Source organism: Pseudomonas sp. D2002, assembly GCF_013385735.1.
In the GTDB taxonomy this organism is placed as follows: domain Bacteria; phylum Pseudomonadota; class Gammaproteobacteria; order Pseudomonadales; family Pseudomonadaceae; genus Aquipseudomonas.
Genome location: NZ_JACAPL010000007.1, coordinates 57,672 through 113,735 on the forward strand (window position 1 = coordinate 57,672; position 56,064 = coordinate 113,735).

Here is a 56,064-nt window from a genome sequence, read left to right on the forward strand (position 1 = left end):
AGCTGCTTGACGCCATCACCGGCGCCGCCACCCATGAAGAACTCAACCGCGCTGGCGGCAAGGCCGAAGGTTTCGTGCTTGGCCTGGAGGCCACCAAAGCCATCAAAAGCCAGATCGCCGAGTCGCTGTATGTGGCTTATGACGACGCGGCGAGCAATCGCGCGGGTGAGCTCAAAGGCTAATCATCAGCCAGGGCAGGGCGCTTCACGGTCGAGGAGTTTGGCCGTGAGCAACACGCCCAACTCGCTCAGTTGGTGGATCGCCAGTGCAATGTCGCGGTGTTTGCCGCGCAGGTCTTCGGCCAGGTCGAGCAGGAGTGTGCTGACTGAGGCGAAGGTTTCGTAGCTGTTGGTGATCAGGGTTTCGGTGCTGGCGTCGGGGACGACGGTGAAGAGGGTGGTTGAATCTGGTTTGACGTTAGCCATTGTTAAGTTCCTTGCTTGGGCTACAACCTCATCGCTACTAAACGAAAAGGCGGTAGCTGTACGCAGGTTAGTAGACCGGTGGAACCTAACAAAACCGGCGCGCCCGAGAGCGCCCTACGCACAGCCACCATCAAGCACAGACCCGAAAGCCTGACAGATGAAGCTTATGCACTTGTTAGGTTAAACCGTGGGCTACTAAACCCGATCACTGAGATATTCAGCGACCGAGCAACCTTAGAGACGGCCACCTCACTACACAAGCCGGCGGATTCTGACGTAAGCGTAGGCAATGGAGCAAGGCGCTGCGGTCCGTTCCTCTGTGGCAAGGTGGTGGCTGGAAAGCTGGGTTTGCCGGTGGAACAGCAGCCGGTTTACACCGCGTTCAGTTAGCCTATCCTTAATCCGGTTCACACTCGATCACCCAGGATTAAACATGACATTGACCGTCAAAACCCTGCTCGAACTGGCCATGGCCAACCCCATTAACGCCGAAATCACTGCGCGCTTGCCCGATCTTGGTGTGGACCAGTGCATGCTCACGGCGGGCTGTCTGTTCCAGGCGGTGTGGAACCATCAGTCGAACCTTCCCGCCGCCCATGGGGTTAAGGACTACGACGTTTTTTACTTCGACACAGACCTGTCCTACGAGGCGGAGGACGCAGTCATCCGCGCGGCCGATCAGCTATTTCAAGACTTGGGCGTCAACGTCGAGGTCAAGAATCAAGCGCGGGTGCACCTCTGGTACGGCGAGCGCTTCGGCCGGCCTTACCCACAATTGCATACGGCTAAACAAGGTGTTGATCGTTACCTGGTGGCGGGCACCTGCATCGGGCTGGAGATTGCAACGGGCGAGGTGTACGCGCCTTACGGGTTGGCGGATGTGGAGCAGGGCGTGCTGCGGATCAATCCTTATCACCCTGAGCCCGAGCTGTTTGCGGCCAAGGCCAGGAGTTATCAAGCGCGCTGGCCGTGGCTGAGGATCGTGGCGCCTGATCATTTGTGAACTTTTACCCGTTCTACAGGCGTCCTATCTTGAAATAAACCTGACAGTGGACAGCTCATGATCGTGCTTATTTTTCTCATCGCCTGCGGCGCGGCCGCCAGTACCGGGATTATTTTCAAACCGGGCCAATGGTACGAAGCGCTGGTCAAACCCAGCTTCACGCCGCCCAATTGGCTGTTCCCGGTGGCCTGGACGGTCATTTATCTGCTGCTCGCCTGGGCGGGCTATCGCTTGACCCTGATCCCCGGCAGCCAACTGGCCCTGGGCTTGTGGGCGGCGCAGATTGCCTTGAACACGCTGTGGACGCCGGTGTTCTTCGGCGCGCATCGCCTTTTCGCCGGGATGGTGGTGATCGTGCTGCTGTGGCTGGTGGTGGCGGCGCTGGTGGTGATGACACTGCGGCTGGACCTGATCACCGGGCTGATACTGTTTCCCTACCTTGCGTGGCTGAGTGTCGCGGCGGCGTTGAATTTTTCGATTTTACGGAATAACCGCTGATGGCCCACACCCCTTGGCCTGCCAGCGCGCCTGAGTTGGCGCAGATGCGCGCGTTCAACAAAAAGCTCGCGTGGCTGCCGCGCTTCAAGATCCGCAACCGTGTTACGCCGCGTGTGATCCAGGCGCTGCTGCGGGTCAGTCAAACGCTCAAAAAAGCGCCTGTGGCCGAGACTCGGCAGGTGGGCGCAGTGCCCGTGCGCATCCTGCGGCCGCAAGGCCAGCCCAAGGGCGTGGTGTTGGATATCCACGGCGGCGGCTGGGTGATCGGCAATGCGCAGATGGATGATGACCTCAACCTGGGCATGGTGCACGCCTGTGAGGTGGCGGTGGTGTCGGTGGATTATCGGCTGGCGGTCGACACCCCGATTGAAGGCCTGATGGACGATTGCCTGGCGGCGGCGCGTTGGTTGCTGAGTGCCGATGAGTTTGCTGGCTTGCCGGTGTTCATCGTCGGTGAGTCGGCAGGCGGGCACTTGGCAGCCGCGACCTTGCTGGCGCTCAAACAATGGCCGGATTTGCTTGAACGGGTGAGCGGCGCAGTGCTGTATTACGGCGTTTATGATTTGGCCGGCACGCCGAGCGTGCGCACCGCCGGGCCGGACACATTGCTGCTCGATGGCCCGGGAATGGTGACGGCGTTGCAATTGCTGACGCCGGGGCTGAGTGACGAACAACGGCGGCAGCCGCCGTTGTCGCCGTTGTATGGCGACTTCAGCGGGTTGCCGCCGGCGTTGATGTTTGTGGGCGAGTTGGACCCGCTGAAAGATGACACGCTGCAGCTCGCTGAGCGATGGGGCGGGGTGGCTGAGGTTGAAACCTACCTGCTAGCGGAATCGGCCCATGGGTTTATTCATTTTCCGGTGGCGATGGCGCAGGCGGTGCTCAACCATAGCCGAGCGTGGATCACGGCGCACATCAAGGCGTCGGCAACCCCATCCGATCGTCACCGTGGCGTCGCCGCACGGGAACTTAAAACCTGATCACTCAGTCAGGTTCATCAACTGCTTCCCTTTGATCACAAGGACGCCACCATGCGCGAATACACGCTGAATTACCTGTTCAACGACGAGCCTCGCACCCATGTGTTTGAACTCAAACAGTCTGAATTGCCGTTGCATGAGGCGGCGATGCACCTGCTGCAATTGCATTTCGGCGATGCGGAGAATGGGTTGATCCTGCCTGCTGCGGATGCGACACCCGCTGAGATTTTGGAGCAGGCAGAGGTGGTGGGGATAACCCGGATCAAGGTCCTGTGAGCCAACGCCCCATCCTCCAGGCGGTCACCGTCGCCGACATCCCTGACGTGTTGGCCTTTCTACTGCAGGCGCGTGCCGAGTTGTTTCCCAAGCTCAGCGCCACAGGCATGCCCGCCGACCTGGCGCAGTTTGCAGCCACCTACCTTGAGGGTGACGGGCGATTCTTGATCGCCCGCGCTGAAGGCCAGATCGTGGCCGCCATCGGCTATTTGCCCTATGACGGTCGTTTCCCGCAATTGGATTACCGAGGGCTTAAAACGGTGGAGGTGGTCCGCCTGTTTGTACGCCCGGCCTTTCGGCGCTTTGGCCTGGCGGGCGAGTTGTATCGCGCGCTGGAAACCAAGGCACGGGCGGATGGCGTGGAGGTGGTTTATCTGCACACCCACCCGTTTCTGGCGGGGGCGATTGATTTCTGGCTTCGGCAGGGGTTTGAGATTGTCGACATCGAAGCCGATCCGGTGTGGCGCACCACGCATATGCACCGGTCTCTATAACGCCACAGCTCCCACAGTTGGAACAGCCTCATTCAAGTTATCAGTTGGAGCGCAACCGCAGGATCTGCGCGCCATCGAACGGGTCCGTCAGGTAATGCGCCTGCACACCGAACGTGTCCTGCAGGCGTTTGGGTGTCAACACGTCCATCGGCTTGCCCAGCGCCACCAAACGCCCGCGATCCAACACGGCCAGGCGATCGCAGGTCAGCGCCTGGTTAAGGTCATGCAGGGCGATCAAGGTGGTCACCGGCAATGCCTGTACGCCCTTCAAGATCGCCAGTTGGTGCTGGATATCCAAGTGATTGGTTGGCTCATCCAGCAGCAAAATCTGCGGCCGTTGCGCCAGGGCGCGGGCGATGTGCACGCGTTGGCGCTCACCCCCGGAGAGGCTGCGCCAGGCGCGTTTGCCCAGGTGGGTGGCGTCCACATCGTGCAGCGCCTGGTTGACGATGGCGTCATCTGCGCTGGACCACGGGCTCAGCGCCGACAGCCACGGCGTACGGCCCAGCGCCACGGCGTCGAATACGCGGATCGCGTCGTCGGTGTCGGCTTGCTGCTCCACCACCGCCAACTGTTGCGCAATGGTGCGGCGCGACAGCTCGCCCAGGCGCTGGCCGCCGAGTCGCACTTCGCCGCTGGCAGGCGCACGCAAACCCGCGAGCAGCTTGAGCAGGGTGGACTTGCCGGAGCCGTTCGGGCCGACGATGCCCAAGGTTTCGCCCAACTGCACCTCAAGATGAATATCGCGTAGCAGCTCGACGTCGCGCACCTTGAAGCCCAGGCCCGTGCAACTCAGCACTGTCATCGCGCGTTCCTCCGGCCAATCAAAATCAACGCAAACACTGGCGCGCCCACCAATGCCGTGACCACACCGACCGGAATCACTTGGCCTTTGATCAAGGTGCGCGACAGCACATCGGCGGCAATCAAAAACAGCGCGCCGCCCAACGCACTGGCCGGCAGCAACCGCGAGTGGGCGGTGCCGACCAGCAGGCGCACGGCGTGGGGAATCACCAGCCCGACAAAGCCGATAGAGCCGACAATCGACACCATCACCGCCGTCACCAGCGCCGCGCAGCCCACCAATACAAACTGCACACGCCGCACCGGGATGCCCAGCGACGCCGCCGAGTCGGTGCCAAAGGTAAACGCATCCAGCGCACGCCGGTGCCACAAACACACCGCCAGCCCGGCGACCGCCACCGGCACCGCCAGCCACACCGAAGGCCAGCGCACGCCGCTGAGGTTGCCCAGCAGCCAGAACAGGATGCCGCGCGCCTGTTCGGAACTGGCCGACTTGGTGATCAGGAACGCGGTCAGCGCATTGAACAACTGCGAGCCGGCGATGCCCGCCAGGATGATCTGCCCGGTGCCACTGGACGAACCGCTGGCGCGCGCCAGCAAAATCACCAGCGCAAAGGCCGCCATGGCCCCGACAAACGCGCCGGCCGAGAGCGAAATCAGCCCGCCGCCCACACCGATCAACGCCACCAACACCGCGCCGGTCGAGGCGCCGGCACTGATGCCCAGCAAGTAAGGGTCGGCCAACGGGTTGCGCAACAACGACTGCAAAATCACCCCGCAGGTCGCCAGCCCGGCACCGCACGCAGCGGCGACCAGGGCGCGGGTCAGGCGGTAGTTCCACACCACGCCTGCATCGATCGGGTCCAGCACGTAACCGGCGCCCCACAGTTTATTGGCGAGCACCTGCAACACCACGTGTGGCTCGATGGCGGTTTCGCCGATGGCCACGCCGGCGAGCACGGCGAGCAACAGCAGCGCGAGGGCGAGTAGGGTGCGGGTCATTTGTGCAGGTCGTAGCCGTCGATGGCGCCGGCCAGTTGTTCCAGGCCATCGAACATGCGCAGGCTGGCTTGCAGCGCCAGGGCGTCAATAATGATGATGCGGTTGTTCTTCACCGCGTCCATGTTGCGCGTCACCGGGTCGCTGCGCAGGAAGGCGAGTTTCTTTTCATGGTCGTCGGCCGGGTAGCGGCGGCGGTCCATGCGCGCGATTACCAGGAAGGTCGGGTTGGCCTTGGCGATGGTTTCCCAGCCGACGGCGGGCCACTCTTCATCGGACTGCACCACGTTGTGCAGGCCCAGGGTTTGGAGCATGAATTCGGGAATGCCCTTGTGGCCGGCTACGTAGGGGTCACTGGCCATTTCGGCGCTGGAGAACCACACCAATGCGCTGGCTTGCTTGAGGCCTTTGCCTTGTGCGGTGGCGACGGACTTGGCCAGGCGCGCCTTGAGTTCGTCGTTCAATTGTTGGCCGCGCGCTTGCACGTCGAAGATCTCGGCCAGTTGGCTGATGCTCTTATAGAGAGTGTCGATGCGGAACGGCTCCAGCCGCGTGCCGTCGGCGCCCACCAGGTTGTCTTTGCCTTCGCAGTCGGAGGGCAGCAGGTAGGTAGGGATTTTCAACTCTTGAAACTGCTCGCGGGTGCCGACCACGCCTTGTGGGCCGACCACCCATTCCAGCTCGGCGGCCACCAGTTGCGGGCGTTTGGCGATGACGGCTTCAAAGCTCGGCTCGTTGTCGGCCAGGCGCTCGATGCGGTCGTTCTGCGCCTTGAACGGCGGCAACACATTGTTGAACCACAGCGAGGTGCCGACCACGGTGTTGCCCACACCCAAGGCGTAAAGCATCTCGGTGGCGGCCTGGCCGATGGTCACGCTGCGCGCGGGCGCCTGCTCAAAGGTCTGGGTGGTGCCGCAGTTCTGCACCGTCAGCGGGTAATGCGTCGGCGTGGCGTGGGCCAGTGCACATAAGCCGAGGCTGGCGATCAGGGCGGTAACGCGTGGCAGCATGGGGCAGTCTCCGGGTGAACCGTACGTGAAAACAGGGGAGGTACGGCGCGGAAATACACCCACGAACGCTGCAGTCTTGCAGGGCACGGATGGCCTTCCCGGACACCCCGCCGGTTAGTGGTTTTGCTTGGCCGGCAGGTCTCCTGACTGATGCGTCGTCGCCACGCCCCGGCCTTCCCGGGCAATGCCCAGTGGCGATGTGGAGCAGGCTCAGCACCTACAGTTGCGGGGGCAGTTTCGATTGGCGCAATGGGCCGCGCTTCGAATTCCCTATTAGTCCCGTGTGGGAACCGGCGCGGTATGGTAGTCGATCGTGGCGGGCAGGGGGAGTTTGATCTATCGGGTGTTCGCCATGGGTTGCCGTCAACCCGCCGACGCTGGGGGAGACGCACCAGCCGCTAGAAACGTGATGAGGTCTGCGAGTACTTTAGTTGGGGCTATAGCAAAAAGTAATGCTTCAATAATCTGGCTAGGGCTGAGGTAGGGGGTCAGCGACTGCGGTATTTCATCTTTGAGCTCAAGGGCGACGGCTTCGAGTAATTTACAGTACTGGTCGTAGGTGTTTTCAGGTCGAATGTGAAACTGTTCTTTGCTCTTTGCTGAAAATTGCGAGTGCTGCAGATCTTGTACGGTGATTTTCTTATTGGCGAGTAAGGGAATAACGAAAAAAGTTTCTATATCAATTAACGTTAGTCGCGATCCTCGGCCATTGGGGATGGCGTAGAACAGCGTGGTGTTTCCTGATATTAAATTAATAGCGTTGATCGCGTAGGCGACTCGCGAATCATACACAGGGGCCCAGCTATGAAGGAGGCTTAAGTACTTGGACCAACTGCTGACGCCTGTAAGAGGGACGGATTTAAAATTTTCTCGACCACCCATTGCGCGTTTTCGAGTGGACGCTATGATTTCATCCAGCGCTTTGTGGTTGGTGATTTTTCCCCACGTGGTGATAATGTATTTGCCTATATCATAGTGCAATTTTTGCTCTTGGCTTTCGCGAAGTTTTTTGCCTAATGCGTGCTTGAGTTTGGCTGTTTTATGGAGTGGATTTTCATCCTTTGAAAATGCTACGCCTGAAATTTTCTCTGCGATCTTTTCATCAAAAGACCAGGTGTAATGGGTTTCTATATCCTTTAACAAGGGCCGCAGATACCGGGCAATGTGTACGCAGGTGGTCATGTTTGCTCACTGTCTTATTATCTATTTCAACGCTGATTACTTGTTGCCAAGCTGCCGATAACGTGCTGAGTCATTACGTTATCGGCGACTCGCTTGGGTTGTTTGCAGGTCGTTAGCCTTTTGGCATTAGATTTTTTTCGCGAAATCGCAGGTCTCGGGTACGTATCGGCTGCCTTGCGGATTGCCTGGGATGTAGGCCAGTACTCGGTCCCCGCCTAAAAATAAAACACTTTGCGCACGGGTCGACCAATCATTGGTACATAAGTGTTTTTCGTTGAAGTCGGCCCAAAGGGCAAATCGTGTGACGAGCAACTCTTTGTTTGAGGCAAAACCTGCGGTAATGCCGATGAAAACGGATGACAGAAATACGACGAGGAACGTGGTGCCGGTGAATGCAGCAACGGTCTTGAATTTGATGGGTAGCAGCAGTAAAAAAGGAAGTATTCCCATCAGGAAGACGGCAATAACAATGACCGTAATCCACAAGCTCGCCAGTATTCCACCTTGGTACAATATGCCAAAGGGTGTGAAGAGCGCAGCAAGTAAAGTATAGGTGATGCCCAGGCTATTGGCGTCAACGTGGAAAATGTCGTTGATAAATGCTGCTGCCCATTTTTTTGCGTATATGGAATAGGCAAATAAAAACCAGATGAGCAATATGCCCGTATGCCATTTCGAAAAGTAACCGCGTATGCTCTCGCCTGTTTTGGATTTTGCAAGCCATAATAAGATAAATATAAAGGGCAATAGGCCGGTGAAGAACAGGGTGAGGGCGGCGACTATTCCATTTGACGAAGTTATGCTTAGAGCAATTGCAATGAGCCATACCAGTAAGAGAGTTAGGTATGAATTTTTCAGCAGTTTCAAAATGGATTTCCTTGTGGTGGGCCGCACTTCATCCGTTAAGGCGTTTTCAGTAAGGCTGTTTGATTGTCTTTTGAATCGTTGAATACCGCCGAAGAATGGCGTCGTATTACGTTGAACCGGGTTGCTGTTTGGAACGGAGGTTGTGTTTAGGTTGCTCTGTAGGAGGAACCCTGTGAGATTCTGGATGATAGCTATATGATGCTACGCTGTCGAGCAATCAGTCTGAGGGCCAATGCGACGCTTGCGTACACCACTCGATTTGCTGGGGTGTGCCGCTTATATAAGAAACTACGATTTCTCACACAGGGAGTACGCAATGAACACCGACCAATGGATTGCCTTGTACGCGCAGGCCTTTCGCGAAATGGGCGAAAAACTCGAGCAGGTGTTGCAATTGAACAGTTGCCGCGAACATTGGATTCAGGCCGAGATCAGCTTGCATGCCTGGTTCAACGACAAGATCGAAATCTGGACTGACTTGCCGATCGGCGAGCGGCGCAAGGCCGACCTGTATGCCTTGGATGACGCGGGTTCGACCACGATGGTCGCTGAAATCAAATGCCTGGGCGATATATCCCAAGCCAAGTGTTTGGAAGGTGATTGGTCGGTCAGGGCCGATGTTGAACGGTTACGCAACTTCGAATGCCCGACCCGATTGTTTGTGTTGGTGATTGCCAAAGGCGAGCGCGAGACCAACACCGGGCGGCGTCTTCGCGAAGATGAGTGGGTGGATGGACGCGAATGCGTGAGTGTGGACCTGGGGTTTGCATTGATCCGGATGTGGGCGCTTTGATCGAGTGAGGCACGCCGGCGGCGGCAAATGTTTCGCCTCAGCGCATTTGCCCCGTCGCGTGCTGTGGGGTTCTATCCATTCCCATAGGGTGTACCATCAATCTCTGTTCATCAGATATTAGTCAGACATGCCCACGCTTAGCGAAGAGAGCCGCCGGATCGTAGCTTCTCTGGCGCACCGTGTTGGTCCGCACGCTGACACTGCAAGCATTACCGAGGCGATTGTTTCGATTTTGCAGGATATGGGCGCAGCACTTACGCCCATTATCGGCCAGCAGGGCGTTGCCGCGCTGTACCGTCGCAGCTTCCATCTGTGCGTCTCTACCCATCCACGCCTGGCCGCCACCTTCGACAGTGTGCCGGCCGCGATGGATTTGCTTGCCCTCAAATCCGTACTCGTCGAGCAGAACGAAACCGATGCGCTGTTTTTCGGTGAGGTGTTGCTGACTACCCTCTACGAGCTTCTGACCACGCTGATCGGGCCTTCACTCACCGCACGTCTGCTGGTTGACGTGTGGCAGCCTTCTTCGAGCGACACCTCTTCGCAGGAAATTTCGCCATGAGCACCAAAGTGACTATCAACCGTCTGGCCACCGGTGTGCCAGGACTGGACGAGGTCCTGGGCGGTGGCCTGCCGGAGTTTTCGTTCAACCTCATCGCCGGCCCGCCGGGCTGTGGCAAGACTACCCTGGCGCACCAGATGATGTTTGCCCTGGCCACGCCAGAACGCCCGGCGCTGTTCTTTACCGTACTCGGTGAGCCGCCGCTGAAGATGCTGCGTTACCAGCAGCAATTCGATTTTTTCGACAACGATGCGATCAACCAGTCGATCCGCTATATCAACCTGGCCGACGACACCCTGGCCGGGGACCTGGACGAGGTTTTGCGGCGCATCGTCAGCGAAGTCGAGGCACATTCGCCGTCGCTGGTGTTTGTCGACTCGTTCCGCTCCGTGGTGCTGGCCAGCCAGACTCAGCACAACCCCAACAACAACCTGCCGCAGTTCATCCAGCAGTTGGGCATGTTGATGACCACCTGGCAGGCGACGACCTTCCTGATCGGCGAGTATTTCACCGAAACCGACACCAACCCGATTTTTACCGTGGCCGATGGCCTGATCTGGCTGCGCCAAAGCGTCGAGCGCAACTCGATGGTGCGCAAGATGGAAATCATGAAGATGCGCGGCCAGCCTACGTTGCCGGGGCTGCACACCTTCCGTATTGCCACCTCGGGAATCAAGGTGTTTCCGCCAGCCGCGCTCAATCGCGCCATCGACGCGCCGTCGACGTTCCCGATCACGCGCCTGAAAATGGGCGTGCCGGCACTCGATGAGATGCTCGGCGGCGGCCTGCCGCGCGGCTATTCGCTGCTGGTGGCCGGGCCGTCGGGGTCGGGCAAGAGCATCCTGGCGGCGACTTTCCTGGCGGAAGGTGCACGCAATGGTGAAACCGGGGTGATTGCAGTGTTCGAACAACGGCCCAACCATTCACAGAACCCCAAGTTGGCCGAATTGATCAAGAACGGCCAGGTGGGCCTGGTGGACAGCCGCGCGCCGGACTTGTCCATCGACGAAATCGTGCAGTTGCTGCTCGGCGAGATCAGCCGTTTGAATGCCACTCGCGTGGTGATTGATTCGCTGTCGGGCTTTGAGCTGGCGCTGGCGCCCACCTTCCGTGCGGACTTTCGCGAATCGCTGTCGCGCATGGTCACCGCGCTGACGTCTGCCGGCGTGAGTGTATTGATGACCTCAGAGCTGGAAGACCGTTACACCGACTTGCGTTTCAGCCCTTACGGCACGGCGTTTTTGACCGATGCGATCATTGTGCAGCGGTACATCGAAGTCGAGAGCCGTTTGCTGCGCATCATGGCGGTGGTCAAGGTGCGCGCCAGTGCCCATTCCGATCAACTGCGCCAGTACCACATCGACGATAACGGCCTGCAGATTCGCGAGATGTTGCCGGAACAGGAAGGGCTGCTGGGTGGGCGACCCACCAAGCGGGTGTTGGCGGGAGACAAACATGTGTGAGCCCGGCGCATGAGCGAAACCGGCGGCAACAACGAAAGTGAGCTGACCACTGCCGCTCACGAACTGTTCCTGCTTGGGCAAAAAACCGTTGAGGCGCGTGCCGTGCTGGCTGCGCTGCAGCAACAACTGACGGACGCTAGCAGCCGTCTGGTGGATACCCAGCACGTTGAGCAGGTGATTGAGGCCAACCAGCAATTGGTGCTGGCGATCCTCCTTGCGCAATCGGACGCGGCCAGCCCGCCGCGCCTGGAAGAGCAGCACTTGTACCAGGAGCTGCGCGAGGCAAATGCGCAGTTGGTGATCGCCGCACTCAGCGCGCAAGACCTGCAGGCGACCGCCGAGCGCGCGCTGGGCCAGCAAAAAAGCATCCTGGCGATGGTGGCCCATGAGCTGCGCAACCCCTTGACGCCAATCAGCATGATCGCCGAGCGCATGGTGCGCCTGCCGAGTGACCAGTTGCCGCGCATGCGTGAGCTGATCGAAGGCCAGGTGCAGCATATCTCGCAGTTGGTGGACGACTTGCTGGACGTGTCCCGCGTCAGCACCGGCAAGCTGCGCATCGAGCGACGTGATGTGGACATGCTGCAGATCCTCAGAAGCGCCATTGATGCGTGCGGCCCGGTGATGAGGGCGAAAAAGCAGCAGTTCGATGCGCACCTGCCTGACGGCCAATTGATGCTCAGTGGTGACGCCGGGCGCCTTGCGCAAATTCTGCATAACCTGCTGGCCAACGCCGCCAAGTACACGCCGGTAGGCGGCCGGATTGTACTGTCGGTCAGTGCCGGGGATGAGCTGAGGATCAGTATTTGTGACAACGGCATCGGCGTCTCGGCCAAGGCGCTGCCGCTGATCTTTGACCCGTATGTGCAGGATGAACACGCGATCGGCTTCAACGGCTCGGGGCTGGGCATCGGCTTGACGGTGGTGCGAGAGTTGGTTGAAGCCCACGGCGGCAAGGTGACGGCCAATAGCGCAGGCAAGGGCAAGGGCAGCGAGTTTGTGGTGACGTTGCCGTTGTGTAACTGACCTGTCGGACGGGCACAGCCTCTGTGGCGAGCGGGCTCGCCACAACAAGCCAGCTCCCACAGGGGCTGGGTGCCTGATTACTTGCGATCCAGCCACACCGTCTGCGCGTTGCAGAATTCCCGCACACCAAAGTGCGACAACTCCCGCCCGAACCCACTCTTTTTCACACCGCCAAACGCCACCCGAGGGTCGGACACGCTGAAGGCGTTGACGAAGATCCCGCCGGTTTCCAGCCTGTTGGCAATCTCCCGTGCCTTGGCCGCGTCGGTGGTGAAGATGCTGGCGGTCAGGCCGAACTCGCTGTCGTTGGCCAGGGCCACGGCGTGGTCGGCATCGCGGGCGGTGATGATCGAGGCCACGGGGCCGAACAGTTCCTGTTTGAACGAGGTCATCTGGTCGGTGACGTTGGCCAGCACGGTCGGCTCATAGTAGTTGCCGACGCCAGGTACTTTATTGCCCCCCAGCAGCAGGGTCGCGCCTTCTTCCAACGTGGCCTGGACCTGGCCGTGCAGCTCGTCGCGCAGGTCGAAGCGGGCCATCGGGCCGACGTAGGTGCTGGTCGAGGTCGGGTCGCCCATCACCAATGCGCGGCTGGCTTCGAGGAATTTAGCGGTGAAGGCTTCCACCACGCCTTCCTCGATGATCAGGCGCTTGGCCGCAGCGCACACTTGGCCGCTGTTCTGGAACCGCCCGATCACGGCGGCTTGCACGGCAGCGTCGAGGTCAGCGTCGTTGAGCACGATAAACGGATCGGAGCCGCCCAGTTCCAGTACGCATTTCTTCAGCGCGGCACCGGCCTGGGAGCCGATGGCGATGCCGGCGCGCACGCTGCCGGTCAGCGTGACGGCGGCGATGCGTGGGTCGGCGATGGCTTTGGAGACGCCGTCGTTGGTGACGTTGACCACTTCAAAAATGCCGTCGGCGAAACCGGCTTTGTGCAACGCTTGCTGGATAAGGTAGGCGCTGCCCATCACATTGGGGGCATGTTTGAGCACGTAGGTGTTACCGGCCAGCAAGGTCGGCACGGCACCGCGCAGCACTTGCCACACCGGGAAATTCCACGGCATGACCGCGAAAATCGGGCCCAGCGGGCGGTATTCGATCTGGGCGCTGCCGTTGTCCACCAGCGTCGGTTCCGGGGCGAGCATGGCCGGGCCTTGGGCGGCATACCATTCGCTGAGTTGCGCGCATTTTTCGATTTCGGCACGGGCCTGGGCGATGGGCTTGCCCATTTCCAGGGTAATCATCTGCGCCATGTCTTCGGCCTGGTCACGCAGGGCACCGGCCAGGGCCAGCAGCAATTCGGCACGCTGGCTGACCGGCTGGCTGCGCCAGGTGCGGAAGGCTGCGGTGGCGCGGTTCAGGGCCGCGTCCAGTTGCGCCTCGGTTTCGTAGGGGTAGCTGGCAACCGTTTCGCCGTTGGCGGGGTTGATCGACAAAGCGTGGGTCTGGTGAGAAATAGCGTTCATGGCACCGTCCGGCTGAATGAGTGGAATGGGTTCAGCCTACGGGGCTGTATCTTTTGTGGAAACTGAATAATATTAAGCAATACATTCTCAAATGGAGAATGATTGACGTGAGATCGTTCCCACGCTCTGCGTGGGAATGCAGCCCGTGGCGCTCTGCGCCCGACGTTGCGCAAGGCTGTGACGCAGAGCGTCACAAGATGCGTTCCCACGCAGAGCATGGGAACGATCACAGTGGAGAACGATTTGGACCTGGTGCAGTTGGAAATCTTCAAGGCCGTTGCCGAGCAAGGCAGCATCAGCGCCGCAGCGCAGTTGATTCATCGCGTGCCGTCGAACCTGACCACGCGTATCAAGCAACTCGAGCAGGACTTGGGCGTGGAGCTGTTTATCCGCGAGAAGAGCCGCCTGCGCCTGTCGCCGGCCGGGTGGAATTTCCTCGGTTATGCGCGGCGTATTCTCGACTTGGTGCAAGAGGCCCGCGCGACGGTGGCCGGAGAGGAGCCCCAGGGCGCGTTTGCGCTGGGGTCGCTGGAGAGCACGGCGGCGGTGCGCATTCCAGCGTTACTGGCGGCGTATAACCAGAAACACACCAAGGTCGAGCTGGACCTGAGCACCGGGCCGTCGGGCACGATGATCGAGGGCGTGCTGTCGGGGCGCCTGGCGGCGGCGTTTGTCGATGGGCCGGTGCTGCATGCCACGCTGGAAGGGGTGGCAGTGTTTGAGGAGGAGATGGTGGTGATTGCGCCGCTGCACCACGCACCGATCACGCGCGGGCAGGATGTGGCGGGGGAGAGCATCTACACCTTTCGCTCGAATTGCTCGTATCGCCATCACTTTGAGCGCTGGTTTTCACAGGATGGTGCGGTGCCGGGCAAGATCTTCGAGATGGAGTCCTACCACGGCATGCTCGCCTGCGTCAGCGCCGGGGCCGGCCTGGCACTGATGCCGCGCAGCATGCTGGAAAGCATGCCGGGGTTTACGGCGGTGAGTGTGTGGCCGTTGACCGACTCGTTCCGTATCCTCAATACCTGGCTGATTTGGCGTCGGGGCACGGTGTCCCAGAGTTTGAACAGTTTTGTGAAGTTGCTGGAAGAGCGCGGTCTGGTAGCCACTCAGATTTAATGCGGGAGCTTCATCAGCCGCCAAACTGGAAGGTGCCCATGGCCAATTTGGCCATGATCGCTGTTGCGCCCAGTTGCACCAGCCACAGCGCCAGGCCACCCAGGAACACACCCAGCGCCACTTGCAGCACCAGGCTTTTCTGGCGCTTGGCTTGCGGGGCGCGCGGGGTAAAGTCGTGCAGTTCGTCGCGGTCGGCGCGCAGGTCCAGGTCGTCGTTTCTCATAGGGCTCTCACAGCAAAGGGGCAGTCGGAGTTCAGTCTAGTGTGTTCGCCAATAAAAAGGGGAAGCCACCGGCTTCCCCTTCGCATGACGCTGGCAGGTTTATAGAACCTGAACAATCGCCTTTGTTACCGCGCCAATGTTCGACTGGTTCAGCGCGGCCACGCAGATGCGGCCGGTGTCGAGCGCGTAGATACCAAACTCGGTGCGCAAACGGGTGACTTGCTCAACGGTCAGGCCGGAGTAGGAGAACATCCCGCGCTGGCGACCGACGAAGCTGAAGTCGTGGCCTGGCGCAGCCTTGGCCAGTTCGGCGACCATCTGCTCACGCATGCCACGGATACGCAGGCGCATTTCAGCCAGTTCCGCTTCCCACTGGGCACGCAGCTCAGGGTTGTTCAGCACCGCCGCCACAATCGCCGCGCCGTGGGTCGGCGGGTTGGAGTAGTTGGTGCGGATCACGCGCTTGACCTGGGACAGGATGCGCGCGCTTTCTTCCTTGGACTCGCTGACGATCGACAGCGCGCCTACGCGTTCGCCGTACAGCGAGAACGATTTGGAGAACGAGCTGGAGACAAAGAAGGTCAAGCCGGATTCAGCGAACAGGCGCACGGCGGCGGCGTCTTCGTGGATGCCGTCGCCAAAGCCCTGGTAGGCCATGTCGAGGAACGGCACCAGGTTCCTGGCCTTGACCACGTCCAGCACTTGTTGCCAGTCGGCCGGGCTCAGGTCGACGCCGGTCGGGTTGTGGCAGCAGGCGTGCAACACCACGATGGACTGTGGCGGCAGGGCGTTGAGGTCTTCAAGCAGGCCGGCGCGGTTCACGTCATGGGTGGCGGCGTCGTAGTAGCGGTAGGTCTGCACCGGGAAACCGGCTTTTTCGAACAGCGCCTGGTGGTTTTCCCAGCTCGGGTCGCTGATCGCAACCACGGCATTGGGCAGCAGTTGCTTGAGGAAGTCGGCGCCGATTTTCAGCGCGCCGGTGCCGCCGACGGCTTGCGCGGTGATCACACGGCCGGCGCTCAGCAGTGGCGAGTCAGCACCGAACAGCAGCTTTTGCACGGCCTGGTCGTAGGCGACGATGCCGTCAATCGGCAAGTAGCCACGGGCGGCGTGTTGCGCCACGCGAATGGCTTCCGCTTCGGCAACGGCACGCAAGAGTGGAATCTTCCCCTCCTCGTTGCAGTAAACGCCCACGCCAAGGTTGACCTTGGTGGTTCGTGTGTCGGCGTTGAATGCTTCGTTGAGGCCCAGGATTGGATCGCGTGGTGCCATTTCGACAGCGGAGAACAGGCTCATTTTTGCGGCAGCTCTATGGGGGAATGGAGGGACGTGTCGCGCTCCAGCCGAATGCACTAGAGCGGTGCACAAACGGGGAGTTAGTATAGAGACCATCCACGCGCAGGGCGACAGCCGAAACGGCTTTTCGGCCAAGTTTTTCGGTTTATTTGCCGACCGTTAGTCTTATTGCAACATGAGTCAGCGACGGCAGGTAGGACGATTGCCTTGAAACCCGTCACATTCGCCACCACTTCTACAGCTATCATGGTTTTTTCCTGCAACCTTCGATGATTATTCGTGGGCTGCTGAGCTATTTTCGTCCTTGGCGGCTGTAGGCCCGGGGTGACTGAAAGAGGTACGTTATGTCGGATTTCCAGCTCGTCACCCGTTTTGAACCCGCCGGCGACCAACCCGAAGCCATTCGCCTGATGGTTGAAGGCATCGAGGCCGGCCTGGCGCACCAGACGCTGCTCGGGGTGACCGGTTCAGGCAAGACCTTCAGCATCGCCAACGTGATTGCGCAGACCAACCGCCCGACGTTGGTGCTGGCGCCGAACAAAACCCTGGCCGCGCAGTTGTACGGCGAGTTCAAGGCGTTCTTCCCGAACAACGCGGTGGAGTACTTCGTTTCCTACTACGACTACTACCAGCCCGAAGCCTACGTGCCGTCGTCCGACACCTTTATCGAGAAGGATGCGTCGATCAACGACCACATCGAGCAGATGCGGCTGTCGGCGACCAAGGCGCTGCTGGAGCGCAAGGACGCGATTATCGTCACCACGGTGTCGTGCATCTATGGCCTGGGCAGCCCGGAAACCTATTTGAAGATGGTGCTGCACGTTGATCGCGGCGACAAGCTCGACCAGCGCGAGCTGCTGCGTCGCCTGACGAGCTTGCAGTACACCCGCAATGACATGGACTTTGCCCGCGCCACCTTCCGTGTGCGCGGTGATGTGATCGACATCTACCCGGCCGAATCCGACCTCGAAGCCATCCGCATCGAGCTGTTCGACGACGAAGTTGAAAGCCTGTCGGCCTTCGACCCGTTGACCGGCGAGGTGATTCGCAAGCTGCCGCGCTTCACCTTCTACCCGAAAAGCCACTACGTGACCCCGCGCGAAACGCTGATGGGCGCCATCGAGGGCATCAAGGCCGAGCTGGTCGAGCGCCTGGACTACCTGCGCGCCAACAACAAGCTGGTGGAAGCCCAGCGCCTGGAGCAGCGCACCCGTTTCGACCTGGAGATGATCTTGGAGCTGGGCTACTGCAACGGCATCGAAAACTACTCGCGCTACCTCTCGGGTCGCGAATCCGGGCAGGCGCCGCCCACCTTGTTCGATTACCTGCCGGATGACGCCTTGCTGGTGATCGACGAATCCCATGTCAGCGTGCCGCAGGTGGGCGCGATGTACAAAGGTGACCGCTCGCGTAAGGAAACCCTGGTGGAATACGGCTTCCGTTTGCCATCGGCGCTGGATAACCGGCCGATGCGCTTCGACGAGTTCGAGAGCATCAGCCCGCAGACGATCTTCGTCTCGGCCACACCGGGTAACTACGAAGCCGAACATGCTGGCCGCGTGATCGAGCAACTGGTGCGCCCGACCGGTCTTGTGGACCCGCAAATCGAAATCCGCCCGGCGCTGACCCAGGTGGACGACTTGCTCTCGGAAATCACCAAGCGCGTGGCCCTGGAAGAGCGGGTGCTGGTCACCACGCTGACCAAGCGCATGTCCGAGGATTTGACCGATTACCTGGCCGACCATGGCGTGCGTGTGCGCTATTTGCACTCGGACATCGACACCGTGGAACGCGTCGAGATTATCCGCGACCTGCGCCTGGGCACCTTTGACGTGCTGGTGGGCATTAACCTGTTGCGCGAAGGCCTGGACATGCCGGAAGTGTCGCTGGTGGCGATCCTGGATGCGGACAAGGAGGGCTTCCTGCGCTCCGAGCGCTCGTTGATCCAGACCATCGGCCGCGCGGCGCGTAACCTCAATGGCCGCGCGATTCTTTACGCGGACCGCATCACCGGCTCCATGGAGCGGGCGATTGGCGAGACCGAGCGCCGGCGTGACAAGCAGATCGCCTTCAACCTCGAGAACGGCATCATCCCCAAAGGCGTGTTCAAGGACGTCGCCGACATCATGGAAGGCGCCACCGTGCCGGGCTCGCGCAGCAAGAAGCGCAAGGGCATGGCCAAGGCCGCCGAAGAAAGCGCCAAGTACGAGAACGAATTGCGCTCGCCGAGTGAGATCACCAAGCGTATCCGGCAGTTGGAAGAGAAGATGTACCAACTGGCGCGGGACCTTGAGTTTGAGGCCGCGGCGCAGACGCGCGATGAGATCGGCAAGCTGCGGGAGCGGTTGTTGGCTGTTTGATTGGCGGTGACTGCACCGGCCTCATCGCAGGCAAGCCAGCTCCCACATTGGAAAGCATTTCAACTGTGGGAGCTGGCTTGCCTGCGATGGCATCACCTCGGTCTGGAGCCCAACCACCCCAGGCTGTTACCATTCGCCCCTTGTTTCAATTTTCAGTTTTATCGCCCATTCGAGACCTGCCATGACCACCGTCCGCACGCGCATTGCGCCATCGCCTACTGGGGATCCCCACGTCGGCACTGCCTACATCGCCTTGTTCAACTACTGCTTTGCCAAGCAGCACGGCGGTGAATTCATCCTGCGGATCGAAGACACCGATCAACTGCGTTCGACCCGTGAGTCGGAACAGCAGATTTTCGATGCGCTGCGCTGGCTGGGCATCACCTGGGCCGAAGGCCCGGACGTCGGTGGCCCGCACGGCCCGTATCGCCAGAGCGAGCGCAGCGACATCTACAAGCAGTACACCCAGCAATTGGTCGACATGGGCCATGCCTTCCCGTGCTTCTGCACCGCCGAAGAGCTGGACCAGATGCGCGCCGAGCAACAGGCGCGTGGCGAAACCCCGCGCTATGACGGCCGCGCACTGCTGCTGTCGAAAGAAGAAGTGGCCCGGCGCCTGGCTGCTGGCGAGCCTCACGTGATCCGCATGAAGGTGCCGAGCGAAGGCGTGTGCGTGGTGCCGGACATGCTGCGCGGCGACGTCGAGATCCCGTGGGACCGCATGGACATGCAGGTGCTGATGAAGACCGACGGCCTGCCGACGTACTTCCTGGCCAACGTGGTCGACGACCACCTGATGGGCATCACCCACGTGCTGCGCGGCGAAGAATGGCTGCCGTCGGCGCCAAAACTGATCCTGCTTTACGAATACTTCGGCTGGGAACAGCCGCAGCTGTGCTACATGCCGCTGCTGCGTAACCCGGACAAGAGCAAGCTGTCCAAGCGCAAGAACCCGACCTCGGTGACCTTCTACGAGCGCATGGGCTTTATGCCTGAAGCGATGCTCAACTACCTGGGCCGCATGGGCTGGTCGATGCCGGACGAGCGCGAGAAGTTCTCGCTGCAGGAAATGGTCGATAACTTCGACTTGTCGCGCGTGTCCCTCGGCGGGCCGATTTTCGACATCGAGAAGCTGTCGTGGCTCAACGGCCAGTGGCTGCGTGACCTGCCGGTGGAAGAGTTCGCCAGCCGCGTGCAGCAGTGGGCGTTGAACCCTGACTACATGATGAAGATCGCGCCGCTGGTGCAGGGCAGGGTGGAGACGTTCAGCCAGGTCGCCCCGCTGGCCAGCTTCTTCTTTGCCGGTGGCGTGAACCCGGATGCCAAGCTGTTTGAATCCAAGAAGCTCTCGGGCGATCAGGTTCGCCAGTTGATGCAGTTGATCCTGTGGAAGCTCGAAAGCCTGCGTCAGTGGGAAAAGGACGCGATCACCGCAACGATTCAGGCGGTGGTTGAGTCCCTGGAGCTGAAATTGCGCGATGCCATGCCGTTGATGTTTGTCGCGATCACCGGGCAGGCGAGTTCGGTGTCGGTGCTTGATGCGATGGAAATTCTCGGCCCGGACCTCACGCGTTTCCGTCTGCGCCAAGCCCTTGATTTGCTTGGGGGTGTGTCGAAGAAAGAAAACAAAGAGTGGGAAAAGCTGCTGGGCGCTATCGCCTAAGCAACCGGCTGTAACGATAAAACCCCGGTTTTCCGGGGTTTTAACGGTAAGTGATTGTTATCCCGGCAAAAAATTTTGAAAATTGTTGAAAATAAATTTGACAGCCTTTCAAACCGCCATTAAGATTCGCCCCGTCCTCACCGATGAGGGGCTATAGCTCAGCTGGGAGAGCGCTTGCATGGCATGCAAGAGGTCAACGGTTCGATCCCGTTTAGCTCCACCAATTTACAGGTTCAAGGTCTGGCCACACCGTCCTTGAATTGATCAGGTCTCAGCTCTGATCGGTTGTACAGAAGGTTTTGTCCCCTTCGTCTAGTGGCCTAGGACACCGCCCTTTCACGGCGGTAACAGGGGTTCGAGTCCCCTAGGGGACGCCAGTTTCAACAAGCAGCTCGAAAGGTCTGCTGCGTCGCGAGACGAAAAATCCGGGGCTATAGCTCAGCTGGGAGAGCGCTTGCATGGCATGCAAGAGGTCAACGGTTCGATCCCGTTTAGCTCCACCAATTTTACAGGTTCAAGGTTCCGGCCACACCGTCCTTGAATCGATCAGTTCTCAGCGCTGATCAGTTGTATAGAAGGTTTGTGTCCCCTTCGTCTAGTGGCCTAGGACACCGCCCTTTCACGGCGGTAACAGGGGTTCGAGTCCCCTAGGGGACGCCACGATTACCCGCTCTGCGGGATTTTTAAGGGTCATTCAATTATTGAATGGCCCTTTTGTTTGTCTGGCGTTTGGGTTTTCTCGCGGCAGGCTACGGCATGTTTTGCACCACGTTGGCGGTACGCAGTGATTTGTTGATGCGCGCCAGCTCGCGTCGCTGATCGACTTGCGGGCCGCGGTTCTGGGCGTTCTCCAGTGCGACGTTCCACAATTCCACCCCGTCGGCGTCATTGAAGAATTTGCCGAACGGCTGGTTGCCCACGCCTTCTCCTTCCACCTTGGCGATCAGCACGGTGCGAAAGCCGCTGATGAAGTTGGCGGTGTACTCGTTGGCAAACACGTAGGGCGCCTCTGCGGCCACCCATGCGCAATCCGCGTATTGCTGTCTCCAGGCCATGACGTTCTCTCCGGTATGCGGTTCGTTGCATCGATAACGGCAGGGGCGGGCGTTTTATTCCATTTATCTCATTTGCGCTGCTCGGACGAGCGGTCATGCGGGTGGCTTGCCAAATATTATTATGGTAATAATATTCAACCCATGAAAGACGGAGGCAACGATGAGCGATAAAAAAGCGCAAACCCGCGAACGCATTTTGCAGGCTGCCAGCGCCGCGCTGATCCAGCGCGGCCCGGCCGAACCTAGCGTCGGTGAAGTCATGGGCGCAGCAGGGCTCACGGTCGGTGGCTTCTACGCCCACTTTGAAAGCAAAGACGCGTTGATGCTGGAGGCCTTCACCCAGTTGCTGGCCCGGCGTCGCGCATCGATTGACGACATGGACGCACAACTGACCGGCGAGGAGCGCAGAGCCCTGGTGGCGGCGTTCTACCTGTCGCGCAAGCACCGCGACTCAACGGACCAGGCGTGCCCGATACCGGCAACTGTGGGCGAGATGAGCCGCCTGCCGGATGAGTTTCGCCTGGCGCTCAATGAGCATACGGAGTTGATGGCCGCCCAATTGGCTGCCAGCCCCGAGGACACCGACAAAGCCCTGGCGGATATGGCCTTGATGATTGGCGGCCTGGCCTTGGCGCGTGCGCTCGGGCCAGGTGAATTGTCAGACCGCGTGCTACGCGCAGCCAAGTCGGCGGTGCGCTGAAAAAAGGAGCCGTAGGATGGGCGCATTAACCTGGATTCGAGGCTTCAATGGCACCGTCGGCCGCCTGGCGCCGCACATGGTGGCCAGTAAGTTGCGCCGCACCTTCATGACGCCGCGCAACCTGGCCCCGCGTGACTGGGAACTGCCGCTGCTGGCGCAATCGGAGCGCATCACCTTGCGTTTCGGCTTGTCGGCGTTGCGTTGGGGGCAAGGGCCGGCGGTGCTGCTGATGCACGGTTGGGAAGGGCGCCCTACGCAGTTCGCCAGCCTGATCACGGCCTTGGTGGCCGACGGCTATTCAGTGATTGCCCTGGACGGTCCCGCCCATGGCCGTTCGCCGGGGCGTGAGGCGCATGTGCTGTTATTTGCCCGCGCCATGCTCGAAGCCGCCGCTGAGCTGCCACCGCTGCATGCGGTGGTGGGGCATTCCATGGGCGGCGCCAGCGCGATGCTGGCGGTGCAATTGGGTTTACGCACTGAAGCACTGGTGAGCATTGCCGCGCCGTCGCGTTTTCTTGATGTACTGCGTGGGTTTGCCGGCATGGTCGGTTTACCACCACGGGCGCGCTCGGCGTTTATCCACGAGGTCGAACTGACCTTTGGCATGCCGCTCAAACATTTGGACGTCGCCTACTACCAGATGAATCTCCCTGGCCTGATCGTGCACGCCGAAGACGACACCTTCGTGCCGGTCAAAGCCTCGCAAGCCATTCATGACGCCTGGTTCGACAGCCGCCTGTTGCGCCTTGAGCAAGGCGGGCACCAGAAAGTGCTGGCCGACCCACGGGTAATCGAGGCGGTACTCAGCCTGTTGGCCGGCCGGCGTTTACAGGAGCGCCAGACCGCCTGATACACTGCCCCGCCGACATTAATCGACTGGAGCAAGGCATGGGCTGGGATTTGGCAACGCCGTTTATCATCGACCTGCAGGTCGCCGCGCAAGACATCGACGGCCTGGGGCACGCCAATAACGCGGTGTATGTGTCCTGGCTGGAGCGTTGCGCGTGGCGCCATTCCCAGCGCCTGGGGCTGGACCTCACCGAATACCGCCGACTCGACCGCGCCATGGCGGTAGTGCGCCACGAGATCGACTACCTGGCCGCTGGCTACGAGGGCGATGAGCTGCAACTGGCCACGTGGATCGTCGACTGGGACCAGCGCCTGAAAATGACGCGCCGTTTTCAATTGATGCGCCCCAGCGATGGCGCGACCCTGTTACGCGCGCAAACCACCTTTGTCTGCATCGAACTGTCCAGTGGCAAGCCCAAGCGCATGCCGCCCGAGTTTCTCGACGGCTATGGCCCTGCGCTGACAGGGGGTTAACGTTTAGTGTGGGAAAACCAGTAAACTGCGCCACGATTTTTGTTGAGTGTTTTCCATGCAAATTGCTTTGGCGCCCATGGAGGGGTTGGTCGACAACATCCTTCGCGATGTGCTGACCCGCGTGGGCGGTATTGACTGGTGCGTGACCGAGTTCATTCGCGTCAACGACCGCCTGCTCACCCCTGCCTATTTCCACAAGCTCGCCCCTGAGCTGCTGCACGGTGCCCACACGGCGGCAGGCGTGCCGCTGCGCGTGCAGTTGCTCGGTTCCGATCCGGTGTGCCTGGCCGAAAATGCCGCGCTGGCCTGTGAGTTGGGTTCGCAAGTGATCGACCTCAACTTCGGTTGCCCGGCCAAGACGGTCAACAAATCCCGGGGTGGCGCGGTGTTGCTCAAGGAGCCGGAGCTGCTCAATCAGATTGTCGAACACGTACGCCGCGCAGTGCCTGCGCATATCCCGGTGACGGCCAAGATGCGCCTGGGTTTCGACAGCCCTGACGGTGCGCTGGTGTGCGCCACGGCCCTGGCCGAGGGTGGTGCTGCGCATATCGTGGTGCATGCGCGCACCAAGACCGACGGCTACAAGCCGCCGGCCCATTGGGAGTGGATCCCGCGGGTGCAGGACGTGGTCAAGGTGCCGGTGTTTGCCAACGGCGATATCTGGAGTGTCGAAGACTGGAAACGTTGCCGCGAAATCAGTGGCGTTGAAGACATCATGCTCGGCCGTGGCCTGGTGGCGCGCCCGGACCTGGCGCGGCAGATTGTGGCGGCAAAGGCGGGAGCAGAAGTGGTCGAAATGACCTGGGCGCAAATGCAGCCCATGCTCCAGGAATTCTGGACCCAGTCGGTGGCACAACTGACCGAAAAACAGGCCCCGGGCCGTTTGAAGCAATGGCTGGCGATGCTGACGCGTAACTACCCCGAGGCGGTGACGTTGTTTACCGCCTTGCGCCGTGAGACGGACCTGCAGCAAGTCAGCCGTCTGCTGGGCATGCAGCATCCCTTGGCAGCTTGATGGGTTGAGCCAGCGTTTACATTTCACCTGAACAGGGCGCCATTGGCGCCCTTTTTTGCGCCTGCCGGTTAGCATAAAGGTTTGAAGAATAGGCGTTTTAATCTTGTCGGTTAGTTGCGTGACTGCAGTGTATTAACGGGTGTGACGACTTCCGAGTGTAAAGAGCGGCTTGAATCAAGGTCCTGGCGGAAAAGTCCATGGGGCAAAGTCTGATAATGCGCATTAGTTTCCTTATATGAGGTCCGATTTTCGGAACTCAACAGCCTAACTTTCCACGTATGTAGGGACTGTGAAGCAGCGCTGTTGTTTCCAGCGAATAAACTATTGACTCCCTGAACTGTTAATGCGGTCAGGCTCTGTTGAATAAGGAACTACCCATGTCTCTATCGGTTAATAATCCGTCGGTTGCGAAAGTTGATGCGTCCACCCTTGATCGACTCCTGGACTTGGCAACCAAGCCCGGTGAAACGTCGAACACCCACGTCACAAGTGCGAGTACCAGCAACCTGCCCGCGCGCCTTGACAACACCCAGTTCTCATCCAATGGCGCCATGATTCCTGGCGCTGCGCTCAACAAGTTGTTTGAGATGCTTGAGCAGGTCTTCAGCGTCCTGCGTGAAATGCTGGCTGGGAGAGATTTGGTGCCTTCGGCATTATCCGACTCAGCCAAATTGCTTGACGGAAAACCGGCTTTGCCGAGTTCGACGGGGAAATCCGATGCCAGTGAGCAGCCGAAGTTGCCGGGCGCAGCTAAGCAGCCGAGCTTGCCGGCCGAAGCGGGGTTGCCTGAGAAACCTGAGTTGGGCAAGCAGCCGAATTTTCCGGGCGCGGGCCGGCTGCAGGGAAAACTTGAGGCCGTTAAGCAGCAGAACTTGCCAGCCGAAGCGGGGTTGCCTGAGAAAGCCGACCTGGGCAAGCAGCCGAATTTTCCGGGCGCGGGCCGGTTGCAGGGGAAACTCGAGGCAGTTAAGCAGCAGAACTTGCCAGCCGAAGCGGGGTTGCCTGAGAAAACCGACTTGGGCAAGCAGCCGAATTTTCCCGGCGTGGACCAGCTGCTGGGGAAACTTGAGGCAGTTAAGCAGCAGAACTTGCCAGCCGAAGCGGGGCTACCGGTGAAGCCTGACCTGGGCAAGACGCCAAAATCGCGGGACGAAGACGGGTTGCCAGGCACGCAGACAAGTAGCCATTCGGTGGTGACGCCGGATGCACGCATGCAGCGCTTGACGGTGGCATACCCGCCCGTAAGTCAACCTGATGTCAGCGTAAACAATGACTCCAATGCAACTGTGCATGTGAACGTGAACGTCGCTCATTGCCACTGTCCGGATGAGCGTGTTTCCTCGGATAATTGGACAAGGATGAGGCAGACGCCAGACCTCTTGCCGATGCCGGCTAAAAAGCGACAGCATGAGATCACGCCAGGTCACGAGCATGCGGTCAGGCCGCGCGAGCAACCTGCGGTAAGGCTGGATATGCAGCCTGAGGTCAGGCCAGGTCATGAGCATGAGGTCAAGCCTGGCAAGCGGCCTGCGGTAAGGCTGGATAAACATCCTGAGGTCACGCCAGGTCACGACCATGAGATCAAGCCGGGCAAGCGGCCTGAGGTGAGCCAGGAAAAGCAGCCCCACGTCACTCCGGGTCACGAACATGAGGTCAAGCCTGGCAAGCGGCCTGAGGTGAGCCAGGAAAAGCAGCCCCACGTCACGCCGGGCCACGACCATGAGGTCAAGCCTGGCAAGCGGCTTGAGGTGAGTCAGGAAAAGCAGCCTCCTGTCACGCCGGGCCACGACCATGAGGTCAAGCCGGGCAAGCGGCCTGAGGTGAGTCAGGAAAAGCAGCCTCCTGTCACGCCAGGTCACGAACATGAGATCAAGTCGGGCAAGCATCCAGAGGCCAAGCCAACGCCAAAGCCCTCTGATACCAAGACCCCGGGATTGACCAGCCCAGCCCCCGATCAGGACGCTGTTAATACAAGAAATAGGCCGTTCAACGCCAGGTCAATGGCCAGGTCCTGATAACCCTTCCGTGATTTGAAAACTTAGCGTGCAGGCACTTCTTCGGCTATATAACCGCGAAGCGGTGCCTGCCCATGGGGGGATTCTATGTTTAACTTTTCAATTAGAAATATTGCCCATGTCAACGATATAGGTCGGGAAAGAAGTGCCGATTCATTTCGCCCCACTCGCACACTAATAAAACCATTAAAGGCTTTTAGTGAAGAGGCAGCGCAGCGTCGTGTTCCCTCCTATCGCGCGTTTGAGAATAAGGTTTTTATGAAAGACGCCGGTGAAACTATTAGTCCGTTGACGGGACTGTTTACTTCATTTCTGACTCGGTTAACACGTTTCGCCTCGGGCGGGAAAGATAAAACAATTGCGGTGATACCCACGCCTGCGCCGCCGATTACTGAGCAGGGCGTGCCCGAATCGGTAATGCATCAAGCTCGAGTGCCCAGGCCAAACCCGGCAGCCTTCATTCCAGGCCGTTCAAGCAAACGCGGCGGTGCAAAGCCGGACAATATCTGGAGCGGATTCCGCCAGGGCCCGGACGGCAACTGCGTGACGGTATCGGCCATCAAGGTGGCGATGCAGCACTGCGGTCAAAGCCCCACGGATATATACCAACAGGTGACCAGGCTTTACGACGGTTATCGCGTAGTCATGCGCGATGGTTTTGAACTCAGCCTGACTGATCGAGAGCTGGCCCAAGGTGCACAAGGCGCCCAGTTCAAAGGGCGGGACGAGGGGATGCTCAAGGACGCGCAATTTCTCTTTGCCGTCAGTGCCAAGCGCGCACAAATGGAAGACAACGATGATTCGGCAGGGTGCTGCTATCAGGCGGCAATCCTTAGCCTGAACGATGGCGAGGATGAGCACGGACCGGGCGAGGCTCTTTTGCGGCTGGGGTTGCGTCAGTACATGCGCACGGTCTCTCCAAGGGACCTCGCCCGTGGGCAAGTGGGCATATGCAATCGGGGCGGGCATTCGGTGGCGGTCATTCATGGCCGCGAAGAAAAGTGGGGGCGCCCGGGGGCGGCGCCCACTTGGGGCGACGCCATAGCACTTGTTTAGGTGTTGATGGGCTCGGCTCGGCCATAGGCGATCAGTCAGGGCGCGACTCAATCCACCGCAGCGTTGCCCCAGGCTGTTTTTTGCAGGTTATTACTTCGATAAGTATCAGGAAATCAGTGAATGAATATCTCGGCAGATGATCCTCAAGGTTCGCCGGCGAAAAAGCAGGGCAATCAACTCGATGCTGTTGGCGGCATGACGCCTGAGCAGATCTGGAGTGGCATTTATCAAAAGGTGGAAGGCCATTGCGGCACGGTGTCGACGATCAAGGCAGCCATCATCCGGTTCTGGCAGGACCCCCAGGGGATCTTCAGGCGGGTTCAGGTCGCCCGCGACGGCTTTGAGGTGATCATGAGGGATGCCTTCACGCTGCAGGTGACCCATGATGAAATGCGTCAGGCGTACGAGGCATCGAAGTTCTACGGCAGTCATACGCAGTTGCTCAATTACGCCAACTTCTTGTACGCAGTCAGTGCCAAGCGCGCGCAGATGGAAAGCAACGACGCCGGTGCCGGCGAGCGTTTTGCGGCGGCCTTGCGCACCCTCGATGAAAGCGAGCACCCAGGTGAAGCGCTTCGGCGGCTGGGGTTGATTGGCTGCATGCGTGAAAGCACCGTCGACGAGCTGAGGGCCGCGCTCGGCACCCAGGCGGACAACGAGTATGCGGCCGCAGTGATCGATGGGGCGCCCGAGTCCGCCGGGCAAAAGCACGACGTGGCGTCATCGCGATGGATGAATGCCGGGTTTCGGGCATCGACGCTCGTATGACGGTTACTCCAGCAACCGCCTGAACCCCTCGATCGGCAGTGGCCGGCTGTGCAAATACCCCTGGAACAAATGGCAGCCCAGCTTTTGCAGGAATGCCAGTTGCTCTGGGGTTTCCACGCCCTCGGCGATCACTTCCAGGTTCAAGCTGCGGGCCATGGCCACAATGGCGCGAATGATTTCGGCATCGTTGGGGTCATGGGTGGCGTCGCGTACAAAGGATTGGTCGATCTTCAGCGCATCCACCGGCAGGCGCTTGAGGTAGGTCAGTGATGAATAGCCGGTGCCGAAGTCGTCCATGGCAAAGCTCACGCCGATTTTTTTCAGGCGGCGCATCTTCGCCACGGTGTCGTCCAGGTTCTGGATCACGATGCCTTCGGTGATTTCCAGTTTCAGCAGGCCGTAGGGCAGTTTGTGCTGGGCAAGGCTGCGTTCCACCCGTTCAACAAAGTCATTCTGACGAAACTGCCGGGGGCTGATATTCACACACAGGCTGAAATTCAGCGGGTCCACCAGCCCCTCGGCAATCAATTTCGCGAAGGCGCCGCAGGCTTCGTCGAGAATCCAGGTACCGACTTCCAGGATCAGGCCGCTGTCCTCCAGCACCTTGATAAATTCGGTGGGCGACTGCGCGCCCAGTTGCGGATGCTGCCAGCGCACCAGGGCTTCGGCGCCGATGATGCGATTGCCACGCGCGTCCACCTGGGGTTGGTAATGCACGCTGAACTCACCGCGTGACAGCGCCAGGCGCAGGTCGGTCTCCATGCGCAGGCGTTCGCTGGCGGTTTTCTGCATGCTGTTGTGAAACATCTGCGTGGTGTTGCGGCCCGAGTCCTTGGCCCTGTACAGCGCAATGTCGGCGCGCTTGAGCAGGTCCGCCGGTGTGGAGCCATGGTCCGGAATCAGCGCCACGCCAATGCTCGGCGTGACCTGCAGGCGGTGGCCGTCGAGGAACATCGGCTCCGAGAGCAATTCGCGCAAGGTATCGGCCAACTCCTGCACTTGGGCGCTGACTTGCGCGCGCGTTCCGTCCAGGCCGCTGAGCAACACCACAAACTCATCGCCGCCCAGGCGCGCGACGGTATCCTCCATGCGCACGCTGGCTTCCAGCCGCGCCGTGACGATTTTCAGCACCGTGTCGCCGACCGGGTGGCCGAGGGAGTCGTTGATGTGCTTGAAGTGGTCGAGGTCCAGAAACAGCAAGGCGCCGCGCAGGTTATGGCGTTTGAGCAGGGCGATCTGCTGGCTCAGGCGGTCCATCAGCAAGGCGCGGTTGGGCAGGTTGGTCAGCGGGTCGTGATAGGCCAGGTGGCGAATCTGCGCCTGGGCATTTTTCAACAGGCTCACGTCCCGCGCGGTCAGCAGCAGGCACGGGGTTTCATTCAGGGTGATGGGTTCTACCGAGACCTCCACGGCCAACACTTCACCGCGTTTGTTGTGCCAGAGCATTTCCAGGTGGTGAATGCGGCCCTTGATCTGCAGCTCGGCCAACAAGGCGGCGCGCTGGTTCTCATCGGCCCAGATGCCGATCTGGTACAGCGTCAGGCCAATCGCCTCTTCGGCGCGGTAACCGGTCAGGCGGCAAAAGCCGTCATTAACCTCGACATAGCGGCCGGTGTCGCGCTCGGTGATGGAGATCGCGTCGGGGCTGGAATGGAAGGCTTTGGCGAACTTCTCTTCACTGGCCTTGAGCGCCGCTTCCGAACGTTGCTGCTGAGTGATATCGCGCAAGGTGGTGACGATGCACGGTTGGTCGCCGACTTTGATCAGGCGGCTGGAGATCACGCAGGTCAGGCTTTGGCCCGTTTTGTGATGCACCACGATGGCCACATTGCTCAGGGCCTGCTCGCGAATCACTTGTTCGATCCGCTGCAGGCGCTTGCTCGAGTCATCCCACAGGCCGATCTGCTCCGCGCTTCTATTGATCACTTCGGCGGCGGTCCAGCCAAAGGTCTGGGTAAAGGCCGGGTTGATTTCGATAAACGCACCGTTTTCCAGGCACGTGACGCAAATCGGATCGGGGCTGGCCTGGAACAGGCTGGCAAACTTTTCTTCAGAGGCGATCAGCCGCTGTTCGCGTTCCACCTGGTCGGTGATGTCCAGCAGGGTGCCGGCCATGCGCAGTGGTTTGCCGGCATCGTCGCGATACAGGCGTGCACGGCTTTCCAGAAACCGCGGGCTGCCGTCTTCGGCCAGCACGCGGTAGGTCAACTGATAGTTGCCCTCGGGGCCTTCGCGCAGGCTGCGATAGGCGTTGCGCATGCCCTCGCGGTCGTCATCGGACATGCCTTCAAAAAACGCATCGAAGGATTCGTGGAATGGCTCGGGCGGCAGGCCGTGCAGTTGGGCGGCACGCGCCGAGCCGTAGAGCATGCCGGTGGGTATATGCCAGTCCCAGGTGCCCAGCTGCGCCGAGTCCAGGGCGAGGTCGAGGCGCTCCTGGCTGTCTTTCAAGGCTTGTTCGGCATTTTTGCGTTCGGTGGTGTCCAGAAACGTGCTGACCAAGTAGGCCTCGCCTTCCAGCTCGACCTTCTGGGCGCTGAGGGTGCCATCGTGAATCTGGCCATTGCTCGCGCAAAACTGCACCTCCATGCTGATCGGTTCACCCTTGCGCTGCGTGGCCTTGACCAGCAGCGCGCGTTGCTCCGGGTGGCGCCACAGGCCGAGGTCGAGGGTGGTGCGGCCGATGACGTCAGCCACCGGCCAGCCGAAGAGCATCTCGAAATACTGGTTGGCTTCGCTGATCCGGCCGTCGGATTGACGGGTCAGCAGGACCATATTGGGGCACAGGTGGAACAGCGTGGCGAAGCGTTTTTCCGAGTGGCTGAGGGCGCGCTCGCGCTCGCGTTGGCGCGTGGTTTCGCGAATCACCCCGATCATGCGGCGCCGGCCGGTCTTGTCCGGTGCCAGGCTGCCGTTGATTTCCAGCCAGTGGTGAGAGCCGTCCGGCCACTGGATGTGGTGGTGCATGGCCTGCTCGAACGGCTCGCCTGCCAGCACCGCGTGAAAGGCCCGTACCACCCGCGCGCGATCCGACGGTGCCAGCAGGTCCAGGTAATCCAGGTCTTTGGGCAAAGGGTGGCGGGGATCGAAGCCGAACAGCGCCTGGGTGCCCCGTGACCAGCTTATCCTGCCGGTGTCGATTTCCCAGCACCACGCGCCCAGGCGGGCAGCATTGAGGGCTGCCAGCAACTGCGGGGCGCTGTCCCAGCTTTGTTCCGCCTCTTGGGGGTCCAGGGCGTAAATGCGGGGCAGGGGTGGCACTGAATCGACGGGGTTGCGCATTATCAAAGGGCCTTGGCTCAATGGGCGTTCGGCGCGGGTTTACTCAGACCTTGAGGCCGCACAGCTTCACGCCGGTATCCCTGGCAGATCGACCTGTGCATCCAATAGGCTCATAAAAGCCCGCGCAGCGTTCGACAGCGTCCTTTCGGTGTGCACGATATAGCCTAGCTGGCGACTGAGCTGTATGCCCGGCAAAGCGATACTTGCCACCTGATCATCGAGCATGGTGCGCGGCAAGACGCTCCACGCCAGGCCGATGGAGACCATCATCTTGATAGTTTCCAGATAGTTAGTGCTCATCGCGATGTTCGGCGTCAGGCCCTGGGCTTCGAACAGCCGGCTGACGATATGGTGTGTAAAGGTGTTGCCACCCGGAAACACCGCCGGGTGCCTGGCAATATCGGCCAGGTTGACGGTGCCGTTGCCGGTCAGGCTGTGCTCGGGGGCAACCACGAAATCCAGCGGGTCATCCCACACCGGTGTGGCACGCACCAAATTGTGCGGGTCGGGCGCCAGGGTGATGACGGCGACCTCGGCGCGGCCATGGAGGATTTCTTCGTAGGCCACTTCGGAATCGAGGAACCGAATATCCAGCGCCACATCGGGATACTCACGGGTAAAGGTGCGCAGGATCGGCGGCAGGCGGTGCAGGCCGATATGGTGGCTGGTGGCCAATGTCAGGCGGCCGCTGACTTCGCCGGTCAGGTTGGTGAGCGCGCGGCGGGTGTCGTCCAACACATTCAGAATCTGATACGCGCGCGGCAACAGCGCGCGCCCAGCCTCGGTCAAGCCGACTTCACGGCCCAGGCGATCAAACAAACGCACCTTTAATTGCTGTTCCAGCCCGGCAATGCGTTTGCTGATGGCCGGTTGTGTCAGGTGCAGGCGTTCACCGGCGCCGGAGAAGCTGCCGGTCTCGGCGATGGCAATAAAGGCATTGAGGTTGGCCAAGTCCATTGTGGTATTCCAGTTGGTAATCCAAAGCATAAAAAATATGAATTTGAGTTATTTAATGTAGCGCCATACCATCAGCCTCACAAGCCAAAGGGTTATTGAATGTCTCAAGGCCCGGGGCATAGAAACACCGATGATGAGGACCGACTGATGGCCGGCAAAACGCTTTACGACAAGCTTTGGGATTCCCATGAAGTGAAACGGCGCGATGATGGCTCGTCGCTGATCTATATCGATCGTCACATCATCCATGAAGTGACCTCGCCCCAAGCGTTCGAAGGCCTGCGGTTGGCCGGGCGCAAGCCTTGGCGCGTCGACTCGATCATCGCCACCCCGGACCACAACGTGCCGACCACGCCTGAGCGCAAGGGCGGCATCGAAGCCATTGCCGACCAGGTCTCGCGTTTGCAGGTGCAAACCCTCGACGACTATTGCGACGAATATGGCATCACCGAATTCAAGATGAATGACGTGCGTCAAGGCATCGTCCACGTGATCGGCCCGGAGCAGGGCGCCACCTTGCCGGGCATGACCGTGGTCTGCGGCGACTCCCACACCTCCACCCACGGTGCGTTCGGCGCCTTGGCCCATGGCATCGGCACCTCCGAGGTCGAACATGTGTTCGCCACCCAGTGCCTGGTCGCGAAAAAGATGAAGAACATGTTGGTGTTGGTCGAAGGCAAGTTGCCCTTCGGCGTAACCGCCAAAGACATCGTGCTCGCCGTAATCGGCAAGATCGGCACCGCCGGCGGTAACGGCCACGCCATTGAGTTCGCCGGCAGCGCGATTCGCGACCTGTCCATCGAAGGCCGCATGACCATCTGCAACATGTCCATCGAAGCCGGTGCCCGCGTGGGCATGGTGGCGGCGGACGAAAAAACCGTTGAATACGTCAAGGGTCGCCCATTCGCCCCGCAAGGCGCCGATTGGGACGCTGCGGTCGAAGCCTGGAAAGACCTGGTCTCCGACGCCGACGCGGTGTTCGACACCGTGGTCGAACTCGACGCTGCGCAGATCAAGCCGCAAGTCAGCTGGGGCACTTCGCCGGAGATGGTCCTGGCCGTCGACCAGAACGTGCCCGACCCGGCTAAAGAAGCCGACCTGGTCAAGCGTGGCTCCATCGAACGCGCCTTGAAGTACATGGGCTTGAAAGCCAACCAGGCGATTACCGACATCCAGTTGGATCGCGTGTTTATCGGTTCCTGCACCAACTCGCGGATCGAAGACCTGCGCGCGGCGGCGGTAATTGCCAAGGGCCGCAAAGTCGCCTCGACCATCAAGCAGGCCATCGTGGTGCCGGGCTCGGGCCTGGTCAAAGCGCAAGCCGAGGCCGAGGGCCTGGACAAGATCTTCCTCGAAGCCGGTTTTGAATGGCGCGAGCCGGGCTGCTCCATGTGCCTGGCGATGAACCCGGACCGTTTGGAGTCGGGCGAGCATTGCGCGTCCACCTCCAACCGTAACTTCGAAGGGCGTCAGGGCGCCGGCGGGCGTACTCACCTGGTCAGCCCGGCCATGGCCGCTGCGGCTGCCGTCAACGGTCGTTTCATCGACGTTCGCGAATTGATCTGAGGAATACCCGATGCGTGCTTTTACTCAACACACTGGCCTTGTCGCCCCTTTGGACCGTGCCAACGTCGACACCGACCAGATCATCCCCAAGCAGTTCTTGAAGTCGATCAAGCGCACCGGCTTTGGCCCTAACCTGTTCGACGAGTGGCGCTACCTGGACGTGGGCTACGCCTACCAGGACAACTCCAAGCGCCCGCTGAACAAGGATTTCGTGCTCAACGCCGAGCGTTACCAAGGCGCCAGCGTGCTGCTGGCGCGGGAAAACTTCGGTTGCGGCTCCAGCCGTGAACACGCGCCGTGGGCCCTGGAAGAATATGGCTTTCGCAGCATCATCGCGCCGAGCTACGCCGACATCTTCTTCAACAACAGCTTCAAGAACGGCTTGCTGCCGATCATCTTGAGCGATGCCGAAGTGGACGAGTTGTTCAAGCAAGTGGAAGCCAATGTCGGCTACCAGCTGACCGTCGACCTGGCTGCGCAAACCGTGACCCGTCCGGATGGCAAGGTCTATCACTTTGAAGTCGATGCGTTCCGTAAGCATTGCCTGATCAACGGCCTGGACGACATCGGCCTGACCTTGCAGGACGGCGATGCGATTGCCGCGTTTGAAACCAAGCACCGGGCCAGCCAGCCCTGGTTGTTTCGCGATGCCTGATTCTATGTAGACCGGACTGGCCCCTTCGCGAGCAAGCCCGCTCCCACATTTGATTGCATTTCAACTGAAGAAACTCGGTCGAATGTGGGAGCGGGCTTGCTCGCGAAGACGGCAGTACAAACAACAAAAGTCTCAAGGAAGCTCACCATGACCAACACCGCCCACACCCAAGTCGTGCAAAAACAATTCGGCGAGCAAGCCTCGGCCTACCTGAGCAGTGCCGTGCACGCCCAGGGCACCGAATTTGCGCTGCTCCAGGCCGAACTGGCCGGGCAGGGCGCGGCACGGCTGCTGGATTTGGGCTGCGGTGCCGGGCATGTGAGTTTCCAGGTTGCGCCGCTGGTTAACGAAGTGGTGGCTTACGACCTGTCCCAGCAGATGCTCGACGTGGTCGCCGCCGCTGCGGTGGAGCGTGGCCTGAACAACATTCGCACCGTAAACGGCGCCGCCGAACGCCTGCCGTTCGCCGATGGCGAGTTCGACTTCGTGTTCAGCCGTTACTCGGCTCACCACTGGAGCGACCTGGGTGTGGCCCTGCGCGAAGTGCGCCGCGTGCTCAAACCGGGCGGCGTGGCGGCATTTGTGGATGTGTTGTCACCGGGCAGCCCGCTGTTGGACACTTACCTGCAAACCGTCGAAGTGCTGCGCGACACCAGCCACGTGCGCGATTACGACGCCGCCGAGTGGATGCAGCAGCTCAGCGAATCCGGTTTGCACGTGCGCAACAGCAGTCGTCAGCGCCTGCGCCTGGAATACACCTCCTGGGTCGAGCGCATGCGCACGCCAGAAGTATTGCGCGCTGCCATCCTCGAGCTGCAAAGGGCGATGGGCCAGGAAGTACGCGATTATTACGAGATTCAAGCCGACGGCACCTTCAGCACTGACGTGCTGGTGGTGTTTGCCGAACGCTGATTAACTTTTCCCGACCTGCCCACGGGCAGGTCGCTTGATGAAATGAGGAACGCATGAGCAAGCAGATTCTGATTCTCCCTGGCGACGGTATTGGTCCGGAAATCATGGCCGAAGCGGTCAAAGTCCTGGAACTGGCCAACACCAAGTACAGCCTGGGCTTCGAATTGAGCCACGACGTGATCGGCGGCGCCGCCATCGACAAACACGGCGTGCCGCTGGCTGACGAAACCCTCGACCGCGCCCGTGCGGCCGATGCCGTGCTGCTTGGCGCCGTGGGTGGCCCGAAGTGGGACAAGATCGAACGCGACATCCGCCCTGAGCGCGGCCTGCTGAAAATCCGCGCGCAACTGGGCCTGTTCGGCAACCTGCGCCCGGCCATCCTCTACCCGCAACTGGCCGATGCGTCGAGCCTCAAGCCGGAAGTGGTCGCGGGCCTGGACATCCTGATCGTGCGTGAACTGACCGGCGGTATCTATTTCGGCTCGCCACGCGGCGTGCGTGAATTGGAGAATGGTGAGCGTCAGGCCTACGACACCCTGCCGTACAGCGAGAGCGAAATCCGCCGTATCGCCCGTGTCGGTTTCGACATGGCCCGTGTGCGTGGCAAAAAAGTCTGCTCGGTGGATAAAGCCAACGTATTGGCCTCCAGCCAACTGTGGCGCGAAATCGTTGAAGAAGTGGCCAAGGACTACCCGGATGTCGAGCTGAGCCACATGTACGTCGACAACGCCGCCATGCAGTTGGTGCGCGCACCCAAGCAGTTCGATGTGATCGTTACCGACAACCTGTTCGGCGACATCCTCTCCGACCAGGCGTCGATGCTCACCGGTTCCATCGGCATGCTGCCGTCGGCGTCGTTGGACACCAACAACAAAGGCATGTACGAGCCGTGCCACGGTTCGGCGCCGGACATCGCAGGGCAGGGCATTGCCAACCCGTTGGCGACGATTTTGTCGGTGTCGATGATGCTGCGTTACAGCTTCAACCTGAGCGAAGCCGCCGATGCCATCGAGAAGGCCGTGAGCCTGGTGCTGGATCAAGGTTTGCGCACCGGTGACATTTGGTCACAGGGTTGTACCCGAATCGGCACGCAAGAAATGGGCGACGCAGTAGTCGCCGCGCTGCGGAATCTGTAATCTCTCGGGCCCGCTTGCAGTTGTTGCTGCAAGGCGGCCCACTTTTTAACAAGGTGTAGTTGCGATGAAACGTGTAGGTCTGATCGGTTGGCGCGGTATGGTCGGTTCCGTGCTCATGCAGCGGATGCTGGAAGAGCAGGATTTCGATCTTATTGAGCCGGTGTTTTTCACCACTTCGAACGTAGGTGGCCAAGGGCCGTCCGTGGGCAAGGATATTGCCCCGCTCAAGGACGCCTACAGCATTGAAGAGTTGAAAACCCTCGATGTGATTCTGACCTGCCAGGGTGGCGACTACACCAGCGAAGTCTTCCCCAAGCTGCGCGAAGCCGGCTGGCAGGGTTACTGGATCGACGCCGCCTCGAGCCTGCGCATGCAGGACGACGCGGTGATCATCCTCGACCCGGTGAACCGCAAGGTCATCGACCAGCAGCTGGATGCTGGCACCAAGAACTACGTGGGCGGCAACTGCACCGTCAGCCTGATGCTGATGGGCCTGGGCGGCTTGTTCGAAGCCGGCCTGGTCGAGTGGATGAGCGCCATGACTTATCAGGCGGCTTCCGGTGCCGGCGCGCAGAACATGCGTGAACTGATCAAGCAGATGGGCGCGACTCACGCCGCTGTTGCCGATCAACTGGCCGACCCGGCCAGCGCGATCCTCGACATCGACCGCCGTGTGGCCGAAGCCATGCGCAGCGATGCCTACCCGACCGAGAACTTCGGCGTGCCATTGGCCGGTAGCCTGATCCCGTGGATCGACAAAGAGCTGCCGAACGGTCAGAGCCGCGAAGAGTGGAAGGCCCAGGCCGAAACCAACAAGATTCTGGGTCGTTTCAAGAACCCGATTCCGGTGGACGGTATCTGCGTGCGTATCGGCGCCATGCGTTGCCACAGCCAGGCGCTGACCATCAAGCTGAACAAAGACGTGCCGATCGCCGATATCGAAGGGCTGATCAGCCAGCACAACCCATGGGTCAAGCTGGTGCCGAACAACCGTGATATCAGCATGCAGGAGCTGAGCCCGACCAAGGTCACCGGCACCCTGAATGTGCCGGTCGGCCGCTTGCGCAAGCTGAACATGGGTACTCAGTACCTGGGCGCGTTCACCGTTGGCGACCAACTGCTGTGGGGCGCAGCTGAACCGCTGCGTCGCATGCTGCGGATTCTGCTGGAGCGTTAATCGCTTAGCGCTGTACGAAAAACCCGCGACTGGTGACAGGCGCGGGTTTTTTGTTGCGCGCTTATGATCGTTCCCGCGCTCTGCGTGGGAATGCCTCGCTGGACGCTCTGCGTCCGCTTTTTGGACGCGGAGCGTCCCTGGCTGCGTTCCCACGCAGAGCGTGGGAACGATCAGCGATCCCCAGGTTAATTGCCTCACCCCCAGCCACCCGGTAAAGTGCCGCTCCCCCCGCAATGCCCGAGGCAGCCACCATGACCCAGACCTTTGAAATCGCCGTGATCGGCGCCACCGGCACCGTGGGTGAAACCCTGGTGCAGATTCTCGAAGAGCTGGATTTCCCGGTCGGCACCCTGTACCTGCTGGCGGGCAGTAACTCGGCCGGCGCCTCAGTGCCGTTTCGCGGCAAGAACGTGCGGGTTAAGGAAGTCGATGAGTTCGACTTCAAAAAAGCCCAGTTGGCCTTCTTCGCGGCCGGCCCGGCGGTCACCCTGAGTTTCGCCCCGCGCGCCACGGCGGCGGGTTGCTCGGTGATCGACCTGTCCGGCGCCTTGCCGGCCGATCAGGCACCCCAAGTGGTGCCGGAAGCCAATGCGCACATTCTCAAGGGGCTGAAAAAACCTTTCCAGCTGGGCAGTCCAAGCCCATCCGCGACCAACCTGGCGGTGGTCCTGGCGCCGTTGCGCGGGTTGCTGGACATCCAGCGCGTCAGCGTTACGGCCAACCTGGCTGTGTCCGCCCAGGGCCGCGAGGCCGTCAGCGAGCTGGCTCGGCAGACTGCCGAGTTGTTAAACGTGCGCCCGCTGGAGCCCAAGTTCTTTGATCGGCAAATGGCCTTCAACTTGCTGGCACAAGTCGGCACACCAGACGCCCAAGGTCATACAGCCTTGGAGAAACGTCTCGTACACGAACTGCGCGCAGTGCTGGAAAAGCCTTTGCTAAAGATTTCCGCAACCTGCGTTCAAGCCCCGGTGTTTTTTGGCGATAGCCTGACTGTGTCATTGCAGTTGGGCGCGCCGGTCGACCTCGTTGCGGTCAACCGCGCACTTGAAGCAGCGCCGGGTATCGAGTTAGTGGAGGAGGGCGACTACCCCACGGCCGTTGGGGATGCGGTCGGTCAGGATGTAGTCTACGTCGGCCGAGTGCGTGCGGGCGTGGACGACCCGGCGGAACTAAATCTGTGGCTGACGTCAGATAACGTACGCAAAGGCGCGGCACTCAACGCAGTGCAACTGGCGCAGTTGTTGATAAAAGGCCTTGCGTAAAAGATACTTGGCGCCAATTTGTAGATTGATTCTAGCCAAGCGCTATGCTTGGCCAACAGCGGAACAGAAGCGCGTCGGTGACCTATCGGCTCGCCATGCCTTATGGCAGCGGTTACCAACCTTCTCGCAGGCCGGGGAGTGTTCAAACAAAGGATGAGGCTATGGTTCAAGTTCGCAAACTGGTGTTAGCAATAGCGGCCGCCTCGGCGCTGTCCTCCGGTATGGCGCAGGCGCTGCAGCTTGGGGAGATGACCCTCAAGTCGAAGTTGAACCAGCCGTTGTCGGTGGAAATCGAATTGCTCGATGTCGGTGGCCTCACGGCTTCCGAGATTACCCCGAGCCTTGCGTCTGACCAGGCGTTTGTGGACGCGGGCGTGGATCGCCAGGCGTTTCTCAATGACCTGACGTTTACCCCGGTGGTCAACCCGAGCGGGCGCAGTGTGGTGCGCGTTACGTCCAGCAAGCCGCTGCCCGATTCCTACGTCCGTTTCCTGTTGCAGGTGCAATGGCCCAATGGTCGCCTGATGCGCGACTACAGCGTGCTGCTCGACCCGGCCAAGTTCGAGCAACCCGCGCCGACTGCTGCCGCGCCGGCACCGCGCTTGAGTGCGCCGACTAAAAACGCGCCTGCCAACGCTGCGCCCACTGTCGGCAAGCCTGCTCAACACACCACGACCTCGCGCGATACCTTGTGGGAAATTGCCGCGAAGAATCGCAACGGGGCTTCGGTCCAGCAAACCATGCTGGCTATCCAGGCGCTCAACCCGGATGCGTTTATCGACGGCAATATCAACCGCCTGAAAACCGGCCAGGTCCTGCGTCTGCCGGATCGCCAGCAAGCCACCAGTTTGCCGCAGCCCGAGGCGATTGCCGAAGTGACGGCGCAAAACACCGCCTGGCGCGAGGGGCGTCGCACCGCGAATAATCAGGCCGCGGGCAAGCAGCAGTTGGATGCAACGAAGCGCACCCAGGCTGGCGATGCGCCGTCGAGCACCAATACCAAGGACAACTTGAGCCTGGTCTCGGCCGAATCCGCCAAGAAAGGCGCGAAGGGCAAGGCCGGTGACAGTAATGCGCTGAGCGACAAGCTGGCGATGACCCAGGAAGAATTGGATACCACGCGCCGCGACAATGCTGAGCTGAAAAGCCGGGCGGCGGACCTGCAAAGCCAGTTGGATAAATTGCAGAAGCTGATTCAACTGAAAAACGATCAGCTGGCCAAACTGCAGGCGGCGAACGGAAGCCCGGCAACGGCGGCAATGCCCGCAAAGTTGGCAGGTGAGCCTGCGACCACCGCGCCGGCCTCTGACGCGGCGGCGGCTGCCGTTGTGGCGCCTGCGCCCGAGCCGGTCACGCCAGAGACCGCGACTGCCAGCACCACCGAAGGTAAATTCAACGATCTGCTGACCAATCCGATTGTCCTCGGCGTGATCGGCGGGGCTGCCGGCTTGCTGGTGTTGCTGCTCCTGCTGCTGTGGGCGCGTCATCGCAATGCTCGCCTTGAAGAGGAAAAGCACCTGCGGATGGCGCGGGCGCTGGCTGAAGAGCCGCAATTTTCGCCGAACATTGATCACGACTTGCCAGCGGACAGCTTCGAAGGCCTCGAAGTGGCGCCGCCGAACGTCAAGTTGGCGGCCGCACCTGCCCCGGCTGCGGTTGCTGAGCCGGTCGTGGTGCCGTCGGTTGCTTCCGTGCTGTCGCCACTGGCCGCTGCCGTGGCCCCGCAGAATTCCAGCGATGCGCTGGCGCAAGCCCAATCCCATATTGATCGCGGTCACCTGAACCAGGCGGCCGACGTCCTTCAGCAGGCGATCAAGCATGAGCCCAAGCGCAGCGACCTGCGTTTGAAACTGATGGAAGTGTATGGCCTGCAAGGCGACAAAGACGGGTTCGTCTCCCAGGAGCGTCAACTGGTAGCCAATGGTGAAAACCATGCCCAGGTCGAGCAGCTCAAAGGCCGCTTCCCGGCCATGGCCGTGTTGGCGGCGGGCGTCAGTGCCGCTGTCGCCGCTGCAGCGCTGGACGCGCAATACGTCAAGGACTTGCTGGAAGACAAGCCGGCCGCGCCGGTGGCGGAACCCGATGCCTTCGATACCGATTTCGACCTGAGCCTGGACGATCTGGAAGCAGCTTCGCCTGCCGTGGTTCGTCCGGGAGATGAGCCGAGCTTTGAGTCTGTCCTTCAGCGCCAGACCGAAGCCAAGGCCAGCCCGGATGACCTGTCGGACTTCGATCTGGACCTGCAGTTGGAAGCGCCGTCTTCCACGCACTCGGACGACGACTTCCTCTCGGGCCTTGAAGAGCAGATGAAGGACGTGCCGCCGGTTGAGCCGCCGACCCTCACGCCTGCCGCGCTGGATGATTTCGACTTGCCGGAGGACTTCGACCTGTCCCTGGCGGAAGAACCGGCCGCGCCGGCGTCGGCCAAGCCGGACGCCTTCGCCTCCGAGCTGGACGACGTCAATGCCGAGCTGGATCGTTTGTCCCAGAGCCTGGAACATCCGCCGATCGAGCCTTCCTTCACCGCTGAAGATGCAGCGTTGGGCGCTGATGAACCGGAATTCGACTTCCTCTCCGGCACCGATGAGGTCGCTACCAAGCTGGACCTGGCCCAGGCCTACATCGACATGGGTGATACTGACGGCGCGCGGGACATCCTGTCCGAAGTGCTGACCGAGGGCGACGAAACCCAGCGCGGCGAAGCCAAGGAAATGCTCGGTAAAATCTGAGGCTTAATGCTAACTCCACATTGGCCCTGCATACGGCTCTGCAACAAAAGCGCCCCACCTACGGCTGCCGCCTTTATAATGGCCGCCTTTGCGCAACTCATCGGGCTCTCAGTTCTTGGCAAATATAGATAACGCGGCCGCCGAAATGGCGGCCGCAGGCTTTAACCGCATCGCCCTGGGCGTGGAATACAAAGGCTCGCGCTACCGTGGCTGGCAGCGCCAGGCTTCCGGCGTGCTGACAGTGCAGGAAACCCTCGAAAACGCGCTGTCGAAGGTCGCCGACTCGCCGGTGTCGCTGATGTGTGCCGGGCGTACCGACGCCGGTGTGCACGCCTGTGGCCAGGTAGTGCACTTTGACACTCAGGCCGAGCGCACGATGAAAGCCTGGGTGATGGGCGCCAATATCAATTTGCCCCATGACGTCAGTGTCACCTGGGCCAAGGTCATGCCCGCGCATTTTCATGCGCGCTTCAAGGCCATCGCCCGTCGCTACCGCTACGTGATCTACAACGATCAAATCCGACCGGCGCACCTTAATCAAGAAATCACCTGGAACCACCGCCCACTGGATGCCGAGCGCATGGCCGAGGCCGCGCAGCATTTGGTCGGCGTGCATGATTTCAGTGCCTTCCGTGCCGGCCAGTGCCAGGCCAAGTCGCCGATCAAGGAAGTCCATCACCTGCGGGTGACCCGTCACGGCAAAATGATCGTGCTGGATATCCGTGCCGGCGCCTTCCTGCACCATATGGTGCGCAACATTGCTGGCGTGTTGATGACCATCGGCACCGGCGAACGGCCGGTGGAGTGGGCCAGGGAAGTGCTGGAAAGCCGCATTCGCCGTACCGGCGGCGTTACTGCGCATCCGTTCGGCCTGTACCTGGTGGATGTGGAGTACCGCGACGAGTTCGAATTGCCGGATCGCTTCATCGGGCCACACTTCCTCACAGGTTTCAGCGAACTTGGCGGCTGACGCCCGGAAAAGCTTTTGTTACCATCCGGGACTTTCTCGGTTCAACCCCTGAGGTTTTTACGACATGCCAGCCGTTCGCAGCAAGATTTGCGGGATTACCCGCATAGAAGACGCGCTGGCGGCAGTCGAGGCGGGGGCGGATGCGATTGGTTTCGTGTTCTACGCCAAGAGCCCGCGGGCGGTGAATGTGCTGCAGGCACGGGCAATCATCGCCGCGCTTCCGCCGTTCGTGACCACCGTAGGCTTGTTCGTCAACGCCAGCCGCTGTGAGCTCAACGAAACCCTGGATGCCGTACAGCTCGACATGCTGCAGTTTCACGGTGACGAAAGCCCTGACGAATGTGAAAGCTATCAACGCCCGTATATCAAGGCGTTGCGCGTCAAGGCCGGGGATGACATCGCCGCCGCGTGCGCGGTCTACACCGGCGCTCGCGGGATTCTGCTGGACACCTATGTCGAAGGCGTTCCCGGTGGCACGGGCGAGGCGTTTGACTGGTCGTTGATTCCCGAGGGGCTGAGCAAGCCGATCATCCTGGCGGGTGGGCTCAACCCTACGAATGTCGGGGCGGCCATCGAGCAGGTCAGGCCCTATGCCGTGGACGTCAGTGGTGGGGTGGAGCAGGGCAAGGGCATCAAGGATCACCACAAGATTCGCGCATTCATGCAGGCCGTGCGCAACAGCAGCGGTGCGATGTGACGGCTGGCAGTCTGCCGCCGTCAGTAACTACCACTGTGTAAAACAGCACCGGCGCCGCCTGCGGGAGGCCCGGAAATGAAGTGGCAACCCTGCGCTGGCAGGTTGTCTGGAAGGCTGAGGATACAGGCAGGAAATGGCCGGTCGAACGTCTGACCCCGTCCAGCTTGTGTCATCGCCACATATGAATTTAGCTCAAGGGCATACGCGGGGCTGTGTTCAAGCCACCGGTACTGGAGAAAGAAAGCATGAGCAACTGGTTAGTAGACAAACTGATCCCTTCGATCATGCGTTCCGAGGTGAAGAAAAGCTCGGTTCCTGAAGGTCTGTGGCACAAGTGCCCATCCTGCGACGCGGTGCTGTACCGCCCCGAGCTGGAAAAGACCCTGGACGTTTGCCCCAAGTGCAACCACCACATGCGTATCGGCGCCCGCGCCCGCATCGACATCTTCCTTGACGCCGATGGCCGCGCCGAGCTGGGCGCTGACCTGGAGCCGGTTGACCGTCTCAAGTTCCGCGACGGCAAGAAGTACAAGGACCGCCTGACCGCTGCGCAGAAGCAGACCGGCGAGAAAGACGCGCTGATTTCCGTCAGCGGCAAGCTGCTGGGCATGCCAGTGGTGGTGTCGGCGTTTGAGTTCTCCTTCATGGGCGGCTCCATGGGCGCCATCGTCGGTGAGCGTTTTGTACGTGCCGCCAACTACGCCCTGGAAAACCGTTGCCCGATGATCTGCTTCGCCGCCTCCGGTGGCGCGCGCATGCAGGAAGCCTTGATTTCCCTGATGCAAATGGCCAAGACCTCCGCGGTACTGGCGCGTCTGCGCGAAGAAGGTATCCCGTTCATCTCCGTGCTGACCGACCCGGTCTACGGCGGCGTTTCCGCCAGCCTGGCAATGCTGGGTGACGTGATCGTCGGCGAGCCAAAAGCCCTGATCGGCTTTGCCGGCCCACGCGTGATCGAGCAGACCGTGCGCGAAAAACTGCCGGAAGGCTTCCAGCGCAGCGAGTTCCTGCTGGAGCACGGTGCCATCGACATGATCATCGCCCGTGGCGAGCTGCGCCCACGCCTGGGTAGCCTGCTGGCGCAAATGATGGGCCTGCCGACACCTGTTTACGTCGCGCCTAAAATCGAGCCGATCGTCGTGCCGCCGGTGCCTGCAAACCTATGACCCAACGTACCCTTGGCGAATGGCTCGCCTACCTTGAGCAGTTGCATCCGTCAGCCATCGACATGGGCCTGGAGCGCTCGCAACAGGTAGCGGCCCGCCTTGGGTTGGGCCGGCCGGCGCCGCGAGTGATCACGGTGACCGGCACCAACGGCAAAGGCTCTACCTGTGCCTTTGTCGCGGCGCTGCTGCAGGCCCAAGGGCTGAAAGTGGGCGTCTACAATTCCCCGCACCTGCTGCGTTATAACGAGCGGGTGCAGCTCAATGGCGTCGAAGCCACTGACGCGCAACTCTGCGAAGCCTTCGCCGCCCTGGATGTGGGGCGCGGCGAGATTTCCCTGACTTATTTCGAGATGGGCACCCTGGCGGCGTTCTGGTTGTTCGAGCGTGCGCAATTGGACGTGGTCGTCCTCGAAGTCGGCCTGGGTGGGCGTCTGGACACGGTCAACGTCGTGGATGCCGACATGGCGCTGGTCACCAGCATTGGCGTTGACCACGCTGACTATCTGGGCAACACCCGTGAGTCGGTAGCCTATGAAAAGGCCGGGATCTTCCGCCAGGGCAAGCCTGCGCTGTGTGGTGACCTGGACCCGCCGCAACCCTTGCTCGACAAAGTGCGTGAGCTGGATTGCGCGTTTTTCCTGCGTGGTCGTGAATTCAATCTCGAAATTGGCACTCAGCATTGGCAATGGCGCGGGCATGATGCACGTGGCCAGATGGTCGAATTGCGTGACCTGCCGCTGCTGAACCTGCCGATGGAGAACGCTGCGCTCGCGCTGCAAGCCTATCTGTTGCTGGATCTGCCCTGGCAGGCCGAGCAGATTGCTGCCACCTTGCTGGCGACTCGGGTGGTGGGGCGTCTGGATCGTCGCACCTTCGAGTGGGAGGGCAAGCGCCTGAACCTGCTGCTGGATGTGGGGCACAACCCTCACGCCGCCGAATACCTGGCGCAACGCCTGTCGCGTACGCCTCCGGCCGGGCGTCGCCTGGCGGTGTTCGGGCTGCTGGCCGATAAAGACCTGGACGGCGTGGTTGCGCCGTTGCTCGGCGATGTCCAAGCGTGGGCCGTTGCGCCGCTGGACACGCCGCGCAGCCGCCCGGCGGCCGAGTTGGAAGTGGCCTTGCAGAACCTTGGTGCGTCGGTGGCGTCGTATGCAAGCGTCACCGCCGCGCTTGAAGCCCAGTGTGCGGTGGCCACGGCCGAGGACGAGATTCTGTTGTTCGGATCATTTTATTGTGTTGCCGAGGCGCTAGAGTGGTTGGCCCGGCGCTCCACGGAGGAAGCTGCACATGGCATTACTGGATAGCGCATACAAGCAGCGAATGGTTGGAGCCCTGGTGTTGGTGGCGTTGGCGGTTATTTTTCTGCCGATGCTGTTTTCCCGCCAGGACGAGCAGCGCCAGGTAGTCGTCGAGGCGCCCGCTGCGCCCCAGGCGCCGACGGTGCCTCAGGTTCAAGTTGAGCCGGTGGTGGTGCCTGAACCGCAGGCGTTGGCGCAAGAGCCAGTGCCGGCCGACGAGGCAGTCGCCCAGCAACAGGCGCCGACTCAGCCCGTGCAACCGAGTGTTCCGGTGGTCAAGCCGGCTCCAGCTGCGCCAGTTGTGGCTGCCAAACCTGCTGCGCCAGCGCCTGCGCCCAAGCCGGTCGCGCCGCAGCCTGCTGCGCCAGGCAAGCCGGACGTGGGCCAGAGCCGCATCGACCCGAACGGCTTGCCGATCACTTGGTCGATCCAGCTTGCCAGCCTGGCTAACCGCGAAAGCGCCGAAGCCTTGCAGAAAAAGCTGCGCACTCAAGGTTATAACGCCTATATCCGCAGTGCCGATGGCAAGAACCGCGTATTTATCGGGCCGCTGATCGAGCGCGCCGAGGCGGATCGCCTGCGGGACTTGCTGGGTCGCCAGCAGAACCTGAATGGGTTTGTGGTGCGTTTCCAGCCTGAGCGCGGTTGACTAATTGCCGCCTCCGGTTGGCAACGCGATCTGAATGTGGGAGCGGGCTTGCTCGCGAAGGCGGAGTATCAGTCACTGAGTGTGTGTCTGGTATACCGCCTTCGCGAGCAAGCCCGCTCCCACATTGGTTTTTGGTGGTCTTAAAAGGGCGTTCGCCCTGCACAATCCATTGATTTGCAAAGCACCCGCAATCACAGCTTACCGATAGCCCGACGCTCTGCTAAAATGCGCCGCCTTATCCGTACGTAGGCTGCACTGTGCCATTTACCTGGGTTGATTGGGCGATCGTTGCAATCGTCGCCATCTCCGCTTTGATCAGTCTAAGCCGCGGCTTCGTAAAAGAAGCACTGTCGTTGCTGACCTGGATCATCGCAGGAGTCGTAGCCTGGATGTTCGGTGGTTCACTGTCGGTTTACCTGGCCGGGTACATCGAAACACCTTCGGCTCGCGTCATTGCGGGCTGCGCCATCATGTTCATCGCCACGCTGCTGGTGGGGGCAATGGTCAATTATCTTATTGGCGAGTTGATACGTGTCACCGGCCTCTCCGGGACCGATCGATTTCTCGGCATGGCCTTCGGCGCCGCGCGTGGCGGCTTGCTGGTGGTTGTGGCGGTCGGGCTGTTGAGCCTGGGGCCGGTACAGCAGGATTCGTGGTGGCAGGAGTCGGTACTCGTGCCAAAATTTCTATTGGTTGCAGACTGGTCCAAAAACCTCATTTTGGGGTGGAGCAGTCAGTGGCTGGCCAGCGGAATCAGCGTACCCGCTGATCTTCCGTTCAAGGAGCACCTCTTACCGGCCAAAACGCCTCAGTAAGTTGTGTTCAGTCAAGATTCATTAAGTAGGGGTTGCGTCGCATGTGTGGCATCGTCGGTATCGTCGGTAAGTCGAACGTGAATCAGGCGCTGTATGACGCGCTAACCGTCCTCCAGCACCGCGGCCAGGACGCTGCCGGTATTGTGACCAGCCACGACGGCCGGTTATTCCTGCGCAAGGACAATGGCCTGGTACGTGACGTGTTCCATCAGCGTCACATGCAGCGCCTCGTCGGGCACATGGGTATTGGCCATGTGCGTTACCCGACTGCCGGTAGCTCGACGTCGGCCGAAGCTCAGCCGTTCTACGTCAACTCGCCTTACGGCATCACCCTGGCGCATAACGGTAACCTGACCAACGTTGAACAGCTGGCCAAGGAGATTTACGAATCTGACCTGCGCCACGTCAATACCAGTTCCGACTCGGAAGTGCTGCTCAACGTGTTCGCTCATGAGCTGGCCCAGCGCGGCAAGCTGCAGCCGACCGAAGAGGACGTGTTCGCTGCCGTGACTGACGTGCACAACCGTTGCGTCGGTGGTTACGCGGTCGTGGCCATGGTCACCGGTTATGGCATCGTTGGTTTCCGTGACCCGCACGGCATCCGCCCGATCGTGTTCGGCCAGCGTCACACCGACGAAGGCGTCGAGTACATGATCGCTTCCGAAAGCGTGTCCCTGGACGTGCTGGGTTTTACCCTGATCCGCGACCTCGCGCCGGGCGAAGCGGTGTACATCACCGAAGATGGCAAGCTGCACACCCGCCAGTGCGCGGTGGCGCCGAAACTTACCCCGTGCATCTTCGAACACGTCTACCTGGCGCGTCCGGATTCGATCATCGACGGCGTTTCGGTGTACAAGGCGCGTCTGCGCATGGGTGAGAAGCTGGCCGAGAAGATCCTGCGTGAACGTCCAGAGCACGACATCGACGTGGTGATCCCGATTCCGGACACTAGCCGTACCGCCGCGCTGGAACTGGCCAACCACTTGGGCGTCAAGTTCCGCGAAGGCTTCGTCAAAAACCGTTACATCGGCCGTACCTTCATCATGCCGGGCCAGGCGGCGCGCAAGAAGTCGGTACGCCAGAAGCTCAACGCGATTGAGCTTGAGTTCCGCGGCAAGAACGTGATGCTGGTGGACGACTCCATCGTGCGTGGCACCACGTGCAAGCAGATCATCCAGATGGCCCGCGAAGCCGGTGCGAAGAACGTGTATTTCTGTTCCGCAGCACCTGCCGTGCGTTACCCGAACGTGTACGGTATCGACATGCCGAGCGCTCACGAACTGATCGCTCACAACCGTTCCACCCAGGACGTGGCCGACCTGATCGGTGCCGACTGGCTGATCTATCAGGACCTGCCTGACCTGATCGAAGCGGTGGGCGGTGGCAAGATCAAGATCGAGCAGTTCGACTGCGCGGTGTTCGATGGCAAATACGTGACCGGTGATGTCGACGAGGCTTACCTGAACAAGATCGAGCAGGCGCGTAATGACTCGTCGAAGATCAAGACCCAGGCGGTCAGCGCGATCATCGACCTGTACAACAACTGAGTAAACACCGGCCCTGAGGGGCCGGTTTTGTATCTTAAATAAAGAATTGAGTAAGGAGTCGCAGCATGAGTCAGGAATGGGATGCCGGTCGCTTGGACAGCGACCTCGATGGCGTAGCTTTCGATACCCTGGCTGTGCGCGCCGGCCAGCACCGCACCCCGGAAGGTGAGCACGGTGACCCGATGTTCTTCACCTCCAGCTATGTGTTCCGCACCGCCGCCGACGCCGCCGCGCGCTTTGCCGGTGAAGTGCCGGGCAACGTCTATTCGCGCTACACCAACCCGACCGTGCGAGCATTCGAAGAGCGCATCGCAGCCCTGGAAGGCGCTGAGCAGGCGGTGGCCACGGCAACCGGCATGGCCGCCATCCTCGCGGTGGTCATGAGCCTGTGCAGCGCTGGCGACCACGTGCTGGTGTCGCGCAGCGTGTTCGGTTCGACCATCAGCTTGTTCGAGAAGTATTTCAAGCGCTTCGGTATTGAAGTGGACTACGTGCCACTGGCGGATTTGTCCGGCTGGGATGCGGCGATCAAGGCCAATACCAAGCTGTTGTTCGTCGAATCGCCGTCCAACCCTTTGGCCGAATTGGTGGATATCGCCGCATTGTCCGAAGTGGCGCACGCCAAGGGCGCAATGCTGGTGGTCGACAACTGCTTCTGCACGCCTGCGTTGCAGCAACCGTTGAAGCTGGGCGCGGACATTGTTGTGCACTCGGCCACCAAGTTCATCGACGGCCAGGGCCGTTGCATGGGCGGTGTGGTTGCCGGGCGTAGCGAACAAATGAAAGAAGTGGTGGGTTTCCTGCGCACTGCCGGCCCAACCCTGAGCCCGTTCAACGCCTGGATCTTCCTCAAAGGCCTGGAAACCCTCAGCCTGCGGATGAAAGCCCATTGCGCCAACGCCCAGGCACTGGCCGAGTGGCTGGAGCAGCAGGACGGTATCGAGAAGGTCCACTACGCCGGCCTCAAGAGCCATCCGCAACACGAGTTGGCCCAGCGCCAGCAGCGCGGTTTCGGCGCCGTGGTCAGCTTTGAAGTGAAGGGCGGCAAAGAGGGCGCCTGGCGCTTTATCGATGCGACGCGCCTGATTTCCATCACTGCCAACCTGGGTGACAGCAAGACCACCATCACCCACCCGAGCACTACGTCCCACGGCCGTCTGGCGCCGCAAGAGCGTGAAGCGGCCGGCATCCGTGACAGCCTGATCCGCATCGCGGTGGGCCTGGAAGATGTGGCTGACTTGCAGGCTGACCTGGCCCGCGGGCTGGCGGCCTTGTGATCGAGTGGTCCATGGAAGCTGCAGCGGTCGGTAACGGCCGCGTCGCACTGGTCACCGGCGCCGCGCGGGGCATTGGCCTTGGAATTGCTGCGTGGCTGATCAGCGAAGGCTGGCAGGTGGTGTTGACCGACCTGGACCGCGAGCGCGGTTCCAAGGTGTCCAAGGTGCTGGGCGACAACGCCTGGTTTATCACCATGGACGTTGCCGATGAGAAGCAAGTCGCCCAGGGCGTTGCCGAGGTGCTGGGGCAATTCGGGCGTTTGGATGCGTTGGTGTGCAATGCGGCCGTGGCCGACCCGCGCAATATCACCCTGGAAAGCCTCGACCTGGCGTATTGGAACCGCGTGCTGGCGGTGAACCTCAGTGGGCCGATGCTGCTGGCCAAGCACTGTGCGCCGTACCTGCGTGCCCATGGCGGTGCCATCGTCAACCTGGCGTCGACCCGGGCGCGTCAGTCGGAGCCCGACACCGAGGCCTATGCCGCGAGCAAGGGCGGCCTGCTGGCCCTGACGCACGCCTTGGCCATGAGCCTGGGGCCGGAGGTGCGGGTGAATGCCGTCAGCCCCGGCTGGATCGATGCGCGGGATCCTGCCGCGCGGCGTGCCGAGCCGTTGACCGATGCCGACCACGCCCAGCATCCGGCGGGCAGGGTGGGCACGGTTGAGGACGTGGCGGCGATGGTGGCGTGGCTGCTGTCGCGTCAGGCGGGGTTTGTCACCGGGCAGGAGTTCGTGGTGGACGGTGGCATGAGCAAGAAGATGATTTACAGCGAGTAGGGCGGATAGCCGTCTTCAAGCCATTTTGTCTTTTTCAGAAAAACTTCAAGCAGGCTATTGACTTAGGTCCGCTACCTGCGTAAATTTCGCGGCCTCAACGAAGCAAAGGGTGATTAGCTCAGCTGGGAGAGCATCTGCCTTACAAGCAGAGGGTCGGCGGTTCGATCCCGTCATCACCCACCACTTCTTGAGAGTTTTGCCTTAGGGCAAGACGCAACGTTAAAGGTTGCACCGACGCGCAGCGGTAGTTCAGTCGGTTAGAATACCGGCCTGTCACGCCGGGGGTCGCGGGTTCGAGTCCCGTCCGCTGCGCCATATTTTCCAGGTTCGACACGTCGGGCTTGAGATTGAACAGCCAAGGCTGATCGATCAGAGGTTTAAAGACGGTTGAGGGTTTACGCTCAACTGGTCAAGCGATACGCAGCGGTAGTTCAGTCGGTTAGAATACCGGCCTGTCACGCCGGGGGTCGCGGGTTCGAGTCCCGTCCGCTGCGCCATATCTGCCTCAAGGCCCACTGAACGCCTTGAAGCACAAAGAAAGCCTCAGGTTTACTTTGATCCGATAGCAAAGACCCTGGTCGAAAGACCGGGGTTTTTTGTTTCTGCGATTTGGCTTTATGTGGGAGCGAGCAAGCCCGCTCCCACAATTAGATTGTGGTCAGAACCCCAACTTATCCCGCAACCCGTAATACCACGCGCCCAGCGCGGCAAATGGCGTGCGCAACAGTTGCCCGCCCGGGAACGGGTAGTGCGGCAGGTCGGCAAACGCATCAAAACGCTCTGCCTGGCCTCTTAACGCCTCCGCCAGTACCTTGCCTGCCAGGTGCGTGTACGTCACGCCGTGGCCGCTGCAGCCTTGCGAGTAATAGATGTTATCGCCCAGGCGCCCGACCTGCGGCAGGCGCGACAGGGTCAGCAGGAAATTGCCGGTCCAGGCGTAATCGATTTTCACATCCTTGAGCTGCGGGAAGGCCTTGAGCATCTTCGGACGGATGATCGCCTCAATGTTCGCCGGGTCGCGCGCGCCATATACTACGCCGCCGCCGAAAATCAGGCGCTTGTCGCTGGTGAGGCGGTAGTAGTCGAGCAGGTAGTTGCAGTCTTCGACGCAATAATCCTGCGGCAGCAACGTCTTGGCCAGCTCATCGCCCAGCGGTGCCGTGGTGATGACCTGCGTGCCGCACGGCATCGATTTGGCTGCGAGCTCCGGCACCAGGTTGCCCAGGTAGGCATTCCCCGCGACGATGATGAACTTGGCCCTGACCTTGCCTTCAGCAGTGTGTACCACCGGATTGGCGCCGCGCTCAATGCGCACTGCTGCGGATTGCTCGTAGATCGTGCCGCCCAGGGATTCCACGGCAGCCGCTTCGCCCAGCGCCAGATTGAGCGGATGAATGTGCCCGCCGCTCATGTCGAGCAGGCCACCGACGTAGTTGTCACAGGCCACCACTTCGCGAATGCGACGCTCATCCAGCAACTCAAGCTGCGTATGGCCATAACGTTCCCACAGGCGCTTCTGCGACTCCAGGTGGCCCATGTGCTTGCTGTTGAGAGCAGCGAACACACCGCCGTCCTTCAAATCACACTGGATTTGATACTTGGCCACCCGCTCGCGAATGATCTGGCCGCCCTCAAATGCCATTTGCCCCAGCAACTGCGCCTGCTTGGGACCGACACTGCGCTCGATCACATCTATATCGCGGCTGTAGCTGTTGACGATCTGCCCACCATTACGGCCTGATGCGCCAAACCCCACCTTGGCAGCTTCCAGCACGGTGACGCGAAAACCGTTTTCCAGCAAAAACAGCGCGCTGGAAAGGCCGGTGTAGCCGGCGCCAATCACACACACATCGGTTTCGACTTCGCCTTGCAGTACCGGGCGAGGCGGAACCGCATTCGCGGACGCGGCGTAATACGACTGGGGGTAGGGGGTGTTCGCCATCCTGGAACCTCTGTTTTATATTTTTTACGAGTGCCCAGATCCTACCTGAGTTAAAAATTGCCTGCCAGCCACCCGAAAATCCCGGGTGTACCCGTCGCAAATAAATAATTCGCATATTCATAGGGTTAGCTGCAAAAAAGATGTTGACACCCCTCCGGAATTCCGTAGAATGCCGCCTCACAGCAGGCACGTAGCTCAGTTGGTTAGAGCACCACCTTGACATGGTGGGGGTCGTTGGTTCGAGTCCAATCGCGCCTACCAAACAAAATCCGCTCTGCTGGGCGGTCTGGAAGGGCTCACCGAAAGGTGGGCCCTTTTTTGTTGTCTGCGATTTGCAAAACTCCCACCTCAGAACGCCAATTCGGCGCCCAGTTTCGCATTCATGTAAAACAGTGCTACGACATTTCTGAACCATGAAGTTTCAGCTAATGAGGTGCCTGTGTGTTTTAACACCCGGCAAACTGGGAGTCTGCCGGGACTGACGAGCTATTAAGGCATTAAGACCGAATCTACAACATGGATCACGCCGTTGGACTGCATCACGTCTGCGATGCTGATGCCAGCCTTACCGCCTTTGGCATCTACCACCCACAGCTTGCCGTCATGCAGCTTGATATTTAGCGATTCACCTTGAACTGTTTTCAACACCACGGTGCCGCCGTTCTTTTTGGCATCTGCCATCAGTTGCGCCGATGTGTGAGTGCCGGGCACGACGTGGTAGGTCAGAATTTTAGTCAGATCGGCTTTGTGTTCAGGCTTGACCAGTGTATCGACGGTCCCTGCTGGCAGCTTGGCAAAGGCTTCGTTCGTTGGGGCGAATACAGTGAAAGGGCCTTTGCTGTTAAGCGTATCGACCAATCCGGCAGCCTTGACTGCAGCTACCAGCGTCGTGTGGTCCTTCGAATTGACCGCGTTCTCGACTATGGTTTTGCTTGGGTACATCGCTGCCCCTCCGACCATCACTGTATCGGCGGCAAAGCTGAGCGTGGCAGTGACGGAGAGCATCGCGAAGCAGGCTGCAGCAGCAAATTTTTTGTAAAAAGCGTGCATGGTGTATCTCCTTGGCTCTTATGCCCTCCGAGTGAGGGTATTGAATCTACGAGCCAGAAACCAAACCGGATGCACTAATTCACGAAATAATTTTTACGGGCGACTTGCGCCTGCTCACGCCTGTTGTTTGATGCCGCTGGCATTCCAACCACGCTGGATGACTAGACGGGAAGACTGTAGATTCAGTTCCTAAAGGATCATGCACGCACGAGGAGTGGAGTTTTGCGCAAACTGATTGTTGTGCTGTTGCTCGGTTTTCCGTGCAGTTTTCCCGTAATCGCTGGTGATGGCAGGCCTGTCAAGGTTTCGGCCTTTGGAGCGATTGTTTCATCGATTGGTTTTGCGTACTCAGAATGAGACGAGCTCAGTCAGCGACATCGAGCTGGCTGAAGCTGTTTTGGTTTACGAATTACGCTAGAAGGGTGGAGTTTCGACCGCTTGTAGCTAGCTCGTGCTGGTTTTTTGCACCCGGTCAGCAGTGCTACAGTCCTGCCAAACTAAAGAGGGAACGATCCGGCGTGTTTGCGATGCGCTCGGGCGAGTTTTCACTGCAACCCGAAGGCATCTCGATTCATCGGCCGATGCAGTGAGTTAACGAGGCGTATGAATTGATCCCTTATATGCGGGGTTCTTGTAATCGCAAGATCCGCCGCCGTACGCTCTGCTCGAGACTCACTTGAAGTCTTCACATACCCACAGAATTGCAAATAGTTGAAGGATTAACGATTGAGTACTCGTATCGAAATGATGGTCAACCCTGGAGATGAGGAGCGCTCAGCTATCCTCAGGCCGTTACGGGCTCACAATCGCGCACAAGCAGGCGATCCAAAACCGGAATCTCTAGCGCTGCTAGTCCGCGATGAGCACACCAACGAAATAATTGGGGGGCTTTATGGTGAGATATTTTATCGCTGGCTCTTTATTGAGCTGCTAGCCATCCCCGAGCAGTCCAGAGGTCAAGGTACGGGTTCACGCCTGATGGAAATGGCGGAAAATACTGCACTTGAAAGAGGCTGCGTCGGAATCTGGCTCGATACCTTTGATTTCCAGGCGCCTGCCTTCTATGAAAGACATGGGTTCACTGAGTTCGGCCATCTCGATAATTTCCCCCCTCAACATAAGCGCCTTTTTTTCCAGAAACGATTGGTGACAGCCTCTAACTGATCCGCCCATGCCTGAGCCAATGCTTGAGTAGGGAATTTTTTTGGATTGCGGGGGGGCTTCCTCTCAATCGAACTTGAGCGTTCCAGTTACCAGAGGGAAGGGAGCGAATGTTAGCCATGGTTGACGCCTCATAATGTGAATGGGCGTTCTCTTGGGGCATAGGCTACGTAGCCTAGCGCTTGGCAGGGTGGCTCTTGACATGGTGGGGGTCGTTGTTTCAAGTCCAATCGCGCCTACCAAACAAAATCCGCTCTGCTGGGCGGTCTAGAAGGGCTCACCGAAAGGTGAGCCCTTTTTTGTTGCCTGGAATTCGGGCAATAGCTCATCCAGCCACCGTGTGGCTTGCTCTAAAGGAGGCGCGCGGGTCAGCAGAACAGCGTAGCCACCGATAACAGGCAGATGATCTGAACAACCATTTGGCAGCGTATTTCACCATTGGTTGTCGCCATATTCATTTGTCCGGCATACATAGTTGCTACCCTCATCGTCGGCGATTGTGCCGTTCGCCATGCGCAAGAATGCGCACCGCTCCATTGAGTATAGGTCTGGAACAGGATTCTTCACGGTCAAGCCGCTCCGGTGCGATTGAG

At 60.3% G+C, this 56,064-nt stretch carries 53 protein-coding genes, 8 tRNA genes and 1 riboswitch (2 of these 62 running past the window's edge); of the genes, 46 read left to right on the forward strand and 15 right to left on the reverse strand.

The window, feature by feature from the left end:
- Positions 1–182 carry the 3' portion of a hypothetical protein gene (locus HX783_RS15975; protein WP_177017500.1) on the forward strand. Its footprint begins 52 nt before the window's first position, so only the last 182 of its 234 coding nucleotides appear in the window; its start codon lies beyond the left edge, outside the window; it ends in the stop codon at positions 180–182.
- Positions 183–185: 3 nt separating this feature from the next.
- On the opposite strand, the gene HX783_RS15980 is transcribed toward HX783_RS15975, so the two are convergent.
- Positions 186–425 (reverse strand): DUF6124 family protein, encoded by a 240-nt coding sequence (locus tag HX783_RS15980; protein WP_159958254.1) that lies wholly within the window; start codon positions 423–425, stop codon positions 186–188.
- A 433-nt stretch (positions 426–858) separates the two neighbouring features.
- On the opposite strand from HX783_RS15980, the gene HX783_RS15985 reads away from it, so the two are divergent.
- The 5 genes from HX783_RS15985 to HX783_RS16005 are packed head-to-tail and all read left to right on the forward strand — an operon-like array spanning position 859 to position 3,676.
- Positions 859–1,428 (forward strand): nucleotidyltransferase family protein, encoded by a 570-nt coding sequence (locus tag HX783_RS15985; protein WP_177017501.1) that lies wholly within the window; start codon positions 859–861, stop codon positions 1,426–1,428.
- Between the two features lie 57 nt (positions 1,429–1,485).
- Positions 1,486–1,926 carry a TspO/MBR family protein gene (locus tag HX783_RS15990; RefSeq protein ID WP_159958250.1) on the forward strand — a complete coding sequence of 147 codons (441 nt, stop codon included), beginning with the start codon at positions 1,486–1,488 and terminating at the stop codon, positions 1,924–1,926.
- Positions 1,926–2,906, forward strand: a complete 981-nt coding sequence (locus HX783_RS15995) for an alpha/beta hydrolase (RefSeq protein WP_177017502.1) — start codon at positions 1,926–1,928, stop codon at positions 2,904–2,906. Before HX783_RS15990 ends, HX783_RS15995 begins: the two co-directional genes overlap by 1 nt.
- Positions 2,907–2,957: 51 nt before the next feature.
- Entirely contained in the window at positions 2,958–3,182 is a 225-nt protein-coding gene (locus tag HX783_RS16000) for a hypothetical protein (protein WP_177017503.1), read from the forward strand.
- Positions 3,179–3,676, forward strand: coding sequence for a GNAT family N-acetyltransferase (locus HX783_RS16005; RefSeq protein WP_177017504.1), 498 nt, complete (start codon positions 3,179–3,181; stop codon positions 3,674–3,676). Before HX783_RS16000 ends, HX783_RS16005 begins: the two co-directional genes overlap by 4 nt.
- 40 nt (positions 3,677–3,716) lie before the next feature.
- Here HX783_RS16005 and HX783_RS16010 read toward each other — a convergent pair whose 3' ends face one another.
- The 5 genes from HX783_RS16010 to HX783_RS16030 all read right to left on the reverse strand — a co-directional run bounded on the left by HX783_RS16010 (position 3,717) and on the right by HX783_RS16030 (position 8,538).
- Entirely contained in the window at positions 3,717–4,481 is a 765-nt protein-coding gene (locus HX783_RS16010; RefSeq protein WP_177017505.1) for an ABC transporter ATP-binding protein, read from the reverse strand.
- Positions 4,478–5,482 carry an iron ABC transporter permease gene (locus tag HX783_RS16015; RefSeq protein WP_159958232.1) on the reverse strand — a complete coding sequence of 335 codons (1,005 nt, stop codon included), beginning with the start codon at positions 5,480–5,482 and terminating at the stop codon, positions 4,478–4,480. The genes HX783_RS16010 and HX783_RS16015 overlap by 4 nt, the downstream gene beginning before the upstream one ends.
- Entirely contained in the window at positions 5,479–6,489 is a 1,011-nt protein-coding gene (locus tag HX783_RS16020) for an ABC transporter substrate-binding protein (RefSeq protein WP_177017506.1), read from the reverse strand. Before HX783_RS16020 ends, HX783_RS16015 begins: the two co-directional genes overlap by 4 nt.
- Positions 6,490–6,604: 115 nt before the next feature.
- Positions 6,605–6,799: riboswitch (cobalamin riboswitch) on the reverse strand.
- Positions 6,800–6,852: 53 nt separating this feature from the next.
- A complete protein-coding gene (locus tag HX783_RS16025; protein WP_177017507.1) occupies positions 6,853–7,671 on the reverse strand; it encodes a hypothetical protein in 819 nt (272 codons plus the stop codon).
- A 126-nt stretch (positions 7,672–7,797) separates the two neighbouring features.
- On the reverse strand, positions 7,798–8,538 hold the full coding sequence (locus HX783_RS16030; protein ID WP_177017508.1) for a hypothetical protein: 741 nt from the start codon (positions 8,536–8,538) through the stop codon (positions 7,798–7,800).
- Between the two features lie 316 nt (positions 8,539–8,854).
- Between HX783_RS16030 and HX783_RS16035 the strand changes: the two genes are divergently transcribed.
- The 4 genes from HX783_RS16035 (at position 8,855) to HX783_RS16050 (ending at position 12,382) form a co-directional block, all read left to right on the forward strand.
- Entirely contained in the window at positions 8,855–9,331 is a 477-nt protein-coding gene (locus tag HX783_RS16035) for a hypothetical protein (RefSeq protein WP_177017509.1), read from the forward strand.
- 127 nt (positions 9,332–9,458) lie between these two features.
- Entirely contained in the window at positions 9,459–9,893 is a 435-nt protein-coding gene (locus HX783_RS16040) for a hypothetical protein (RefSeq protein ID WP_232109212.1), read from the forward strand.
- Entirely contained in the window at positions 9,890–11,356 is a 1,467-nt protein-coding gene (locus HX783_RS16045) for an ATPase domain-containing protein (protein WP_177017510.1), read from the forward strand. The genes HX783_RS16040 and HX783_RS16045 overlap by 4 nt, the downstream gene beginning before the upstream one ends.
- Positions 11,357–11,365: 9 nt before the next feature.
- Entirely contained in the window at positions 11,366–12,382 is a 1,017-nt protein-coding gene (locus HX783_RS16050; RefSeq protein WP_177017511.1) for a HAMP domain-containing sensor histidine kinase, read from the forward strand.
- A 77-nt stretch (positions 12,383–12,459) separates the two neighbouring features.
- On the opposite strand, the gene HX783_RS16055 is transcribed toward HX783_RS16050, so the two are convergent.
- Entirely contained in the window at positions 12,460–13,851 is a 1,392-nt protein-coding gene (locus tag HX783_RS16055) for an aldehyde dehydrogenase family protein (RefSeq protein WP_177017512.1), read from the reverse strand.
- A 243-nt stretch (positions 13,852–14,094) separates the two neighbouring features.
- Between HX783_RS16055 and HX783_RS16060 the strand changes: the two genes are divergently transcribed.
- A complete protein-coding gene (locus HX783_RS16060; RefSeq protein WP_159961560.1) occupies positions 14,095–14,973 on the forward strand; it encodes a LysR family transcriptional regulator in 879 nt (292 codons plus the stop codon).
- Between the two features lie 13 nt (positions 14,974–14,986).
- On the opposite strand, the gene HX783_RS16065 is transcribed toward HX783_RS16060, so the two are convergent.
- Positions 14,987–15,196, reverse strand: a complete 210-nt coding sequence (locus HX783_RS16065) for a hypothetical protein (protein ID WP_159958220.1) — start codon at positions 15,194–15,196, stop codon at positions 14,987–14,989.
- A gap of 99 nt (positions 15,197–15,295) precedes the next feature.
- Entirely contained in the window at positions 15,296–16,492 is a 1,197-nt protein-coding gene (locus HX783_RS16070; protein ID WP_177017513.1) for an amino acid aminotransferase, read from the reverse strand.
- A gap of 344 nt (positions 16,493–16,836) precedes the next feature.
- Between HX783_RS16070 and uvrB the strand changes: the two genes are divergently transcribed.
- From uvrB to HX783_RS16100, 6 genes are all read left to right on the forward strand, one after another.
- Positions 16,837–18,852, forward strand: coding sequence for an excinuclease ABC subunit UvrB (gene uvrB / locus HX783_RS16075; RefSeq protein WP_177017514.1), 2,016 nt, complete (start codon positions 16,837–16,839; stop codon positions 18,850–18,852).
- A 181-nt stretch (positions 18,853–19,033) separates the two neighbouring features.
- Entirely contained in the window at positions 19,034–20,515 is a 1,482-nt protein-coding gene (gltX, locus tag HX783_RS16080) for a glutamate--tRNA ligase (RefSeq protein ID WP_177017515.1), read from the forward strand.
- A gap of 147 nt (positions 20,516–20,662) precedes the next feature.
- Positions 20,663–20,738: transfer RNA gene (locus HX783_RS16085), tRNA-Ala, on the forward strand.
- A gap of 78 nt (positions 20,739–20,816) precedes the next feature.
- Positions 20,817–20,892 (forward strand) — tRNA-Glu (locus HX783_RS16090).
- A gap of 50 nt (positions 20,893–20,942) precedes the next feature.
- A tRNA-Ala gene (locus HX783_RS16095) sits at positions 20,943–21,018 on the forward strand.
- Positions 21,019–21,099: 81 nt separating this feature from the next.
- Positions 21,100–21,175 (forward strand) — tRNA-Glu (locus HX783_RS16100).
- An 89-nt stretch (positions 21,176–21,264) separates the two neighbouring features.
- Here the strand turns inward: HX783_RS16100 and HX783_RS16105 are convergent.
- Complete coding sequence (locus tag HX783_RS16105) at positions 21,265–21,570, reverse strand: hypothetical protein (protein ID WP_177017516.1); 306 nt, start codon at positions 21,568–21,570, stop codon at positions 21,265–21,267.
- A 160-nt stretch (positions 21,571–21,730) separates the two neighbouring features.
- On the opposite strand from HX783_RS16105, the gene HX783_RS16110 reads away from it, so the two are divergent.
- From HX783_RS16110 to HX783_RS16140, 7 genes are all read left to right on the forward strand, one after another.
- Entirely contained in the window at positions 21,731–22,270 is a 540-nt protein-coding gene (locus HX783_RS16110) for a TetR/AcrR family transcriptional regulator (RefSeq protein ID WP_159958210.1), read from the forward strand.
- A gap of 16 nt (positions 22,271–22,286) precedes the next feature.
- Positions 22,287–23,120, forward strand: coding sequence for an alpha/beta fold hydrolase (locus HX783_RS16115; RefSeq protein ID WP_177017517.1), 834 nt, complete (start codon positions 22,287–22,289; stop codon positions 23,118–23,120).
- A 38-nt stretch (positions 23,121–23,158) separates the two neighbouring features.
- Complete coding sequence (locus HX783_RS16120) at positions 23,159–23,593, forward strand: thioesterase family protein (protein ID WP_177017518.1); 435 nt, start codon at positions 23,159–23,161, stop codon at positions 23,591–23,593.
- A 55-nt stretch (positions 23,594–23,648) separates the two neighbouring features.
- Positions 23,649–24,608 carry a tRNA-dihydrouridine synthase gene (locus HX783_RS16125; RefSeq protein ID WP_177017519.1) on the forward strand — a complete coding sequence of 320 codons (960 nt, stop codon included), beginning with the start codon at positions 23,649–23,651 and terminating at the stop codon, positions 24,606–24,608.
- Between the two features lie 377 nt (positions 24,609–24,985).
- The gene (locus HX783_RS16130) at positions 24,986–26,623 is read left to right on the forward strand and encodes a hypothetical protein (RefSeq protein WP_177017520.1); all 1,638 of its coding nucleotides are present in this window, start codon (positions 24,986–24,988) and stop codon (positions 26,621–26,623) included.
- An 87-nt stretch (positions 26,624–26,710) separates the two neighbouring features.
- Positions 26,711–27,679, forward strand: coding sequence for a hypothetical protein (locus HX783_RS16135; protein ID WP_256347189.1), 969 nt, complete (start codon positions 26,711–26,713; stop codon positions 27,677–27,679).
- A 120-nt stretch (positions 27,680–27,799) separates the two neighbouring features.
- Positions 27,800–28,447, forward strand: a complete 648-nt coding sequence (locus tag HX783_RS16140; RefSeq protein WP_177017521.1) for a hypothetical protein — start codon at positions 27,800–27,802, stop codon at positions 28,445–28,447.
- A 3-nt stretch (positions 28,448–28,450) separates the two neighbouring features.
- Here HX783_RS16140 and HX783_RS16145 read toward each other — a convergent pair whose 3' ends face one another.
- On the reverse strand, positions 28,451–31,729 hold the full coding sequence (locus tag HX783_RS16145) for an EAL domain-containing protein (protein ID WP_177017522.1): 3,279 nt from the start codon (positions 31,727–31,729) through the stop codon (positions 28,451–28,453).
- 66 nt (positions 31,730–31,795) lie between these two features.
- Positions 31,796–32,686, reverse strand: coding sequence for a LysR family transcriptional regulator (locus HX783_RS16150; protein WP_177017523.1), 891 nt, complete (start codon positions 32,684–32,686; stop codon positions 31,796–31,798).
- Between the two features lie 147 nt (positions 32,687–32,833).
- Here HX783_RS16150 and leuC point away from each other — a divergent pair, with 147 nt between their 5' ends.
- From leuC to HX783_RS16245, 19 genes are all read left to right on the forward strand, one after another.
- On the forward strand, positions 32,834–34,252 hold the full coding sequence (gene leuC / locus HX783_RS16155; protein WP_177017524.1) for a 3-isopropylmalate dehydratase large subunit: 1,419 nt from the start codon (positions 32,834–32,836) through the stop codon (positions 34,250–34,252).
- Between the two features lie 10 nt (positions 34,253–34,262).
- On the forward strand, positions 34,263–34,907 hold the full coding sequence (leuD, locus tag HX783_RS16160; protein ID WP_106576680.1) for a 3-isopropylmalate dehydratase small subunit: 645 nt from the start codon (positions 34,263–34,265) through the stop codon (positions 34,905–34,907).
- A 147-nt stretch (positions 34,908–35,054) separates the two neighbouring features.
- On the forward strand, positions 35,055–35,819 hold the full coding sequence (locus HX783_RS16165) for a class I SAM-dependent methyltransferase (RefSeq protein ID WP_177017525.1): 765 nt from the start codon (positions 35,055–35,057) through the stop codon (positions 35,817–35,819).
- 53 nt (positions 35,820–35,872) lie between these two features.
- Entirely contained in the window at positions 35,873–36,955 is a 1,083-nt protein-coding gene (gene leuB, locus HX783_RS16170; RefSeq protein ID WP_159958188.1) for a 3-isopropylmalate dehydrogenase, read from the forward strand.
- A gap of 64 nt (positions 36,956–37,019) precedes the next feature.
- Entirely contained in the window at positions 37,020–38,132 is a 1,113-nt protein-coding gene (asd, locus tag HX783_RS16175; protein ID WP_058412147.1) for an aspartate-semialdehyde dehydrogenase, read from the forward strand.
- Positions 38,133–38,383: 251 nt separating this feature from the next.
- The gene (locus HX783_RS16180; RefSeq protein ID WP_177017526.1) at positions 38,384–39,394 is read left to right on the forward strand and encodes an aspartate-semialdehyde dehydrogenase; all 1,011 of its coding nucleotides are present in this window, start codon (positions 38,384–38,386) and stop codon (positions 39,392–39,394) included.
- A 161-nt stretch (positions 39,395–39,555) separates the two neighbouring features.
- Positions 39,556–42,123 carry a FimV family protein gene (locus HX783_RS16185; RefSeq protein WP_177017527.1) on the forward strand — a complete coding sequence of 856 codons (2,568 nt, stop codon included), beginning with the start codon at positions 39,556–39,558 and terminating at the stop codon, positions 42,121–42,123.
- 145 nt (positions 42,124–42,268) lie between these two features.
- Positions 42,269–43,093, forward strand: coding sequence for a tRNA pseudouridine(38-40) synthase TruA (gene truA / locus HX783_RS16190; protein ID WP_159961557.1), 825 nt, complete (start codon positions 42,269–42,271; stop codon positions 43,091–43,093).
- A 64-nt stretch (positions 43,094–43,157) separates the two neighbouring features.
- A complete protein-coding gene (locus HX783_RS16195; protein ID WP_177017528.1) occupies positions 43,158–43,790 on the forward strand; it encodes a phosphoribosylanthranilate isomerase in 633 nt (210 codons plus the stop codon).
- A gap of 245 nt (positions 43,791–44,035) precedes the next feature.
- The gene (gene accD / locus HX783_RS16200; RefSeq protein WP_159958180.1) at positions 44,036–44,956 is read left to right on the forward strand and encodes an acetyl-CoA carboxylase, carboxyltransferase subunit beta; all 921 of its coding nucleotides are present in this window, start codon (positions 44,036–44,038) and stop codon (positions 44,954–44,956) included.
- Positions 44,953–46,260, forward strand: a complete 1,308-nt coding sequence (folC, locus tag HX783_RS16205) for a bifunctional tetrahydrofolate synthase/dihydrofolate synthase (RefSeq protein WP_177017529.1) — start codon at positions 44,953–44,955, stop codon at positions 46,258–46,260. Before accD ends, folC begins: the two co-directional genes overlap by 4 nt.
- Positions 46,244–46,903, forward strand: a complete 660-nt coding sequence (locus tag HX783_RS16210) for an SPOR domain-containing protein (RefSeq protein ID WP_177017530.1) — start codon at positions 46,244–46,246, stop codon at positions 46,901–46,903. The genes folC and HX783_RS16210 overlap by 17 nt, the downstream gene beginning before the upstream one ends.
- A gap of 257 nt (positions 46,904–47,160) precedes the next feature.
- Positions 47,161–47,718 (forward strand): CvpA family protein, encoded by a 558-nt coding sequence (locus HX783_RS16215; protein WP_003212681.1) that lies wholly within the window; start codon positions 47,161–47,163, stop codon positions 47,716–47,718.
- A gap of 41 nt (positions 47,719–47,759) precedes the next feature.
- Positions 47,760–49,265 carry an amidophosphoribosyltransferase gene (gene purF / locus HX783_RS16220; RefSeq protein ID WP_058426877.1) on the forward strand — a complete coding sequence of 502 codons (1,506 nt, stop codon included), beginning with the start codon at positions 47,760–47,762 and terminating at the stop codon, positions 49,263–49,265.
- A gap of 65 nt (positions 49,266–49,330) precedes the next feature.
- A complete protein-coding gene (locus HX783_RS16225; RefSeq protein ID WP_010566994.1) occupies positions 49,331–50,542 on the forward strand; it encodes an O-succinylhomoserine sulfhydrylase in 1,212 nt (403 codons plus the stop codon).
- 11 nt (positions 50,543–50,553) lie between these two features.
- Positions 50,554–51,318, forward strand: coding sequence for an SDR family oxidoreductase (locus HX783_RS16230; protein WP_078827012.1), 765 nt, complete (start codon positions 50,554–50,556; stop codon positions 51,316–51,318).
- 107 nt (positions 51,319–51,425) lie between these two features.
- Positions 51,426–51,501, forward strand: a tRNA-Val gene (locus HX783_RS16235).
- Positions 51,502–51,556: 55 nt separating this feature from the next.
- Positions 51,557–51,633: transfer RNA gene (locus HX783_RS16240), tRNA-Asp, on the forward strand.
- Between the two features lie 105 nt (positions 51,634–51,738).
- Positions 51,739–51,815 (forward strand) — tRNA-Asp (locus HX783_RS16245).
- A 161-nt stretch (positions 51,816–51,976) separates the two neighbouring features.
- On the opposite strand, the gene HX783_RS16250 is transcribed toward HX783_RS16245, so the two are convergent.
- Positions 51,977–53,260, reverse strand: a complete 1,284-nt coding sequence (locus HX783_RS16250) for an FAD-binding oxidoreductase (protein ID WP_177017531.1) — start codon at positions 53,258–53,260, stop codon at positions 51,977–51,979.
- Positions 53,261–53,444: 184 nt separating this feature from the next.
- Here HX783_RS16250 and HX783_RS16255 point away from each other — a divergent pair.
- Positions 53,445–53,521: transfer RNA gene (locus tag HX783_RS16255), tRNA-Val, on the forward strand.
- A 228-nt stretch (positions 53,522–53,749) separates the two neighbouring features.
- On the opposite strand, the gene HX783_RS16260 is transcribed toward HX783_RS16255, so the two are convergent.
- Positions 53,750–54,310: a fasciclin domain-containing protein gene (locus HX783_RS16260; RefSeq protein ID WP_177017532.1), complete on the reverse strand. Its 561-nt coding sequence runs from the start codon at positions 54,308–54,310 to the stop codon at positions 53,750–53,752.
- Positions 54,311–54,532: 222 nt separating this feature from the next.
- Here HX783_RS16260 and HX783_RS29995 point away from each other — a divergent pair, with 222 nt between their 5' ends.
- Together HX783_RS29995 and HX783_RS16265 are read left to right on the forward strand one after the other, a co-directional pair.
- A complete protein-coding gene (locus HX783_RS29995; protein WP_256347190.1) occupies positions 54,533–54,667 on the forward strand; it encodes a hypothetical protein in 135 nt (44 codons plus the stop codon).
- 369 nt (positions 54,668–55,036) lie between these two features.
- Positions 55,037–55,474, forward strand: a complete 438-nt coding sequence (locus HX783_RS16265) for an N-acetyltransferase (RefSeq protein WP_177017533.1) — start codon at positions 55,037–55,039, stop codon at positions 55,472–55,474.
- A gap of 566 nt (positions 55,475–56,040) precedes the next feature.
- Here the strand turns inward: HX783_RS16265 and HX783_RS16270 are convergent.
- On the reverse strand, positions 56,041–56,064 hold the end of the coding sequence (locus HX783_RS16270; protein ID WP_177017534.1) for a DHA2 family efflux MFS transporter permease subunit. 1,365 nt of this gene lie beyond the right edge of the window; 24 of the gene's 1,389 nt are visible here — the last part of the coding sequence; the start codon falls outside the window, past its right edge; the stop codon is at positions 56,041–56,043.

Bases quoted from the DNA above. Each gene is read 5' to 3' on its own strand.
- HX783_RS15980 (WP_159958254.1), bottom strand. From the start codon at position 425: ATGGCTAACGTCAAACCAGATTCAACCACCCTCTTCACCGTCGTCCCC.
- HX783_RS15985 (WP_177017501.1), top strand. From the start codon at position 859: ATGACATTGACCGTCAAAACCCTGCTCGAACTGGCCATGGCCAACCCC.
- HX783_RS15990 (WP_159958250.1), top strand. From the start codon at position 1,486: ATGATCGTGCTTATTTTTCTCATCGCCTGCGGCGCGGCCGCCAGTACC.
- HX783_RS15995 (WP_177017502.1), top strand. From the start codon at position 1,926: ATGGCCCACACCCCTTGGCCTGCCAGCGCGCCTGAGTTGGCGCAGATG.
- HX783_RS16000 (WP_177017503.1), top strand. From the start codon at position 2,958: ATGCGCGAATACACGCTGAATTACCTGTTCAACGACGAGCCTCGCACC.
- HX783_RS16010 (WP_177017505.1), bottom strand. From the start codon at position 4,481: ATGACAGTGCTGAGTTGCACGGGCCTGGGCTTCAAGGTGCGCGACGTC.
- HX783_RS16015 (WP_159958232.1), bottom strand. From the start codon at position 5,482: ATGACCCGCACCCTACTCGCCCTCGCGCTGCTGTTGCTCGCCGTGCTC.
- HX783_RS16020 (WP_177017506.1), bottom strand. From the start codon at position 6,489: ATGCTGCCACGCGTTACCGCCCTGATCGCCAGCCTCGGCTTATGTGCA.
- HX783_RS16025 (WP_177017507.1), bottom strand. From the start codon at position 7,671: ATGACCACCTGCGTACACATTGCCCGGTATCTGCGGCCCTTGTTAAAG.
- HX783_RS16035 (WP_177017509.1), top strand. From the start codon at position 8,855: ATGAACACCGACCAATGGATTGCCTTGTACGCGCAGGCCTTTCGCGAA.
- HX783_RS16040 (WP_232109212.1), top strand. From the start codon at position 9,459: ATGCCCACGCTTAGCGAAGAGAGCCGCCGGATCGTAGCTTCTCTGGCG.
- HX783_RS16045 (WP_177017510.1), top strand. From the start codon at position 9,890: ATGAGCACCAAAGTGACTATCAACCGTCTGGCCACCGGTGTGCCAGGA.
- HX783_RS16050 (WP_177017511.1), top strand. From the start codon at position 11,366: ATGAGCGAAACCGGCGGCAACAACGAAAGTGAGCTGACCACTGCCGCT.
- HX783_RS16055 (WP_177017512.1), bottom strand. From the start codon at position 13,851: ATGAACGCTATTTCTCACCAGACCCACGCTTTGTCGATCAACCCCGCC.
- HX783_RS16065 (WP_159958220.1), bottom strand. From the start codon at position 15,196: ATGAGAAACGACGACCTGGACCTGCGCGCCGACCGCGACGAACTGCAC.
- HX783_RS16070 (WP_177017513.1), bottom strand. From the start codon at position 16,492: ATGAGCCTGTTCTCCGCTGTCGAAATGGCACCACGCGATCCAATCCTG.
- uvrB (WP_177017514.1), top strand. From the start codon at position 16,837: ATGTCGGATTTCCAGCTCGTCACCCGTTTTGAACCCGCCGGCGACCAA.
- gltX (WP_177017515.1), top strand. From the start codon at position 19,034: ATGACCACCGTCCGCACGCGCATTGCGCCATCGCCTACTGGGGATCCC.
- HX783_RS16105 (WP_177017516.1), bottom strand. From the start codon at position 21,570: ATGGCCTGGAGACAGCAATACGCGGATTGCGCATGGGTGGCCGCAGAG.
- HX783_RS16110 (WP_159958210.1), top strand. From the start codon at position 21,731: ATGAGCGATAAAAAAGCGCAAACCCGCGAACGCATTTTGCAGGCTGCC.
- HX783_RS16115 (WP_177017517.1), top strand. From the start codon at position 22,287: ATGGGCGCATTAACCTGGATTCGAGGCTTCAATGGCACCGTCGGCCGC.
- HX783_RS16120 (WP_177017518.1), top strand. From the start codon at position 23,159: ATGGGCTGGGATTTGGCAACGCCGTTTATCATCGACCTGCAGGTCGCC.
- HX783_RS16125 (WP_177017519.1), top strand. From the start codon at position 23,649: ATGCAAATTGCTTTGGCGCCCATGGAGGGGTTGGTCGACAACATCCTT.
- HX783_RS16130 (WP_177017520.1), top strand. From the start codon at position 24,986: ATGTCTCTATCGGTTAATAATCCGTCGGTTGCGAAAGTTGATGCGTCC.
- HX783_RS16135 (WP_256347189.1), top strand. From the start codon at position 26,711: ATGTTTAACTTTTCAATTAGAAATATTGCCCATGTCAACGATATAGGT.
- HX783_RS16140 (WP_177017521.1), top strand. From the start codon at position 27,800: ATGAATATCTCGGCAGATGATCCTCAAGGTTCGCCGGCGAAAAAGCAG.
- HX783_RS16145 (WP_177017522.1), bottom strand. From the start codon at position 31,729: ATGCGCAACCCCGTCGATTCAGTGCCACCCCTGCCCCGCATTTACGCC.
- HX783_RS16150 (WP_177017523.1), bottom strand. From the start codon at position 32,686: ATGGACTTGGCCAACCTCAATGCCTTTATTGCCATCGCCGAGACCGGC.
- leuC (WP_177017524.1), top strand. From the start codon at position 32,834: ATGGCCGGCAAAACGCTTTACGACAAGCTTTGGGATTCCCATGAAGTG.
- leuD (WP_106576680.1), top strand. From the start codon at position 34,263: ATGCGTGCTTTTACTCAACACACTGGCCTTGTCGCCCCTTTGGACCGT.
- HX783_RS16165 (WP_177017525.1), top strand. From the start codon at position 35,055: ATGACCAACACCGCCCACACCCAAGTCGTGCAAAAACAATTCGGCGAG.
- leuB (WP_159958188.1), top strand. From the start codon at position 35,873: ATGAGCAAGCAGATTCTGATTCTCCCTGGCGACGGTATTGGTCCGGAA.
- asd (WP_058412147.1), top strand. From the start codon at position 37,020: ATGAAACGTGTAGGTCTGATCGGTTGGCGCGGTATGGTCGGTTCCGTG.
- HX783_RS16180 (WP_177017526.1), top strand. From the start codon at position 38,384: ATGACCCAGACCTTTGAAATCGCCGTGATCGGCGCCACCGGCACCGTG.
- HX783_RS16185 (WP_177017527.1), top strand. From the start codon at position 39,556: ATGGTTCAAGTTCGCAAACTGGTGTTAGCAATAGCGGCCGCCTCGGCG.
- truA (WP_159961557.1), top strand. From the start codon at position 42,269: ATGGCGGCCGCAGGCTTTAACCGCATCGCCCTGGGCGTGGAATACAAA.
- HX783_RS16195 (WP_177017528.1), top strand. From the start codon at position 43,158: ATGCCAGCCGTTCGCAGCAAGATTTGCGGGATTACCCGCATAGAAGAC.
- accD (WP_159958180.1), top strand. From the start codon at position 44,036: ATGAGCAACTGGTTAGTAGACAAACTGATCCCTTCGATCATGCGTTCC.
- folC (WP_177017529.1), top strand. From the start codon at position 44,953: ATGACCCAACGTACCCTTGGCGAATGGCTCGCCTACCTTGAGCAGTTG.
- HX783_RS16210 (WP_177017530.1), top strand. From the start codon at position 46,244: ATGGCATTACTGGATAGCGCATACAAGCAGCGAATGGTTGGAGCCCTG.
- purF (WP_058426877.1), top strand. From the start codon at position 47,760: ATGTGTGGCATCGTCGGTATCGTCGGTAAGTCGAACGTGAATCAGGCG.
- HX783_RS16225 (WP_010566994.1), top strand. From the start codon at position 49,331: ATGAGTCAGGAATGGGATGCCGGTCGCTTGGACAGCGACCTCGATGGC.
- HX783_RS16230 (WP_078827012.1), top strand. From the start codon at position 50,554: ATGGAAGCTGCAGCGGTCGGTAACGGCCGCGTCGCACTGGTCACCGGC.
- HX783_RS16250 (WP_177017531.1), bottom strand. From the start codon at position 53,260: ATGGCGAACACCCCCTACCCCCAGTCGTATTACGCCGCGTCCGCGAAT.
- HX783_RS16260 (WP_177017532.1), bottom strand. From the start codon at position 54,310: ATGCACGCTTTTTACAAAAAATTTGCTGCTGCAGCCTGCTTCGCGATG.